Origin of the sequence: Novosphingobium sp. PhB55 (assembly GCF_004368805.1) — a bacterium.
Taxonomy (GTDB): Bacteria; Pseudomonadota; Alphaproteobacteria; order Sphingomonadales; family Sphingomonadaceae; genus Novosphingobium.
Map to the genome: position 1 here is coordinate 1 of NZ_SODQ01000005.1, position 55,877 is coordinate 55,877.

The window sequence follows — 55,877 nt, forward strand, 5'->3', positions numbered from 1 at the left end:
GTGATCGCCGAAATGGCGACCGGCTATCCCGGCTATAGCGGGGTCATCCCCAAAAGCTGCGCCACCTTTGCCGAATTGCTGAAGCAGGCGGGCTACACCAACGGCTGGTTCGGCAAGAACCATAACGTGCCCGACAACCAGACCAGCGCAGCCGGGCCGTTCGACAATTGGCCCACCCAACAGGGCTTCGACTATTTCTACGGTTTCATTGCGGGCGAGACCGATCAGTTCTTCCCCTCGTTGCTGCGCAACACCACCCCGGTAGAACCACCCAAGCGGCCGGAGGAAGGCTATCAGCTGACCCGCGATCTGGCCGAAGAGTGCATCGGCTGGATCCGCTCGCAAAAGGCGATCGCGCCCGATCGGCCATTCATGGCCTATTTCTCGGCTGGCGCCGGCCACGCACCGCACCAGCCGCCACTCGACTGGCGTGGGCGCAATGCCGGGCGCTTCGACATGGGCTGGGACGAGTACCGCAGGATCGTCCACGAAAATCAGCTTAAGCTTGGCGTCATTCCGCCCGAAAGCAAGCTGACAGAGCGGCCCGCGGAAATTCCGTCCTGGGACAGCCAGCCCGAGGAGCATCGCAAGCTGTTCGCGCGGCAAGCGGAAAATTATGCCGATTTCCTGGAGCATGCCGATTATGAGGTCGGCAATGTGGTCGACGCGATCGAGGCGCTGGGCGAACTCGACAACACCATCGTCATCTACATCATCGGCGACAATGGATCGAGCGGCGAAGGTTCGCTGATCGGTACGCCGAATGAACTGATGAGCCTTAATGGCCGTCAGCCGACGATGGAAGAGTCGATCGGCTTCCTCGACACATGGGGCCTGCCCGGCACCTCGCCGCACTACGCTGTGGGCTGGGCCTGGGCGGGCGACGCGCCGTTCCAATGGACCAAGCAGGTCGCATCCCACTTTGGTGGCACGCGCAACCCGATGATCATTTCCTGGCCGGAAAGGATCAAGGAAAGCGGCATCATTCGCAGTCAGTTCCATCACTGCATCGACCTGATGCCGACGCTGATGGAGATCGTCGGCATTTCGGAACCGACCGAGGTGAACGGCTATATCCAGCGTCCGATCGAGGGGGTCAGCTTCGCTTATACGTTCGATGCGGCCAATGCGAAGGCGCCGAGCACCCGGACGAAGCAATATTTCGAGATGCTGGGCAATCGCGCCATGTATGAGAATGGGTGGATTGCGTCCTGCCGCCATGGGCGCCTGCCCTGGGAAACCCATGGTTCCAGCGGCTTCGACGAGGACAAGTGGGAACTCTACAATATCGAGAAGGACTTTAGCCAGGCCGAGGATCTGGCCGAGCAGCACCCAGACAAGCTGCGTTACCTCCAGGACCTCTTCATGGGCGAGGCGGCGCGCTATCAGGTGTTGCCGCTGGACGATCGCTTCGCTGAGCGGATGGATGTCACGCTGCGGCCAAGCTACTTCTTCGGGCGCGACAAGGTCACTTTCTACCCTGGCATGACCCGCCTGCCGGAAGGCAGCGGCCCCAAGCTGGTAAGCGTGCCGTTCAAGATGACGGTGCCGGTGGAAATACCAGATGGCGGCGCGGAAGGCGTGCTGTTCGCGCTGGGCGGCGATGCGGCGGGCTTCTCCCTGTTCCTGTGGGAAGGCAAGGCGCGGTTCCACTATAATTTCTTCGGCCTGCGCCGCTACGACGTGATATCACCCGAGGCGCTGAGCCCCGGCAAACATGTCATCGAACTCGATTTCGCCCCGGAATCGAAGGCCCCCGGCTGTCCAGCGAACGTCGTCCTGTCGCTCGACGGCAGTGCGGTCGCGAAGGGCCGGATCGACGAGCAGGTGCCGATGCGCTGCGGCACCGAGTGCATGGATGTCGGCATGGACTGCATTTCGCCGGTCTGTTCCGACTATGACGACAAGGGACTATTCCCCTTCACCGGTACGATCGAATCCGTGACCTTCGAGTTCGGCGAACATGAGCCGCCGACGGGCATGGAGCGGCTCAAGCTGGCGACGGCAATGGACTAAAGTGCGTTACGCCGGGTGTCTGGGCGCTCGATGGCGATCTGTCCGGACACCAGGCGCTTGCCGTTTGCCACCTAGTGAGCGGCAATGCCAAGCCCGTAATTGCCCCTTACCACCGCTGCGCCTTGGATGAAGGAGGAGCGTAGGCCTCGCGGACATTTCGCCGGCATCGACTTCTTCCTCGATCAGATCGACCAGAGCCAGTGGCCCTGTCGCCTGCCACGCTCCGCCAGCCCTATGGCCACCGATCTGGAAAGCATCGAGGCCGTTCTGACGGACCGCGCGGAGGAGCTGGGTGTCACGATCATACATGGCATGGGCGTTTCTGGCGTGGATGCAACGGATCGCGACGTGACCGTCCGCGCCGGCAACGAAACGTTCCGCGGCGGGTGGCCCGTCGGCTGTGACGGCGACCGCAGCGCGGTGCGCAAGGCGGCTGGCTTCGGTTTCACCGGCCCCGACCCCGAGTTCACCGGCTACTTCGCCCAGGTCGAACTTGCCGATCCATCGATGCTGGAGCCCGGCCACCACGATACACCGACCGGCACCTGCATCTTCGACCTGCCCGACATGATCAGAATGGTCGAGTTCGACGGCGGGGCGCATCACCGGATGGCCCCGATCACACGCGATCATCTCCAGGCGGTTCTACTTCGCATCTCGGGCACCGACGTCGAGCTGACGGCGACCGGCCTTGTCAGGACCTGGACGAATCGGGCCCATCTGGCGACCGAGTATCGGCGGGCGCGCGTATTGCTCGCTGGTGACGCCGCGCACATCCACTCGCCGCTGGGCGGCCAAGGCCTCAGCGTCTCCGCACCAGCTCAATCAAACCCGAAAAGTGCAAGATCGCTTCCACCAGATTTGCGGGCTTCGGCGGCGTGGAAGTCGGCTCGGCCAATGACCGAGTATGCCAGAAGCCGTCATTTAGCGGACCGTGCCTGAACGACGGCTAAGTCCCAACCCAAGGCGTTGCGCCCTGGCGAAACCGACCCCATCATGGACGCTCAGTGACCAAATTTCGCTCCCCACAGCAGTCCGTCGGCTATCCGGCCATCCCCCGCAGAAAGCGTCGACAGCGGACAGGTGGGTTTTGACCAACCAGATATGGAGCGCGAACCATTACGTAGGTGTCTCGACAAAAGTTCCCGCGCCACTTATCGAGAGTTATGCGGTGGGTGAAACGAGCAGTTTTAGCAGCGAATGTCCTGATGTTCGGACTGCTGCTACTTCTTTTGGACGTGCAGGGCGCGAACCTAATTCGGCCGGGCGCTTGGGAATATAAGGATCTTATCGCGATCCTTCTTTCCGTGGTTTCATTGATCGTCACGTTTATCGGCTTCATTGTCGCGGTAGCGGCAATCTGGGGTTTCCAGACAATCCGTGGCATAGCGGAACAGATGGCCGTCGAAACGTCGAAGAGCGGAAGCGACAGCTACCTCAGCTCGGAGAAGTTCAAGGAAAGTGTGGACGCCGCCATCACAGCGGCGATGGAGGCGCGCGCGCGGGATGCAGTCCAAGACGCCTTAAGCGCGTCGATCGTCACAGCGGACGCGGCCCCGGAGCACCAGATGCGAGATGAAGAATGGCGAGACTGAGCGTTCCCCAGCTACCGGCCTACGCCACGGATGCGATTTCCCGCCATCAAGTGGAAGCACCAGTCAAACTGGGCGCCATTGCTTCGGATCTCGGCGTGAAGGTCGTCGTGAGCGACCTACCTCTCGCCGTGTCCGGTATGCTGGTTCTCGACCAAAAGGACCGACAGAGCTGGACAATCAAGGTTAACCGACATGAGCATCGGAACCGGCAACGCTTCACCATTGCGCATGAGATCGCGCATTTTGTCTTGCATCGCGACGTGATCGGAAATGAGTTAGTAGATGACACATTCTATCGGAGTGGGTTGTCGGAGCGACGTGAGTTTGAAGCCAACGCGCTGGCTGCAGAAATTCTTATGCCATGGCACCTCATTCGGCAATTGATGGAAGGTGGCGAGCGGGATGTGGACAGACTCGCGGAAGCTCTGCAGGTCTCTCCCGCAGCGATGAATATTCGCTTGGGCGTCCTAACCTGAATCCTCATTATTCTGGAGAGTGCGATTTGTCGACGGCCAGATATTTCCCCAGCCTCACTATACGTGCAAGTGAGGCCGAAGCTCTTCGTAAGTTGGCAGAGCCGATCAAAGACGCGATCTTTCCTATCGTGCGGATGCAGGCTTGGCCTCATCCTAAGAACGGCGCTGGCGGCCCCCTCGCACGATCAAGCGAACACATCAGTGAGGCCTTCGGCGAGCGTTCGCTAGGTGTCGATCTTGCGCCGCCGATTCCGCCGTCGGACAAGATCTACAAGACGCAGTCACGAGCGGATTGGGCGGCGCTCGGCCGGTCTGAAGTAGCCGCCCTTCACAATCCTGCCGACGGGTTCAAGGCCTGGTGCGACTTCGTCGGGCACGATCATCGGCGCATCCCGGTAGTGCAGTGGAGTGACGATCCAGTTGCCCTGCGGACTCAGGTCGAGCGCCTGTCTGGCCTGAACCGCGGCGTGATCTTCCGCTTCAGGCGATCGCGTGGATGGAATGCGGAAAATGTCGCTGCGCTTTCCGGCCTAAACTTCAGCCAGATGCCTATTCTGCTAGTATATGACTATGAGCAAATCGGACCTCGAGATGACCTCACATCGATAGGTATCGCCATTCAAGGTGCGCTTCTGTCATCGAGTGCGCAGTTCGCCCGCGGCATCTGCACACACGTCTTCAAGGCGTCTAGCTTCCCGAGCGAGTTTACCTCAACTGGCGAGGACTATGCGTGCCTTACAATACGAGAGCGACAACTCTACGACATGCTCCGAGCGAGCCCGCCTATAGTCGCAGCCGGGATTGACCTCAGATACGGCGATCATGCTGCCATTTTTGCGTCGGACCGGGAGCCCGCGTTCAGAGGCGTGCCAAGAGTTGACTATCCGATGCCCGGTGAGTGGATCTACCATCGCCGTCGAGAAGGCTTTTACGACGCAGCCATGCGCGTGCGGGGTGACGCCCGGTGGGATGAGGCGAACCTGTGCTGGGGTGCGCATCGAATAAGGGAGGCTGCAGCAGGCAATATGGCTGGGCTCAACGCGGCAGGCCGCTGGACCACGATCAGGATGAACATACATATGCATGTACAGGCCCAGTCGGCTGGCGCGGCACTGACCACGGACGAGCCCTGGATCGACTAGCCTGCGAGCAGCAGCCGTAGCTCTTCAGGTATCGGCCCAAAACTCTGACCGACGTGACGATAGACATCCGCGTCAGCGTGCTCACACCACGCTGGCAGACGGACATCCGTCTCTAGCCCCTTGTCGCGCTCAAACCCGTCCGAACGCCACCGACGGAGCATCTCTAGGTCCTGCGGTCGAATCCGTCTCCGCCTCGTCACTCGGATGAGCGCACGGGTGTTTTTCCCATATCGTTCAACAAAGAAGGAAAACACCGCCTGCTTCTTCAGCGCTTCGGGAAGGCTGGCTGCTTCCGCAACGGCGTCCTTCCGCCTCAGTCTATTAGAAAGTCCGAGGCGGGCCTGAAGATCTCTCACTGGCAGCAGCGAAAGCATGGCGTCCGCATCAAGGGACGGCGATCGCTTTGGCTCACGAACGACCCTGATCGGCTCCGCACTGGCGAAGGACATCATCTCGTAGATCCCGACATGCGGCGCAACGCGGGACAATACCGAACTGATGTGCCGCGTCGCTGCTACGACTGTGACGAAGCTCGCATGACGGCAATAGACTTCAAGTTGCCTGTCCATTCGCGCGAGACTGTCGCGTGCGGTTTTGATCTCGAAGCAATGCAGATCATTCTTGTCGCACAGGACAACGTCGGCGCGGACGGCCTGTTTGTCCAGGATCAGTTCCGCCGTCACGGCGGTCCGGTTATTTAACAGTTCGCGGGATCGAAGGAATTCGAGCAGCGCTGCCTTCGCGTGAGGCTCAGCTCGCTCCTCTACCTGGCTTGTCGTCACACGTTTTCCCTGCGAAACATAAGAGCAGTGCTGGCTCAAGGTGGCCGCGCTTAGGGCGTATCGCAACTCCCCACAAGGGCGAAGGAAATTCGTTACAGCCATCTCGTAATGGCGAAGTTGCATCACTCTTCCGTTTCGCCAGGCGCAGACCGATTGGGACATCCTCGCAGTCGCATCGATCCATCAACTTCACAATCAACATGACGGCGCTCCGAAGCCGACAGTCACGAACGTCCCAGCCTCGTTCTCCAAAGCGGACACGGGTGGGGGTCAGGAACGACAGCTATCCATCTATGGGTGCTCCAGACCGGACTGAGCACAATGTCCCAAAGTCGGTCGTTCAGTTGCCAAAGAACTCGTATATGGTTGTGATTTGCAATAATGCTGTGACAGTCCTATAGGTTATCAAGATGGATTATGGGATTCCACTTCCTTGCATGGTAAGATAGTGGAAATTCTATTGTGGCCATTATTTGTGCCATATAGCGAATCGAAATCAATGTAATATAAATATATTATATATTTACTTAAAGTATTGGGTTCCTGTAGCCGGCACCACTTCCCGACATCCTTCGAAACAACGAAAGCCGCGGCTTCAGACCGGGAGCGCGCCCATCGAGGCGATCTCGCCGAAGTAGGCGGCCAGGCGGTCCGCGGCATCGCCCGTGAGTTCGATGAAGGCGCGGCGGCGGTCGTTTTCGTCGCAGACGCGCTGGAACAGGTTGGCCTGGACGAGCGCCCCGATCCAGCGCAGCGCCGTAGTGGGCGGAACGCCCGAGGCGATGCAGAGCGAGGTGACGGAGACTTGCTTGCCCTCCACCCGCGCCGCCGCGAGATCGAGCAGCATGTCCCAGGCGGGGTCCGCGAAGAACTCGCCTTCGATGAAGCGCGAACGCAGCTGGCGCTGGCGGATCACGCGGCGGATCGACCGGGCCTCGGGCAGCGCCGCCGTGCTGGCAAGGGGGATCGCGCGTCCTGCCGCCATGTCGCGCGGTGATTGGCCCGACGGCGCCGCGCCGCGCGGGGCGGTAACGGCGCCCGCCGAACCAGACGATCTCGCGAAAGGCGATTCGGCCTCGCGCGGGGCCAGGCGGTCGATATGACCGGCGATCTGGCCCACTTGTTCGGTAAGGCGCAGCAGCATCAGCCGGTCGTCTTCGGACAGTTCCCTCAGGCGCGCGGCGGGAAAACCCGCCAGGACCTGCCCCAGCGCGATCACCCGCTCGGCGCGGTTGGGATCGACCAGCAGCAGGGGCGCCGACATGTCCATGCAGGCGAAGACGTCGTCGAGCGCGTCCACCGAGGTCGAGACGATCAGCCGCGTACCCCCGCCGGCCGCCTGCATGTCCAGCCGGGCGAGCGCCGCCATCGTAGCGGCATCGACCAGGGGACAATCGAGCAGGACCACGTCGGCCTGCGGCTTTCCTGCATTGCCGAGAAGCGCATCGAGAGGAGCGGCCACGGCAACATCGAGCCCGGCGCCCACGGCATCCTCGCGCATGGTCGCGCGCAGATGCGGTCGGTCTGCGAAGATCGCCAGCGAGACCGCCCGGCCGCCGGATGCATCCTGCTGCCCGCCATAGGTGAAATCGGCGAAGTCCCTATCCCGCATCTTCGTTCGCCCCCGCTCCGAAACCTGCCGACAACGGGTAGGTCGAAGCCCGGGGGAGTCAACGCGAACTAAGGTTAAATCCTTGTTACCAGCCGGATAGCTCGCGCCTGACGAGGGCTTCGAGCATGTCCATGCCCGCGGCCCCGTCGTTCAGGCAGCCGAGCACGGCCATCGTCTCCCCGCCCGCTTCCTCGAAGACTTCGCGCCCGCGAATCGCCAGTTCCTCCAGCGTTTCCACGCAGTCTGCCGAGAAGCCGGGCGCTGCTATCGCAAGGCGCCGTGTTCCGGCCTTCGCCTCGGCCGCCAGCACGTCTTCGGTCGAGGGTTCCAGCCACCGGGCGCGGCCGAAGCGGGACTGGAAGCTCGTCTCGATCCGCAAGTCCGGACGGCGCCGGGCCAGGCGCTCGGTCAGCAGGCGGGCGGTTTCGAGGCAGTGGGAATAGTAGGGATCGCCCAGGTCGGCCGTGCGCTGCGGCATGCCATGGAAAGAGAGCAACAGCACTTCGGGCTGGAAGTCCAACGCCTCCACCTGGCCCAGCAGGTCGGCCTCCAGGGCATCGATATAGGCGGGGTCGTCGAAATAGGGCGGCAGGGTGCGGATCGCGGGCTGCGCCCGCATCGTGCCCAGCGCCTCGCCCAGCTTGTCCATGACCGAGGCCGTGGTCGCACCGGAATATTGCGGATAGAGCGGCGCGATCAGGATGCGCTCGCAGCCGGCCTGCGTCATCGCCTCAAGCCGCGAGGGCAAGGACGGATTGCCGTAGCGCATGGCCCAGTCCACGCGCGCGCGCGCACCCAGCCGCTCCTGCAACCGCCCGGCCTGGGCCCGGGTGATCGCGGCCAGCGGGGAGCCGTCGGCAGTCCAGACCTGCTGATAGGCATGGGCGGACTTGGCCGGACGGGTGCGCAGGACGATGCCGTGGAGGATCGGCTTCCAGGCGATGGCCGGAATCTCCACGACGCGCGGATCGGACAGGAATTCGGCCAGGTAGCGCCGCACCGCCGGGGCAGTGGGTGCATCCGGCGTGCCGAGGTTCACGAGGAGCACGCCGATCCCGCCATCGGCCTGTTCGGCGCGGCGCGGTTCGGCGGATTGCCGGTCTCTGGTGGCCATTACATATCCTCGGCAAAGAGCGGAAGGCGGCGGAAGCGGAGCCCCGTCGCCGAAAAGAGAGCATTGGCCACCGCAGGGGCAACCACGGCAACCCCCAGTTCGCCCGGATCGGCGGGGTCTTCCGTGCTCTCGATGAAGTCGACCTCGATCGCCGGGCAATCGGCAAGGGTCGGCAAGGCAAGGTCGGACAGGCGCTCCCCATCGGGCCGGCCGCCCGCATAGTTCGGGCTGCATCCCAACGCGAGGCCCAGGCCGAAGATGAGCCCGCCCTCGACCTGTTGGCGGGCCACATCGTAGTTCACGATGCGGCCGATGTCCGCCACGGCGCTCAGCCGGTCCACGCGCACGCCGTTCTCGTCGCGCCGGGCGCTGGCGACCACGGCTATCCGGCCCTCGCCGATGACGTGGCAGGCAATGCCCTGCCCGCTGTTGTCCCCGCCGCCGCCCCACTGCGCCAGGCCCGCCGCGCGCTGGAGGCATTCGGCCAGGCGCGGGTCATGCCCCAGCATCGCCATGCGGAACGACAGCGGCTCGCGCCCGGCCCGGTGCGCCAGTTCGTCCACGAAGCTCTCGTTGAAGAACGCGGTGTAGCCATGGGCGTTGCCGCGCATCCGGCCGGTCGGCAGGTCAATCGCGGCCGGAATATGGTCGACGGCCAGGTTCGGTACCGCATAGGCCGGAACCGAACCTTCCACCGCCATCGGATCGGCAGCCCCGGCCACGGCGTCCAGCGCATCGAACGCGGACTCTCCCGAGAAGAAGCGCCGACCGAACGCGCGCGCCGTGGCCGGCGCGGCGATCCTTGCGCGCCAGCCGGTCGGCCGCCCTTCCGCATCGGGGCGGGCAGCCATGACCGCAACGGCCGGCGCCCGCGGCAAAGTGGTGAAATGCTCCTGCCGCCGCGAGAAAGTAAGCTGAACCGGCCGTCCGGCCTCGCGGGCCAGAACCGCGACTTGCGCGGCATGGGCGCATTCCAGGCGCCGGTCGAAACTGCCGCCGATCGGCATTGGATAGAGCACGACATCGACCGCCTGCAAACCCAGCGCACCGGCCGCAGCCACGCGGGCGGCCTCGGGCGCCTGAGTGCCGATCCAGAGTTCGAGGCGCCCATTCTCGTAGCGCGCGGTCGCGCTGGCCGTCTCGATCGTGGCATGGACTGCGGGAGCGACCTCGTAGCGGATCTGGACCGGCAGCGCGCCTGCGATGGCCTCCGCATCGCCCGCCATATGGAGGCGGCTGGGCGAGCCCATCGCCATCGCCTCGTCCAACGCGCTGTCGACATCGCCGCTGTCGCTGCCCCGGGCGACGCGAAAACGGGGGCTGGCACGGGTCAGCGCCGTTTCGGCCGTCCACCAGTCCTCGGCCAGCGCCGCCACCCAGTCCGGCCCTTTGACGAAACGGAGGAAGCCGCGCAGGTCCTTGCCCGCGCCATCGTCCAGGCCCGAGAGACTTGCCTTCCCGATCGGCGCCTGACGGATCGCGGCGCGGACCATGTCCGGCAGGCGGACGTCGCCGGCAAAAGTCCACGATCCGTCCACTTTCGAGGGAAGGTCGAGCCGCGGGTAGCGCAAGGGGGCGCCGGGCAGGAATTCGCCGGGCTTCTCGGCCATGGCCTCGGCCCGCAGCGGGGGCGGGTCGGGCGGCGAGAAAGTCGCCGCTTCCGCTGCCAATGGCCCGAAATTCAGGCGCTTGCCCTCGTGCAGGACGAGGCCGCCGGACACTTCGCACGCCTCGGGCGCGACGTTCCAGCGCGCGGCAGCGGCCTGGACCAGCAAGGCGCGGGCCGAAGCGGCAGCCGCGCGGGCGGGGCCTTCATAGGCGGCAACCGCGGTACCGTCTGCCGTGGCGTTGAAGCGGTGATCCTCGGCCCAGCGGCGCGCGGCGAAGCCGTCCGGCGCTTCGGCCAGCGCGGGCATGGCGGGCATCCACAAGGGCGCCCACTTCGCGGCCAGCACGGCATTGGCATAAAGCGCACTGACCGGCGCGGGTTCGACCGCCACCTGCCGCCAGTCCGCACCGAGTTCGTGCGCGACGATCTGCGGCAGCAGCGTCGTGACACCCTGCCCCATCTCCACTTGCGGCACCGCCACGCTGACCACGCCGTCCGCCGCGATCTTGATCCAGGCGCCAAAGGCATATTCGTCGCGGCCGGGTTCGAGCGGCAGCGGAAAGCGGCGGGGGCGCAGCAGGTAGCCCACCGCCAGCCCGCCGCCCGCGAGCGCGCCGATCAGGATCCCCCGGCGCGAGATCCGCGCGCCGGACACCGAACCCTCGGAAGCATGCCCCCCGGAAACAGAGAGGCGCGGCCCGGCCATCAGTGGCTGTCCAGCCAATCCGAAACGCGCGCGGCGAGCGCGGCGAACGCCTCCGCCTGCGGTCCGTTTCCGGCCGCAGGGGGCGTGCCTGCATCGCTGTCGCGGCGGATGACGATGTCGAGCGGGATGCGGCCCAGGAAGGCCTGGCCCATGTCCCGCGCGGCCGCCTCGGCCCCGCCCGCACCGAAGGGATCGCTCACTTCGCCGCAATGGGGGCAGGCATAGCCCGCCATGTTCTCCACCACCCCGACGATGGGCACGCCGCTCTTTTCGAACAGCTCGATCGCGCGGGTCGCGTCCATCAGGGCCAAGTCCTGTGGCGTAGAGACGATCACCGCGCCGGCGGGCTTGAACTTCTGCAGCATCGTCAGCTGGACGTCGCCGGTGCCGGGCGGCAGGTCGACGACGACGATCTCGGCATTGTCCCAGTGGCCTTCCAGCAATTGGGTCAGCGCCCCGGCCACCATCGGTCCGCGCCAGGCGATCGCCTGACCGGGCTCCAGCAGATTGGCCATCGACAGCACCGGCACGCCGAACGCGCTGGCCACCGGCACCAGCCGGCTTTCATGGGCCACGGGCCGCTGCCCCTCGGTGCCGAGCAACCGGGCCTGCGAAGGACCGTAGATATCCGCGTCCACCAGGCCGACCTTGCGGCCCATGCGGGACAGCGCGACCGCGAGGTTGGCGGCCAGGGTGGACTTGCCGACCCCGCCCTTGCCCGATCCCACTGCCAGGATGCGCCGCGAGGGTTTGTCCGCCATCACCGCCACGCGCACGTCGGCAACGCCGGGAGCGCCCTGCAGCGCCTCTGCGACACGGGCTTCCAGCCCGGCACGGTCCTGCACCGAAAGGCCGGTGGCATCGATCACGACGCTGGCCGTGCCCTCGGCCAGCCGCAGCGACTGGACGCGTTGGGCGACCCCGGCCGGCAGGAGCGCTTTCAGTCGATCGGCGTCCGGACTTGTCATCTCATCCTTTTCCAAAGCTTGGGGGAATTTGCGGTTCAGGTGGAGCACTGGGCGAAAAAGGGCAAGAGAGGCACTGTTTTTGTGCGAATAGCGCACCTATAGATAAGGGCATGAAAGCTATTGGTGATGCAATCTCGCCCGAAGGTCTTGCCATGAGCGGGCGTCAAAGCCCCTGGGGCGGTGACGGCGGGAACTCGGGCGACGGCCCGCGGGAGGGGTCCGAAGGCGGATCCGGCGACGGTCCGGCCGGCAGTTCCAGCGAAGGCCACGACGGCGGCTCCGATGAGGGCGCCCCTGAAGACGGCGAAGCGGCGAAAGGTCCGCGCGGCGAAACCCCGCCCCGCCCATCCGACCGTCCGGCCGACAAGAAGGGCCCGCGCAATCCCTGGCTTCCCAGCGGCGATACCCCGCCGCGTCGCTCCGCCGGTCTCGACGACATATTCCGCCCGCGTGAACCGCGCCGCACCAGCGGCGGTGGCGGCGGCGGGTTCGGTCCCGGCGGCGGCTTTCCCAACATTCCGCGCCGCGCCGACGGCAAGTCGTGGCTGCCGCTCGGCATCGGCGTAGCCGTGGTCGCGTTGCTGGCCATGAGCAGCGTCCACATGCTCGGCCCCAAGGACCAGGGCATCGTCACCCGGCTGGGCGGCTATTCGCGGACCATCGATTCCGGCCTCTCGCTGAGCCTGCCCTGGCCGATCGAGGCCGTGGACGTCAGTGACGTGCGCAGCTTCAAGGTCTATTCGATCCCCGACGGCGACGGCGAGAAGCTGATGCTGACCAGCGACAAGAACCTGGTCGACCTCAGCTATCTGGTCCGCTGGAACATCAAGAACCTGAAGGACTACAGCTATCGTCTCGCCGACCCGGAAGAGACGGTGCGCGAAGTGGCCGAAGCGGCGATGCGCGCCTCGATCGCGCAAGTCACGCTGAACCAGGCGCTCTCGGGCGCCGGCCGTGCCACCGTGGAGCAGGACGTGCGCGAACGCACCCAGCGCATCCTTGACTATTACCGCTCCGGCGTCTCGATCCAGGGCGTGGAAGTGAAGAAGGCCGATCCGCCGGCCAAGACCCGCGAGGCCTTCGACCAGGTCAACGTCGCCCAGCAGGAAGCCGACCGCGACCGGTCCAAGGCCCGCGCCTGGGCGCAGCAGACCCTGGCCCGCGCGCAAGGCGCCGCGGCTTCGTTCGACAAGGTCTACGAACAGTACAAGCTGGCGCCCGAAGTGACGCGCCGCCGCATGTATTACGAAACGATGGAGGGCGTGCTGCGCGACAACGACGTGGTCGTCAGCGATTCCAAGAACATGACGTCCTACCTTCCCCTGCCCGAAGTCCGGCGCCGCCCGCCCGCCAGCGACGAAACCGTCGTGACCGTGCCCGCCGGCCCTGCCGCCGCTTCCGCGACCCCCGCCACCAAGGGAGGCCAGTGATGAACAGCTTCTGGCAGGACTTCAAGCTTCCCCTCATGCTGGGCGGCGTGGCCGTGGTCGCGCTCATGATGAGCATGATCGTGGTGCCCGAAACCGAGCAGGCCGTGGTGGTTCGCACCGGCCGGCCGATCACCGTCTACAACCCGTTCAAGCCCAAGGCCGACTACGGGCAGACCGGGGCGGGCGTGCATTTCCGCATCCCCCTCGTCGACCGCGTGATCCGCATCGACAAGCGCCTGCTCTCGGTGGACATGCAGCAGCAGCAGGTGCTCTCCACCGACCAGCTCCGCCTGAACGTCGATGCTTATGCCCGCTACCGCATCATCGATCCGGTGAAGATGGTCGAAACCGCCGGCACGACCGAAAACGTCACGCAGCAGCTGGAGCCGATCCTTTCCTCGGTCCTGCGCCAGGAACTGGGCAAGCGCACGTTCGAATCGCTGCTCACGGCCGAGCGCGGCAAGGCCATGGAGAACATCCGCGACGGGCTCGATCGCGAGGCCCGCGAATATGGCGCTCAGGTCGTCGACGTGCGGATCAAGCGCGCTGACCTTCCCGAGGGCGCGCTGGAAAGCGCCTTCACCCGCATGCAGGCAGCCCGTACCGAGGAATCGCGTACGATCGCCGCGCAGGGCCAGAAGGATGCCCAGATCATCCAGGCCGAAGCCGAAGCGCAGGCTTCCAAGATCTATGCCGACAGCTTCGGCAAGGATCCGCAGTTCTACGACTTCTACCGCTCCATGCAGAGCTATTCGGTGACATTCGCCAAGGGCGACAACGGGAAGACCATCCTGCTTTCGCCCGACAACGCCTATCTGAACCACTTCAGGGAACCCTGACCGGCGCGAAGCGCTGAAAGGCCGCCTATTCAAACCCGGTTAAGCTCTCACAGGTTCAATCGGAACAAGTCGGCGGATGGTGACGCTGCACCGCCAAGACGGAGGAATTAAAGGACGTGAAGCCCGTGCGATACGCTTATGGACTGACCACAGCGCTCCTGCTGGGGGGCGCGACCGCCACTTTGGTGACAGGCTTCCCCGCCGGAGCCCAGGTTGCCCAGAACGAAGCCAGCCAGATGGCCCGCGTGGTGCCCCGCGCCGGCGCGCCGGACAGCTTTGCCGACCTGACCGAGCAGCTTCAGCCTGCCGTGGTCAACATCTCCACGCGCCAGCGCGTGCAGGTGGCGGGCGGCGGCGCCAACCCCTTCGCAGGCACGCCTTTCGAGGGGCTGTTCGGCGGCGGTGGCGGATCCACCCCGCAGACGCGTGAAGCGCAGTCGCTCGGCTCGGGCTTCATCGTGTCGGCGGACGGCTTCATCGTCACGAACAACCACGTGATCACGGCCGAGGGCAAGGGCGAGGTGGAATCCATCACCGTCATCATGCCTGACGGTACGGAATATCCCGCCAAGCTGATCGGCAAGGACGCCGCATCGGACCTGGCCGTGCTCAAGATCACCGCCCCCAAGGCCCTGCCCTACGTCAAGTTCGGAGACAGCTCCAAGGCGCGCGTGGGTGACTGGGTGATCGCCATCGGCAATCCCTTCGGCCTGGGCGGCACGGTCACGGCGGGTATCGTCTCGGCCGTCTATCGCAACACCGGCGCCGGCGGCGCCTACGACCGCTACCTGCAGACCGACGCCTCGATCAACCGCGGCAACTCGGGCGGCCCCATGTTCGACATGAAGGGCCAGGTGATCGGCATCAACAACGCGATCTTCTCGCCCACCGGCGGCAGTGTCGGCATCGGCTTCGCGATCCCGGCCGAGATCGCCTCGCCCATCGTCGAGAAGCTGATGAAGGGCCAGGCGATCGAGCGCGGCTATCTCGGCGTCACGATCCAGCAGCTCAACGAAGACCTCGCGGATTCGATGGGCCTGGAACACAACAAGGGCGAGTTCATCCAGAGCGTCGTTCCCGATGGTGCCGGCGCCAAGGCCGGCATCCAGGCGGGTGACGTCGTGGTGAAGGTGAGCGGCAAGGAAGTGACCCGCGACCAGACGCTGTCGTTCCTGGTCGCCAACACGGCGCCCGGCACGCGCATCCCGGTCGAGCTGATCCGCAACGGCCGCCGCATGACGGTGACCGCCACCGTCGCCAAGCGCCCGACCGACGACGAGCTTCAGCAGACCTTCGATCCGGGCACCGACCAGGACAGCGATCCGCTGGGCAATTCGCCCAAGCAGGCCGACAGCGCGGTGCAGAAGTCGCTGGGCCTCTCGGTCACCCCGCTGACGCCGCAGATCGCCCGCCAGATCGGCGCGGCGGAAGGCACCCGCGGCCTGGTGATCGTCGGCGTCGATCCCAGCTCGGATGCCGGCCAGAAGGGCTTTGCCCGCGGCTTCATCATCCTCTCGGCCAACAATGCCCCGGTGACCACCCAGGCGGACTTGGAGAACGCGATCAAGGCCGCCAAGGCCGACGGTCGCAGCGCGATCCTGCTGCGGGTCCAGCCGCGCGGCCAGCCCGCCGCCTACGTCCCGGTGCGCCTGCGCTGAGACCCGGCCCCGCCGAAAACAGAAAAGCCCGCCGGAGCGATCCGGCGGGCTTTTTCTTGGGCAGGACGCGTCAGCCTTCGGGCGCTTCGTTCAGGGGAAGGAAGGGCAGCGTAGATCCGGTGAGCACGCTGCAGCGGATGGCAGGCTCTATGAGGCCCGCGCTCCCTCTTCCTTCCAGCGACATGCCCTGAGCCGGTGGCAGACATCGCAGCCACAAAAAAGCCCGCCGAAACGCGCGGCGGGCTCTTTCGTTCTTACGGGAAGCGGGGTCAGTCGCCCGGCGTGCGGGTCGCCGTGGGCCGCGGGCCGGCGGGTACGGGCCGCGCGCCGGGCGCCGTCTGCCGCTGCCCCGGAGCATTGCCCAGGCCCTGCCCGGCACGAAGCCCCGGATCGTCGCTGCGCGAGCGGCCGGTGGCGCGGTCGAGGAAGTCCTCGTTCGCTGCCGGCGGGGTCTGGCCGGGCCCGTAGTCCGGCATCTGCGGCTGCCCGGGGCCGGCGCCGGGTCCTACCGAGCCATCCTCGTAGCGCGGCTGGCCATCCGGTCCCGGGGCGCCTGGAACCTGACCGCCTGCGCCGTCTTCCGGGCGCACGATGTTGCCGTTCTCATCGACGTAGTAATAGTCGTTGGGATTGCCCTGCATGGCTTCGTCGTCAGGTTCGAGCTGCCATTCGGGAAGCTTCACTTCCGTCTGGAACTGCTCGACCGGACGCTTGGCCACCGCCACCTTCATGTAGTCCGAGAAAGCGCGCGCCGGGGCATGGCCGCCCGAAAGGCCGGGCACCGGACGGGCATCGTCGCGGCCCATCCATACGCCGGTGGTGATCCCGCTGGAGAAGCCGAGGAACCAGCCGTCCTTGTTCGAGCTGGTGGTGCCGGTCTTGCCGGCCACGGGGCGGCCGATCTGCGCGGCGCGGCCGGTACCGGTGGCCACCGTGGTCTGCAGCAGGTCGGTAATGCCCGCCGCGACATTGGGCGGCACCAGGACTTGTCCGCGCGCGGACTTGTGTTCGTAGAGCACGTCGCCCGAGGCTGCCGTCACCTTGACGATGCCATAAGGCTCCACCGAAGTGCCGCCTGCCGAGATCGCCGCGAAGGCGCGGGTCATGTCGATGACGTGGACCTCGGACGTGCCCAGGACCATCGCCGGCTTGGTGTTGATCGGGGTGGTCACGCCGAAGCGGCGCGCCATGGAGGCTACGGTGCCGAAGCCCACTTCGTTGCCGAGCTGCGCAGCCACGGTGTTCTTCGAATAGGCGAAGGCGGTGCGGATATCGATCTGGCCGGCGAAGTTGCGGCCATCGTTCTGCGGGCTCCAGCCGTCGATCGTCACCGGTTCGTCCACCACGCGGTCGTCGGGGGTGTAGCCCGCTTCCAGCGCCGAAAGGTAGACGAACAGCTTCCACGCCGAACCGGGCTGGCGCAGCGCGGTGGTGGCGCGGTTATAGTTCGAATTCACGTAGTCCGTGCCGCCGACCATCGCCAGCACCGCGCCGTCGCGGTCCAGGCTGACCAGCGCGCCCTGAGCGCCCTTGGGGGCATTGGCGGTGATCGCGCTCGTCGCGGCCTGCTGCATCTTCGGGTCGAGCGTGGTCCAGACCTCGATCGGCTCGTTGGTGTCGGGCAGCAGCATGTCGAGCTGGGGCAGCGCCCAGTCCGTGAAGTAGCGGACCGCGTTCTGGCCCTTTTCCTTCACCACCTTCACATCGGCGATGTCGGCCTGGTCTGCCTCGCTCTGGCTGATGGCGCCGTTCTTGACCATGAGGCCCAGCACCACTTCGCCGCGATCCTTCGCCGCTTCCACATCCGCGGTCGGCGAATAGTTGGAGGGCGCCTTCACCAGGCCGGCGATGATCGCCGCCTCGCCGGTGGAAAGCTCGGTGGCCGGGTGGCCGAAGAATTTGCGGCTGGCCGCGTCGATGCCATAGGCCCCGCCGCCGAAATAGACCTTGTTGAGGTAGAGTTCGAGGATCTGGTCCTTGTTGAACTTGCGCTCCAGCGCCAGCGCCAGCACCGCTTCGCGCGCCTTGCGCGTGAAGGAGCGGCTGTTGTTCAGGAAGACGTTGCGCGCCAGCTGCTGGGTGATCGTCGAGGTGGCCTTGGCCCGGCCGCCGGTCGTGGTCGAAACATAGACGGCGCGCAGCAGGCCCAGCGCGTCGACGCCGATATGTTCGTGGAAGCGGCGGTCTTCCACGGAAACCATGGCGCCTTTCATCACTTCGGGAATCTGGTCGTAGCTCAGCCACTTGCCATAGCTCGGCCCGAGCGAGACGAGCTCGGTGCCGTCACGCGCGCGGACCACGATCATCTGCCCGTTCTGGCTGCTCTTGAGCGCGTTGTATTCCGGCAGCTCGCTCATCGTGAAGACGACGGCGGTGCCCAGGAATATCACGCCCAGGACGACAAGCGCGCAGCCCCATATCAACACGCCGCGAACGATTCGGCGCCAGAGGGGTTTTTTCTTGGCAGAAGAGGAAGGCCCGCTGGTGGAGCGGCGCCGGCCGGAATCATTGGCCATTTTCTAGGTACAAATCCCTTAAGCGGGCCAAGCGGCCCGAGCGCTTCCTACACCGTGGACGCGCCTATTGTAACCCGGCGTTAACGGGCAAATGACGATCTGGACATCCGCCCATGGAGCCGCCGCTTCACAGCGTGGCGTAGAGCGTCAGCATCCGCTGCCAGGCCTTGTCCGCGGCATCCGGGTCCCACGCCGGGGAATCGGGCACGCACCAGCCGTGATCGGCCGGATAGACTTCGACTTCCGCCGGGCGGCCCGCGGCCGCGGCCGCCTGCTTCAGCTCGGACTTCTGCGCCGGCTGCTTGGCGTCGTCGTTGCGGGCGATGGCGAAGAGGAACGAGGCCTGGGTCCGCGCCAGAAGGCGGTGCGGGCTGTCCGCCTTGTCGGTAACCAGCCCCGCCCCGTGGAAAGAGGCGGCCGCGCGCACGCGCGTCGGCACGGCCGCGGCCGCGCGCACGGTGAACGGGCCGCCCATGCAGTACCCGTTCGAACCGATGCCGCGCTTGCGGTCCACGGCTTTCTGCTCGTCGAGAAAGGCGACATAGGCGGCGGCATCGCGGGAGATCGCCTCGGGCGTCAGCGCGGCGCGCAGCGGCTCGACTTTGGCCTGCCCTTCCGGGGTGCGGAATGCGGCGAAGCTCTCGAACACCGGGGCGGGCTCTCCGCGGTAATAGGGGTTCACGACAAGGACCGCATAGCCTTCCGCGGCCAGAGTGCGGGCCATGATCTTCTTCGCTTCGCGCAGGCCGGCGATATCCGGCCACATGATCACGCCGGGGTGGCTACCCTTGGCGGGATGGACGAAGAAGGCATCGGCCACGCCGTCCGCCGTCGTGATCGAGACCATCCGCTCCTGCACGGAATTGGCGGGATGAGTCTTCATGATGCTGGTGCTGCAGCCTGCCAGCGCGGCGCTGGCGCCAAGCGCCGCGAACTCGCGCCGGTTCAATCCCCGGCGCGCGAGGTTGCCATCTTCAGCTTCGGCCGTGAAGTCATCGCACATCGAAAGGCGCTCCGGTCCTTGGAAAATCAGGTTGTTGCGGCAAGGCTACCCAACCGGGACCGGGAAGGCGAGCATTTGCTACGCCGGGCGGGACAGATTCAATCGCCCGGGAAATTGAGTTCCAGGTTCACCGCATTGGGATCGACCAGGAATATCTGCCGCAGCCCCAGCTTCGGATGGTCGCTCACGCGGTGAGCAAGGCCCAGTTCCTCGATCTTCGCCGCAGTCTCGGCAAAGCCGGTGCAGCGCAGGGCAAAGTGGTGGAGCGCATTGGTCGGCTGGCCGGGACGATAGGCCTCGTAGCGGTCTCCGGCCGTCGTGCGGTCGACCAGGTGAACGATCGCGCTGCCCTGCCCGTCGCGCATCCAGTAACCGGCGATGCCCATGGCGATCGTGGGGTTGTCGCTCCGCGTGAGCCCGAGGACCTGTTCGTAGAACGAGGCCGTCTTCTCGAGGTCGTCAGTGAGGATATTGACGTGATCGACGCCGCTGACAGGCATGGCCGCTCTCCCTGGTTTCAGTTCGCCGAAAGCGAATTTGGCGGCACCCGCCCACGAAAAGGCCCTCTCGGGCATTTTCGGACAAAGACTCGTAAAAGCACACACCATCGACCGATGCGCGCCCCGCCGCAAGGGTCAGCTGCGGAAGACCACCGTGCGGGAACCGTTCAGCAGCACGCGGTCCTCCAGATGCAGGCGCACGGCCTCGGCCAGGACGCGGCGCTCGATGTCGCGGCCCTTGCGCACCATGTCCTCAGGCGTGTCCGCGTGAGTCACGGCTTCGACATCCTGATGGATGATCGGGCCTTCGTCGAGGTCGCCGGTCACGTAGTGCGCGGTGGCGCCGATCATCTTCACGCCGCGCGCATGGGCCTGGTGATAGGGCTTGGCGCCCTTGAAGCCCGGCAGGAACGAGTGGTGGATGTTGATGCAGCGCCCCGACAGGAACGCGGCCATCTCGTCCGAGAGGATCTGCATGTAACGCGCCAGCACCACCAGTTCGGCCCGGGTTTCCTCCACGAGCGCGCGGATCTGCGCTTCCTGCTCGGCCTTGGTTTCGCGCGTGATCGGCAGGTGATGGAAGGGGAAGTCCCCGATCATCAGCGAATTGATCGCCTCGCGCGGGTGGTTGGAGACGATCCCTACCACTTCCATCGGCATTTCGCCGATGCGCTGGCGATAGAGCAGGTCAGCCAGGCAATGGTCGAACTTGCTGACCAGCAGCAGCACGCGGCGCGGCCGGTCGCGGCGCGTCATCGACCAGGCCATGCCATATTCGTGGGCAATCGCCCCGAAGCCCTCGCCGAACGCCTCGCGGTCGGCCGAGCCGGGATCGAAGGCCACGCGCATGAAGAACTTGTCTTCTTCGAGGTCGTTGAACTGCTGCGCCTCGATGATATTGCCGCCCGTCTGGGCAAGGTAGCCCGTGACGCGGGCGACGATCCCCGGACGGTCGGCGCAGGACAATGCCAAAATCAGCGGTTCGGCCATCGACCCGGTCCTCAGGCGGAACGGTTGGAAAGCGCGGCCTCGGACTCGGCCATGAGCGCGGCAATGATCTCCGTCACCGGCTCTTCCTTGCTGACCATGCCCACCGACTGGCCGGCCATCACCGAGCCGCTCTCGACGTCGCCGTCGATCACCGCGCGGCGCAGGGCGCCCGCCCAGAAGTGCTCGATCGCCAGCTGGGCTTCGCTCATGTCGACCTCGCCGGCGTCAAGGCGCTTGGCGACTTCGATCTGCTTGGCGGTGAACTCCTCGGTGCCCTTGTTCTTGAGCGCGCGCACCGGGATCACCGGCAGGCGCGGATCGACCTGGACGGAGGTCACGGCGTCGCGGGCAGAGGCGCGGAAGAAGGCCTTCTTGAACGCCGGATGGGCGATGGATTCGCTCGCGCAGGCGAAGCGCGTGCCAAGCTGGACGCCCGAAGCGCCCATCTCCAGATAGCCGGCCATGGCCTCGCCGCGGCCGATGCCGCCCGCCACGAAGACCAGGTGCTCCTCGGCCAGCGCCGGCAGGATTTCCTGCGCCAGCACCGAAGTGGAGACCGGGCCGATATGGCCGCCAGCTTCCATGCCCTCGATCACCAGGGCGTCCGCGCCCGAGCGCAGCAGCTTCTTGCCCAGCGCCAACGTCGGCGCGAAGCAGATGACCTTGGCGCCCGATTCCTTGATCGCTTCCAGGCTGCCCTTGGGCGGAATGCCGCCGGCCAGCACGACATGGCCGACCTTGTGCTTCGCGCAGACCGCGATCAGGTCGAACAGCTGGGGGTGCATGGTGATGAGGTTCACGCCGAAGGGCTTTTCGGTCAGCGCGCGGGTGGCCGCGATCTCCTTGTCGAGGAGTTCGGGGTTCATCGCGCCGCAGGCGATCACGCCGAAGCCGCCCGCATTGCTGATCGCCGACACGAGATTACGCTCCGACACCCAGGACATGGCGCCGCACAGGATGGCATATTCGGTGCCGAAGAATTCGCGTCCGCGCGTCATCAGTGCGGAGGTCTTTGAGGTGGCCATCGATGCTCCCATAGCCGGCAATTCCATAATGAGCGTGCGCCATAGATGGGCGGAAGGCCGCGCACAAGCGCCGCCGCCGATGCACGCTTCCCTCTAACTAATCGCCTGGACCGATCACACTTACATCTTCGTATAGTTTCACCGATCTCCATGCAGGCGTTAAGCCCTTCGCATAGCCGAGAAAATCGACCCGATTTCGATGAGACAAGGAGTGAGACCATGACCGAGACCCCACCCAATGGCGGCAAGTGCCCCTTTGCCCATGGCGAGACCTCGCTCACTCCTACCCCCCTCACCACCGCCTTCGGCGCGCCCGTGGTGGACAATTCCAACTCGCTGACCGCCGGCCCGCGCGGCCCGTTGCTGATGCAGGACGTGTGGCTGCTGGAAAAGCTGGCCAACCTCAACCGCGAAGTGATCCCCGAACGGCGCATGCACGCCAAGGGCTCAGGCGCTTTCGGCACGTTCACTGTCACCGGCGACGTTTCCAGGTACACGCGCGCGAAGTTCCTGGGTGAAGCGGGCAAGCAGACCGAGATCTTCGCGCGCTTCACCACCGTGGCGGGCGAGCGCGGCGCGGCCGATGCCGAGCGCGACATTCGCGGTTTCGCGGTGAAGTTCTACACCGAGGAAGGCAACTGGGACATGGTCGGCAACAACACGCCGGTGTTCTTCGTGCGCGATCCGCGCAAGTTCCCCGACCTCAACAAGGCCGTGAAGCGCGACCCCCGCACCAACATGCGCAGCGCCACCAACAACTGGGACTTCTGGACCCTGCTGCCCGAGGCGTTCCACCAGGTCACCTACGTCATGGGCGACCGCGGCATTCCCAGGAGCTACCGTCACATGGACGGTTTTTCGAGCCATACCTACTCGTTCTATAACGAGGGCGAGCGGTTCTGGGTGAAGTTCCACTTCAAGACCCAGCAGGGCCACGCCCACCTGACCGACGCCGAGGCGGCCGAAGTGGTGGCGGGAGACCGCGAATCGAACCAGCGCGACCTCTACGACGCCATCGAGCGCGGGGATTTCCCGAAGTGGAAGGTCATGGTCCAGATCATGGCCGAGGAAGAAGCGGCAACTTGCGGCTTCCATCCCTTCGACCTGACCAAAGTCTGGTCGCAGAAGACCTATCCGCTGATCGAAGTCGGCATGATGGAGCTGAACCGCAACCCGGACAACTTCTTCGCCGATGTGGAACAGAGTGCCTTCTCGCCCTCGAACCTCGTCCCCGGCATCGGCGTCTCGCCCGACAAGATGCTCCAGGCGCGGCTCTTTGCCTATTCGGATGCGCAGCGGTACCGCCTTGGCGTCAATCACCACCAGATTCCGGTGAACGCCGCGCGCTGCCCGGTCTTCACCAACCACCGCGACGGCCAGGGCCGGGTCGACGGCAACTATAGCGGCCTTCCGCATTACCACCCGAACTCGTTCGGCCAGTGGCAGGGCCAACCCGAGTTCCGCGAGCCGCCGATGAAGATCAACGGCGCTGACGGTTCTTGGGCCGACTTCTGGGACTTCCGCGAGGACGATCACGACTACTACAGCCAGCCGCGCGCCCTGTTCGAACTCATCGACGCCGACCAGAAGCAGCGCCTGTTCGACAACACCGCCCGCGCCATGGGCGACGCGCCGGACTTCATCAAGCAGCGGCACATCGACAACTGCACCCGCTGCCATCCGGCTTATGGCCTGGGCGTCGCCAAGGCACTGGGCATGAGCGTGAACCCCGCGCTTTCGCCGGTACCCGAAACCGCCGACTGACCTCCCGGCCGTCGCACGTTCCCCCCGCCCGGCCCTCCCTGGCCCTGCGACGGCCCCGATCCCGCCCCCTTTCCCCCGAGGGGGCGGGATCTTTCTTCTGCAGAACGAGACGCAATCCCGGCGGGACGCGGCCATGTCGCGCGCAGGCCCCGCTTCCGGTCTTCCCCTTGCTTCCTGCCGATGGCACACCCGGACCCATAGAAAAAAGAGTGGGATCATGGACGCCAAGCAGATCTACGCCGCCAAACTGACTTCTGCCGACGAAGCGGTCCTGGCCATCGCCAGCGACAGCGACCTTGCCATGGGCATGGCTGTCGCCGAGCCGCCCGCGATCCTCGCCGCGCTTGCCCGGCGCGCCGAAGCCGGAACGCTGCGCGACTTGCGGGTCTGGTATCTCCTCTCGCAGACCCATGCCGGAACGACGATCCTGCGCCGCGACTTGCTCGACCGGATCCGGCCGCGCTGCCTGTTCATGGGCGGGGTCGAGCGTGCCCTCGTCAAGGCCGATCCCACGGCGGAAGCGCTCATCGATTTCGTGCCCTGCGCCTTCAGCGGGTCCCCCCGGCTGCTGCGCGACGAATGCGCGCTGGACGCCTGCGTGCTCACTGTCTCGCCGATGGACGAAAGCGGCTATTTCAGCTTCGGCGCGGCCAATGACTATACCTCCGTTGCCGCGCACTGCGCCCGGACGGTGATCGTCGAAGTGAACCCGGCCATGCCCCGCGTGGCCTGCTCGACGCCGCTCCACGTCTCGCAGGTTGCCGCCATCGTCGAGAACGCCGTCCCGCTGCTATCGTTTGGCGAAGCGCCGGCCGCCCCCGAGGACGAGGCCATTGCCGCGCGCATCGCCGACATGATCGACGACGGCGCCTGCCTCCAGATGGGCATCGGCAACCTTCCCGCTGCGGTCTGCCGCCGCATCGAAAGCCGCCGCGACCTTGGCATCCATACCGAATTGCTCACCCCGGCGATGGCGGGGCTGGTCCATGCCGGCGCCGTCTCCAACCGGCTGAAGGCCACTCATCCCGGCCGCAGCGTCTATACTTTCGCCATGGGGGACGCGCCGTTCTACCGCTGGATGGACGGCAATCCCCAACTCTACTCGCTGCCGGTCGACGTGGTGAACGACGCCGCCGAGATCGCCCGGAACGACAAAGTGGTCTCCGTGAACGCGACGATCCAGGTCGACCTTCAAGGCGCCTGCAATTCGGAGTTCATGGGCGGGCGGCAGTTCTCGGCAGCGGGCGGCCAGCTCGATTTCGTGCGCGGCGCCTATGGATCGAAAGGCGGCGTCTCGATCATCGCCTGCCGTTCTACGGCGAAAGGCGGCACCGTCAGCCGCATCGTACCGCGGCTCGACGGCCCGGTGACGACGCCCCGCAACGACGTCCACTGGATCGTCACCGAGCACGGCGCTGCCAACTTGCGCGGCAAGAGCCTGCGCGAACGGGCCGCGCTGCTGATCGGCCTGGCGGACCCTCAATTCCGGGACGAACTCGCCAAGGCGCTTTGACGGGAGCCGTCAAAAGAGCCGCGGGCGACGCCTATACCGCAGGACGCGCCTGCGGCCGCGCCGCGATCTTGGCTGCGGAATTCGAACCCGCGCCATGTCGGAGCGCCGGAGCCTAGATTGCCGCCGCGCCCAGCCGCACGATCCAGTCCGCATGACGCCTCTTGAGTTCCCGCTGCCAACCGAGCCCGATTTCCTCGCTGTCGAGCACGTCCAGCACTTCGAAGGCCAAGGATTCCGCGCCGTGCTCATTCCACACCGCCTGCAGGCCGGGGTGCGGGGAACCGCCGTGGCGCAGGCTGAAGAAAATCCGGTTGCCGATCGTCACAAGGTCAGGCGCGCGGCCCACCCACACCAGGGCCGCCGCCTCGCAGCGCACCGCGTAGATGCCCCGCTCCGGTTTGCGCTGGCGATATGCCGCGACTGCCGCCTTGCGATCCATGATTTCCCTTTCTCGAGTCCCGATATTTTCACCCGGATAAATTGACTCAGCCGCAAAATCAAATTACCCGGGCAAAAATCATTCAGGATGGCTCGATGACACGGAACTGCACTGCCTTTCTTGGCATGACCCGCATAGCGCGCGGCAGCCCGGACCAACTCGTCGCCGCGCTGCGCGGGCGCGAGGACGGACTGCTCGTGTTCGACGATGCGGATGGCAGGGCCGTCGATCTCGACTGGCGCGGCGTCCCCGCGCTTGCGCAAGAAGAAGCGCCCCGGCGCCGTGGCCGGCCCAGGCTGGGCGTCACCGCCCGCGAAGTGACCCTGCTGCCGCGGCAGTGGGACTGGCTGTCCCGCCAGCCGGGCGGGGCCTCGCAGGCGTTGCGCCGTCTCGTCGATGAAGCGCGCAAGGCCGACGGCGGACGTACCGCGCGCCGCACAGCGCAGGAGCGGGCCTACCGCGTGATGGCCGCGCTTGGCGGCGACCTGCCCGGCTTCGAGGAAGCCTCACGCCTGCTCTTCGCGGACAAGCTGGAAGAACTGGCCGCAGCGCTCGCGCCGTGGCCTGCCGACCTCAGGAACCATGTGCTCGAACTCGTCCAGCCGCGCGCCGAAGACTGAAACGAAAAAGGCGGCGCTCGCCGCGCCGCCTTTTCCTGTTCGATGTCTCGCACCCAATCGGGCGCGCCGTCGCGCTGACCCGTCAGGCGGCGGCGTCGAGCCCGTAAGCGGTGTGCAGCACACGCACGGCCAGTTCGGTCTCGTCCGTGTCGATCAGGACCGAAACCTTGATCTCGCTGGTCGAGATGGCGATGATGTTGATGCCGCGGTCGGCCAGGGTCTTGAACATGGTCGAGGCCACACCGGCGTGGCTGCGCATGCCGACACCGACGACGCTGATCTTCGCGACATTGCTGTCGGCGATCATGCGGTAGTAGCCGATGGCTTCCTTGCGTTCTTCCAGAAGCGCCTGCGCGCGGACGAGGTCGGCCTGCGGCACCGTGAAGGTGACGTCGGTCTCGCCTTTGTCCTTGGCGACGTTCTGGATGATCATGTCGACGTTGATGTTCGATTCCGCGAGCGGCGCGAAGATCGCGGCCACGGCACCCGGACGGTCCGGCACGCGGGTAAGGGTAACCTTGGCTTCGTTCTTGTCGGCGGCGATGCCGGTGATCAGCTGGCGTTCCATGTCGCTTCCTTCTTGTTCGGCATTGGCCAGTTCCTCGTCGCTCACGATCATCGTGCCGGGCAAGGTATCGGCGGCCGGGGCATTCTCGTCGATGAACGAGGACAGCACCTGAACCCGCACGTTTTCCTTCATGGCCAGCGAGACGGAACGGGTCTGCAGGACCTTCGAACCGACCGAGGCCAGTTCGAGCATTTCCTCATAGGTCACCAGCGGCAGCTTGCGCGCCTTGGCGACGATGCGCGGGTCGGTGGTGTAGACGCCGTCGACATCGGTGTAGATGTCGCAGCGGTCGGCCTTGACCGCCGCCGCCACGGCCACGGCCGATGTGTCCGAACCGCCGCGCCCCAGCGTGGTGATGCGGTTGTCCGGCGAAACGCCCTGGAAACCGGGGATCACCGCGATCTCGCCCGCGGCCATCGAGGCCAGCAGCGCTTCCGAATCAAATTCCTCGATACGGGCCTTGGCATGGGCGTCGTCGGTCTTGATCGGCAGCTGCCAACCCAGCCATGAGCGTGCCTTGCAGCCCATCGCCTGCAGCGTCAGCGCCAGCAGGCCCGAAGTGACCTGCTCGCCCGAAGCCACGACAACGTCGTATTCGGCGGGATCGTAGAGCGCATTCGCCTCGCGGCAGAAGTTGACGAGGCGGTCGGTCTCGCCCGCCATTGCCGAAACGACGACCGCGACTTCGTGGCCCGCTTCCTGCTGGCGTTTGACGATACCCGCCACGCGCCGGATTCGCTCGGTGCCGGCCATCGAGGTGCCGCCGAATTTCATCACGATACGTGCCAAGGTGCCGTTGCCCCCTTCGGGTTGTGCGCAGGAGAGTTGCGCGTGTGGATAAGAGTCGGCCGGGCTGTTAGGGGGGAGTCATGGATAATGCAACTGCTTCGAACACGCCTTCTCGCGCAACAATCGATCCGAAGGAAGCCGCTCACTTCGGCGCGATGGCGGCGGAATGGTGGGATCCCAAGGGTTCCTCGGCCATGCTGCACAAGCTGAACCCGGTACGCCTGGCCTTCATCCGCGCCGAGATCGACCGCCACTTCTCCACCGACTCGCGCATGCTGCGGCCCCTTGCAGGCAAGCGCGCGCTGGACGCGGGCTGCGGCGCCGGCCTGCTTTGCGAACCGCTCGCCCGCCTGGGCGCGGCCGTGACGGGCGTGGATGCAGCGGCCGAGAACGTGGCTTCGGCACGCAGCCATGCCGAAGCCATGGGGCTACCCATCGCGTACCGGCACGGCGAACTCGGCCAGCTCGGCCTCTCGGGCTTCGATCTCGTCTGCTCGCTGGAAGTGATCGAGCACGTCACTGACAAGGCGCTGTTCATCGGCCAGCTTGCCGAGGCGATGGCGGACGACGGGCTGATGTTCCTTTCCTGCCCCAACCGCACCCCGGCCTCGCGCCTGCTGCTGGTCGAGGCGGCCGAGCGGCTGGGCAAAGTGCCGCGCGGCACGCACGACTGGAAGGAATTCGCCACCCCCGACGAATTGCGCGATCTGGCGGCAGGCGCCGGGCTGGTGCTGGGCGAGCCCAAGGGCATCGCCTGGTCGCCGACGGCAGGATTGCACCTTTCGGACGATCTCTCGCTGAACTTCATCGCGACCGCACGGAAGAAATAGGCCGCCGCTCCGGCGGACGCCATGTCGGCTAGAGCGTCCTCGCCAAAGCCGATATGGCGAGCTGGGCCTGCGCCTCGCGCTCCTGCCAGGACCCGCCGATCCGCGTGAAGGGCACCTCTGCGCGCACCAGCATCTCTTCCGCGAGGGCAGCAAAGCGCGCGCGCCTGTCGTCCGTGCCGAAGAAGCGGGTGCCGTCATCACGCCATGGCACATCGGGCGCGAAGAGCAGGTAGTGGTCCGCCTTGGGATAGGCCAGCAGCGCCGGCGGCACCTCGCCGAACAGCATCTGCGCCCAGGCGGCGGTCATGAGCTGGTCGGTATCGAGGAGCAGGACCGGCGGGCGCGCGGCCATGGCCTTGCGATTTTCCTCGGCCTGGCCTTCGGCAATGGCAAGAAGGTCCGCCATCGTCAGGTCGGTGCCGTGCTCCTCGCAGTACGTGCGGCCGTATTCCGGCACCCAGGGATAGCCCAGCCGCTCCGCCAGCACCGACTTCCCGGTGCTTTCCGCGCCGTGGAGGCACAAGGTGATCACGCCGCTTCGGCTTTCTCGGCCGCGATCCACTCGCGCAGGCCCAGTACCGACATCGCCAGCAGCACCACGTAGAGCGCCGTCGTCGGCCAAAGCCCCTTGTAGATATAGACCCCGATCGAGGCGACATCGATCATGATCCACAGCACCCAGTTCTCGATGCGGCGGAAGCCTAGCAGGATCTGCGCGGCGATACTGGCCCCGGCGATGGCGGAATCCGCATAGGGCAGCGACGCATCGGTGAACTTGTGCATGACCCAGCCCAGGTTCAGCGCCAGCGCCGCCGTGCCCATCAGCCAGAGCAGCCGCGCGAAATTGCCCAGGCGGCGGACCGGAACCCGGCTTTCGCCGCCCCCCGCGCGCACCCAGAGCACCCAGCCCCAGATCTGCGCGGCGAAGAAGAACAGTTGCAGCCCCGCTTCCCCGTAGAGCTTCGCGTCCCAGAACACGACGAAGTAGAGCATGACCATGGCCATGCCGAACGGATAGTTCCACACGCTGCGCTGCACGAGGAGCGCGATATTGGCGAGCCCGAGGGCCGCCGCTGCCCATTCGATCGGATCCATCGCGACGCTTCAGCCGGCCTGCATCATGGTCATCACCGCCGACCCGTCAGCCCAGCGCCGCCTCCCATTCGGGCGCCTTGAAGCCCACCAGCAGTCCGCCGGGATATTCCACGACCGGTCGCTTGATGCAGCTTGGGTTGGCCGCCATGATTGCAACCGCCTTGGCGCCATCGATGTCGGCCTTGTCGGCCTCGGGCAGCTTCCTGAATGTGGTCCCGGCGCGATTGAGGAGCTTTTCCCAGCCGGCCTGCGCCACCCACCGCTCGAGTCGGGCCGCTTCGGCGCCTTCCTTCTTGTAGTCGTGGAAAGTGTATTCGCTGCCTCGGGCGTCCAGCCAGTTCCTTGCCTTCTTGACGGTGTCGCAATTCGGAATGCCGTAGAATTCGAGGCTCACGTCTTCACGTCCTTTGGAAACGGTGCACCCGCGGCGAATCGCAGGTGAAGAGGGTATAGCTCTCGTAGTAGCCTTCCCGGCCGCGCTTTTGCACGACGATATGTTCGGCATGGCGCGCCCAGCCCCGTGCAGAGGGCTCGTCTTCCCATTCGGACATGGCGATCACTTCCCCGTCGTCGCTGAGGTAGCTTTTGAAGGAGAGAAAGCCCGGCTGGTTTCGGGCGAGCTCCTCCATATGGTCGGCATCGTGGACATAGGCCTCGGCATCGATGTCGACGCGTTTTCGGTTGCGGAAGACGACGAGAAACATGGCGCACCCCTTATCGATTTTCCCCGCTCCTAGCCGTCCGCCCGCACCATTCAAGCGCAGGAACAACCACTTCTGCTGAATTTCGCCCCCGCGGAGGGATCGGCACGATCCGAAAGAAGCGATCTGGCCCCGTGTGCGGGACGTCATCTGCCCCGTACGCGAGATGTCATCTGTCGCGTGCGCGAGGCTGGACAAACCGATCCTTGCGCGACAAAGCGCCTCCATGAGCGTGAACACATTCGGACGCCTTTTCCGTTTCACCACCTGGGGCGAAAGCCACGGACCGGCCATCGGCGCCGTCGTCGACGGGTGCCCGCCGGGCCTGGCGATAGACGAAAGCACGCTCCAGCCCTTCCTTGACGCGCGCCGCCCCGGCCAGTCGAAGTTCACGACCCAGCGCCAGGAACCGGACCACGTCCGCATCCTTTCAGGCGTGTTCGAGGGCCAGGATGGCGTGCGGCGCACGACGGGCACGCCGATCAGCCTGATGATCGAGAACGTCGATCAGCGCTCCAAGGACTATTCGGATGTCGCCAAGGCCTACCGCCCCGGTCATGCCGACTATGCCTATGACGCCAAGTACGGCTTCCGCGACTATCGCGGCGGCGGGCGCAGTTCCGCGCGCGAAACCGCCAGCCGCGTGGCGGCCGGCGGCGTGGCGCGGCTGGTGATCCCCGAAGTGCAGATCCTGGCCTATGTCTCCGAGATCGGCGGCGATGCGATCGACATGGCGCAGTTCGATGCCGCGGAAATCGGCAACAACCCGTTCTTCTGCCCCGATCCGCAAGCCGCGAAGCGCTGGGAAAAGATCGTCGACGATGCACGCCTGGCCGGCTCCTCGGTCGGTGCGGTGGTCGAATGCATCGCCACCGGCGTTCCTGCTGGTTGGGGCGCGCCGCTCTACGGCAAGCTGGACGCCGACCTTGCCGCTGCCATGATGGGCATCAACGCGGTAAAGGGCGTGGAGATCGGCGACGGTTTCGCCGCCGCGCGCCTGACCGGCGAGCAGAATGCCGATCCCATGCATCCCGGCGTTGGTGGACCCGAATTCAGCGCCAACCACGCGGGCGGCATCGCTGGCGGCATCTCGACCGGCCAGCCGGTGGTGCTGCGCGTAGCGTTCAAGCCGACCAGTTCGATCCTCACCCCGCAGCCGACGATCAACCGCGAAGGCGAGGCCACCGAACTGCTCACCAAGGGTCGCCACGATCCCTGCGTGGGCATTCGCGGCGTGCCGGTGGTCGAGGCGATGATGGCGCTGGTCCTGGCGGACCACAAGCTGCTGCACCGGGGGCAATGCGGCTGATCGGGCCGACCTGCCGGCGCTGGGAAGGCGTTCCTGAACCCCGGGACGCCGCCTGCGAACGCTACTTGCGTTTCTTGAGAACGACGTAGATCGCGCCTTGTCCGCCGTGGCGGCGATGCGCGCCGCGGATGGCGACGATGTCGAGCGCGTGGTCGCTGGCTGCGAGCCAGTCCGTGATCTTGGCGCGGATCGCACCCCGCGCGGTGCCGCGGTCCATCGCATCGACCGGCCGGGGCTTGCCCGTGACGATCAGCACGACCCGCGCGCCCATGGCCTTCGCCTGCGTGAGCCCGTGCATCAGCCGCACATAAGCCTGGTCGAGATTGGAACCGTGAAGGTCCAGGCTGAAGTCAGGAACCAGCGTTCCCTTGGAAATGCGCTTCTCCCACGAGCCATCGAGGTGCAGCGGCGCGTCCGCCTTCGGCTTGGTCGCAACCGGCTTCGGCGGCAGGGGCGCCGGTATCCGGCCTTTCACTTTCTTGGGCGGCGAGGCGGGCGGAAGCACCACCGTCCGCGCCGGTGCCGCCATGAGAGCCGTGGGAATGGCGACAGGCCTGCGCTTTTCAAGCGGCGTCACGGTCCGGGCGACTTGCGCCCAGATTTCCGCTTCATCCGCTGTCAGTCGCCGCCCCGGTCGCCGCATCGCCGTTCTACCGCACGCCGAGGCGCGACAGGGTGCCCTTCGGCACCAGGATCAGCGCCTCGCCCCGGCCGCTCATGCCGCCGGCGGTAAGCCGCGCCTGCTCGCCCGAGCCCCAGAACGTGTCGAAGCGGTTGGCGCCCTTGATCGCCCCGCCGGTGTCCTGCGCCACCCACAGGCCGGTCGCCTCGCGCCGGTCCAGCCGCAGCCACACCGGAGCGCCCAGCGGCACGAAGCGCGGGTCGGCCGCCACCGAGGCATGGGCACGCACCGGCACGTTCAGCGCGCCGAGCGGGCCATCGCCCTTGAGCTCCTTGAAGAACACCCACGACTTGTTCTCGCGCATCAGCGCCGCGCCATCGGCGGGCCGGTCGTGGATATATTGGATGATGCCCTGCATCGATCCCGAATATTGCCCCGGCGCCGAACCAACGAGGCCGCGATCGCGCATGACGCCGCCGATCCCGGTATAGGGCAGGCCATTCTGCCCGGCATAACCGATCCGCATCACGCTGCCGTCCGGCGCGCGCAGGCGGCCCGATCCCTGGACCTGGAGAAAGAAGAACTCGATCGGATCCGCGACCCAGGCGATCTCCAGCCCCTTGCCCGCGAGCACGCCCTGTTCGATGGCGGCGCGGTCGTAATAGGGCACGAAGACGCCGCTGACATCGTAGCGACCCAGCGGCATCCGCCCGCTGGAGGTCGGCGCGGCATCGCCCGCCTTCGCGCGCACCAGATCGCCCGGCATCGAATAGACCGGGACGGCATAGCCTGGAACCGGCAAGCGGGAGCCGGCGATCTCCGGCTCGAAATAGCCGGTGGCAAAGCCCTTGCCGTCACCCACGCGCGCGGTTTCGAAATAGGCGGCGAAGAACTGCGCGGCCGGTTTGCCGCTCCACGCCGCAGCGGCGGCGCAGGCCTGGCGCCAGTCGGCCGGACGAGTCAGCCCGCTCGCATCGGTGCGCACGGTGACGCGCGGGCAGCTTTCGCGGAACGAGGCCAGTGCCGCGGCGGCATCGGTCGCGTTCATCGGCAGCGAAGAAACCGAAGGCCCTTGCTTGACCCCGGCAGCGACGGCGCTGACGGGCTGCGGCACAGCCGGTTGGGCCGGGGCGGTCGGTCGGGGTTGCTGTGCAGGCGGCCGGGCGGGCGGACGCGAAGGCCCCTTGGGTCCGGGCACGACCTGCACGCAGGCGGCCAGCAGCGCCGGCAAGACGAAGGCAGATATACGGCGCCATGGAAAACGCGACTCCCGATGGCGCGACACGCTCCCTCCCCGCAAAATCGATCTCCGAAACCTGATAACAACAAGGCCGGACCTTTCGGCCCGGCCTGTCGATCCTTGTGGGATCATCGGCGCGAAATCAACCGCGCGGGGCGATCAACCGGCGTCGGTTTCGTCGAGCAGCCAGTCGGGACCGGACGAATTGAGCTGACGGCTGAAGGTCCAGACGTCCACCGCCTCGATCGCATCGTCGAGCGAACCGGCGATCACATGGCCTTCGGCGTCGCGCGTGACGGCAGCGATATCGGAACGGAAGCGCAAGGTGATGCGGGCAAGGCCGCTTTCCACCCCGGCAGAGACGATCGCGACATCCTCGATACGGATGAGGCGGTTGTCCATGGTCTCGCCGGCAGCAAGGCGCGCGTCGATCGCGGCGGCGAAGCTGTCATACACATCGCCTTCGCAGAGGGCGCGAAGCTCGGCCTTGTCGCCCTTCCAGAACGATTCCAGGATCAGGCGATAGGCACTGCGCGCGCCTTCGAGGAAGGCATAAGCGTCGAAACGACGATCCGCGCCGGAAATCTCCGCCAGGCCGCGCTCCACGGAGGGCGGCGCAAGCGGCATTTCGCGCAGGCGCTGGGGCTGGCCGACCCGGCCGCGTTCGTCTCCCTTGGCATCGCCCTTCGCATCGGGCTTGCCGTCCGCCTTGGGGGCAGGGACGCGCGGCGCACCGGGCTGGCCCTGGCGGCCTTCGAAGCGCCCCTGGATCGGCTCTTCCTCATGCTCGGCGCGGCGGCCGAGTACCGAATAGAGCCGCAGGCCAAGGAAGGCTGCGATCATGGCCAGGATCACGATTTCCGGTGTCACGTTCCTTTGTCCATCCTTGTGTTGGACGCTTCTGGGATACGGGTGGAGCGTTTCACGCCATCCGCCCGAAGGCGCCATCATAGACCCAGATAGGTACGGTTTTCAAATGAACAACGCGTGAGCAACGGTATCTGGGATTTTTCCGCCGTTACGAGTGCTACAACCGGACCAACGCCCCCGGCCCGCAAGCGTTCCCTGTCCTCCCTGCGCCGCCCCCGCGCGCGCCCTATGCCCGGTTATGCCGCTATGCCTGCGAATCGGCCGGCGGCGTGCCTTTGCACCCCCGCTGAAGGGCGGTTTGCAACAATTTACCCCTTCTCGGGTGTTCCACCGGCCCGCAAAATGCTTTAGGCGCGCGGCCAGACTTCAATCCGTGCGCCCGTAACGGGCCAATTTATCGGGAATCACCAAATGGCCGACGAAGGCAACGTCATCTCCGATCTCAACCTCGGCAACGGCGAGGATTCCGCGCCGGCCGCCGGCGTCATCTCGCAGTACGTCAAGGACCTCTCGGTCGAGAATCCGAACGCACCGCAGAGCTTCTCCTGGCAGGACGAGCCGCAGATCGAAGTGCAGTTCAACATCGGCGCCCGCCAGATCGACGGCGAAGTGCACGAAGTCGAACTGAAGATCACTTGCGCCTCGAAGGGCCCGCAGGGCACCGCTTTCGTGGTCGATCTCGCTTATGCCGCCCTCGTCGGCATGCGTAACCTGGAAGAGAGCCAGGCCCACGCGTTCCTCTACGCCGAAGCCCCGCGCATCCTGTTCCCCTTCGCCCGCCGCGTCGTTGCCGACGCCGTGCGCGATGCCGGCTTCGCGCCGCTGATGCTGGAGCCGATCGACTTCAACGGTCTCTACATCCAGCAGATTCAGGCGCAGCAGCAGGCCGACGCCGCCCAGGGCGAGCCGGTCGGCCACGCCTGAGGCCACAGCTTGAAAGGCGCATGACGCGCGTTTCTGCACTATCGGCCCGCGCCTCCGACCTGGAGACGTGGGCCGTTGGTTTTTCCGGGACCGGCATTTCTGGAACCGGGACCAAGGCGATCATCGGGAAGTTCCGGGCATGAACCTTACCAAGGCGCTCGCCAGTGTCGGCGGCCTCACTCTGGCCAGCCGCGTGCTCGGTCTGGTCCGCGACAGCCTGTTCGCCCGCTTCGTGGGCGCGGGCTTCGCCTCGGACGCCTTCCTGATCGCCTTCCGCCTGCCCAATATGTTCCGCGCCCTCTTCGCGGAAGGGGCCTTCGCTTCGGCCTTCATCCCAATGTTCAACCAGAAGGTCGCCAACCGAGACGGTCCGGGCCTGCCCGCCGGGATCGCCTTCGCCGAACAGGCGCTCGCCGTGCTCCTGCCCATCCTGCTGGCGATGACGCTGGTGCTGGAAGTGTTCGCCTGGCCGGTGACATTCCTGCTTTCGGGCAATTTCAACGGCGTTTCGCAGGAGCAGTTCGCTTTCGCGGTGCAACTCAGCCGCCTGACGATTCCCTATCTGGCGCTCATCAGCCTGGTCTCGCTTCTGGGCGGCATCCTCAATTCGCTGAACAAGTTCTGGGTCAATGCGGCCGCACCGATCCTGCTGAACCTGACGCTGATCGTGGCGCTGCTGGGCTTCCATTCCGCCGATGCGCTGGTGACCGCGCGCAACCAGGCCATCGGCGTCTCGGTGTCCGGCGCGCTCCAGTTGCTCTGGCTGATGTGGGCCTGCCGCGCGAACGGCGTGTCGATGCGCCTGCGCATGCCGGTGTGGAATGCCGACGTGAAGCAGCTGATGAAACTGATCCTGCCCGCGGCGGCCGGCGCCGGTGCCGTCCAGATCAACCTCGTGATTTCCACCGCGCTCGCCGCCTCGCTGCTGGCGCACGGCTCGGTCACTTACATCTACATGGCCGACCGCCTGAACCAGCTTCCCCTCGGTCTGATCGGCATCGGCCTGGGCACCGTGCTGCTGCCGACGATCTCGCGCCAGCTTGGCGGCGGTGACGAGGCCGCGGCGATGGACACCCAGAACCGCGGCATGGAACTGGCCCTGCTGCTCACCCTGCCCGCGGCCGTCGCCCTGATCGTCTGCGGCCAGCCGATCGCCGCCGCGCTGTTCGGCTACGGCAAGTTCGACGCCGTGGACGTGGCGCGCACGGCGGAGGCACTCGCCGCCTTCTCGATCGGCCTGCCCAGCTATATCCTCGTGAAAGTGCTCACCCCCGGCTTCTACGCCCGGCAGGACACGAAAACGCCGGTGCGCTACGCGATGATGTCGATGGCGGTGAACCTCGTCCTTAACCTCGCGCTGATCGTGCCGCTCCAGCACATGGGTCCGCCGCTGGCGACCGCGATCGCCTCCACCGCCAATGTCGCCATGCTCTACTGGACGCTGGTGAAGCGCGGGCATTTCCAGTCCGATGCCCGCCTGAAGCGCCGCGCCCCGCGCCTTGCACTTGCGGCCGGAGCGATGGGCGTGGTGCTCTGGTTCGGGCAGGACCTGCTGACACCTTATCTCCACGGCACCTGGCTGGTGCGCGGTCTCGCGCTGGCCGCGCTCGTTTCGGCGGGCGGCGTGGTCTATGCGCTGGCGACCCTGGCGACCGGCGCCTTCACGCGCGACGATCTCGCCCTGCTACGCCGCCGCAAGGCTGGCTGAGCCGGCGATGGGCGCCCTGGGCCGCAGCATCCGCGAATCCAGCGCCGCCGCCCGCGGGCAAGCAGCGGCGCGCCGGGACCGAGCCCCCCTCTTCCATCCCGGCAAAGCTGTGCTATGAGCCCTGCCCATGCACGGCCTTTCGCACACGAAGTCTGCCGAATCCCGTCGCCTCTCGTGGCGATGGCGGGGCGCTGCGCGCAAGACGCGCTGAACCGGGGCGCGCCTGCCGCGCCGACACCGCCTGCATCGGCGCCCTCCCGGGCGCACCTTTAGATCCCCGACCACTCACAACTCGCGAAGGACGCGTCCATGCGTATCGTCTCCGGCATCCAGCCCACCGGCAACCTGCATCTCGGCAACTATCTCGGTGCGATCCGCAATTGGGTCTCGATGCAGGACGAAGTCGCCGCGCAGGGCGGTGACAGCCTCTACTTCCTGGCCGATCTCCACGCGATTTCCATGCCGCACGACCCGGCCACTCTCTCCGCCAACACGCGCGAGATGGTCGCGGCCCTGGTCGCCTGCGGCGTCGATCCCGACCGCTCGATCCTGTTCAACCAGACCCAGGTTCCCCAGCATGCCGAACTGCAATGGCTGCTCAACGGCACCGCGCGCATGGGCTGGCTGAACCGCATGACCCAGTGGAAGGACAAGGCGGGCAAGAACCGCGAAGGCGCCTCGGTGGCGCTGTTCACTTATCCGGTGCTCCAGGCCGCCGACGTGCTGCTCTACCAGGCCACTCACGTCCCCGTGGGCGAGGACCAGAAGCAGCACCTCGAACTCGCCCGCGACATCGCGCAGAAGTTCAACAACGACTTCGCGCCCAAGGACGAAAACGGGGAAGACGTCCCCGTCTTCACCCTGCCCGCGCCGATCATTCCGCCCGAGGCCGCCCGCATCATGTCGCTGCGCGATGGTTCGTCGAAGATGAGCAAGTCAGACCCCTCGGACATGGCGCGCATCAACCTGACCGACGATGCCGACACGATCATGCAGAAGGTCAAGAAGGCCAAGACCGACCCCGAGCCGCTGCCTTCCGAAAAGGAAGGCCTCGAAGGCCGCGCCGAGGCGCGCAACCTCGTGGGCATCTATGCGGTGATGGCCGGCACCACGATGGAGGCGGTCCTGTCCGACTTCGGCGGCGAGGGCTTCGGCAAATTCAAGCCGGCGCTGGGCGAGCTGCTGGTGGAAAAGCTGGCACCGATCAACGCCCGCTTCGTCGAACTGCGCAGCGACCGCGGCGCGCTCGACGCCATCTTGCGCAAGGGTTCGGAAAAGGCCCGCGCGCTCGCCGTGCCGACGCTGGACAAGGCCTACGAGGCGCTCGGCCTGGTGCGCTGAGGACAGCATGGCGTCGTCCCGGATCCGGTCCGGGACGACGCTTCGCTCAGGAATCCAGTCCCAGGAGCTTCGCCCGGCGCCGCATCCACGTCGCCGCGAGTGCGCCGACCTCGCCCAGCGCGTCCAGCCCCTCGCGGTCCTTCTTGTGCTCGCCGGCGATCAGCAGGCCGAAGACCCGGCGGACGCTCCATGCGGGCCAAGGCCGCTCGGCCAGCACCATGCGGTCCCCGGCGGCGACTTCGCCTTCCTCCAGAACCCGGTAGTACCAGCCCGACCGGCGCGACTTCACCACGCCGGCGTTGACGGCCGAGCCGTCGAAGCGGTGATCGAGCTTCCAGCAGGGCTGCCGCCCCTGCGACACCTCGACCAGGGCCGTCCCCAGCCGCCAGCGATCGCCCACGCAGATCATGTCCTCGGTCAGGCCCTCGGTGGCGATGTTCTCGCCGAAAGCGCCATAGGCCGAGAGAAGCGGATGGGCGCCGATCGAGTCGCGCCAGAAGGCATAGTGATCGTGCGGATAGTGGTGGATCGCCTTGTCCGGCCCGCCGTGGACCGCAAGATCCGCCTGCTCGTCGCCCTCCAGTCCCAGCCGACGGACGCGAACCGCTCCCTCCACCGCCAGCTTGCCGATGGCGCTGGGTTCGTCCGCGCCGCGAAAAGGGCTGACTTTCCCGCATTGCACGGAGAGAATCGCGATGGAATTCGTCTCGGGGGAACTGTTCAACATCGCCGGCGCTTCCTACATGATTACCCTGATCTCAGGCCGTGACTCACGGCTGAATGGACAAAGGCCACATCAAACGGCTTATCGCCGGTTAGCCTCCATTCAACCGCTATTCAGGGCATTGATATTAAGGCAGAGTCGCAAGGAATCACAGGCCGCGCTTGGGAAGGGCGTTTCGGACCTGGCAGGTTCGTGGAGTGAAACCGATGACAGAACATCCCGGAACCCATCTCGGAAAGCTGAGGCTAGCAGCCGCGGCTTTCATGCTGATGGCCCTCGCCGCCTGCGCAACGCCCTTCAAGGCCGACGTTTCGCGTTTCCAGTCGCAGCTTCCGGCACCGTCCGGCCAGACCGTCGCCGTCGTGGCAGACGATCCCAAGCTTGCGGGCGGCCTCGAATTCGCAACGTACGCCCGTCTGGTCAGCGATCGCCTGCAGAAGGTGGGCTATGCCACCGTGGACGATCCTTCGAAGGCAACCCTGATCGCCCGCTTCGACTACGGCGTCGACACCGGCCGTGAGCGCGTCCGTTCGACGCCCGCAATGGGCGGCGGCTACTGGGGCCCGTGGTATGGCGGCGGCTGGGGCGGCCGTGGCTACTACGGTCGCGGCTGGGGCGGCGGCTGGGGCTGGGGCGGCCCGTGGCGCTATGGCTGGTACGATCCGTTCTTCGATGGCGGCGTGGATTCCTACACCGTCTACACCAGCGGCATCACACTGAAGATCGACCGTGCGGCCGACAACCAGCGCCTGTTCGAAGGCAAGGCCGAGGCCGTTTCGGCTTCGAACCACCTGCAGTACCTCATTCCGAACCTCGTCGAATCGATGTTCACGAATTTCCCCGGGAACTCGGGCGAGACCGTGCGCATTACCGTCGCGCCGGAAAAGAAGTGATCTTTAAAATGAGCTGATTGGCTCCCCCTGCGAAGAGGGAGGCACCGAGGGGCGGGTCCGCTGAAATATGCGGGCCCGTCCTTTCTTTTTGCCGGTCCGGCCCGTATCGCAGCCGCTCCGGTTGACCGCCGCCAACCGCACGGGAATGCTCGCCGCCTAATGAACACCTTCATGGCCATCATGTCGCAGCTCTTCTGGGGCGTGACCGTGGGCGCCCTTTCCGCAGCCTTTTCAACGCTTGCCAAAGGGCTCGCGGCGATCGCCGGGATCGGCGGAGTGGGCTGGTATTCGCTGAAGCGCCGCCGCGACAAGCGCGCGCGACTCGATCGCAAGGATTGACGGAAAACAGGGAGCATTGCCCCCCGCCCCTTCAAAACGGCCAAAGTCAGGTGCCGGCGCGCCCATCGCGTCCTCCAGGGACCGACCGGTACGCCGCAGCAAACGCGCAAGAAAGCTGAAATATCGAGGGTCCGGGGGATAACCCCCGGGACGTCCCTCAGCTTCCCAGGGCGACGACCCCGCCGGTCGAACCGAACCCGCCTTCACCGCGCTCGGTGGATTCCAGCTCATCCACCGTCAGCCAGGCGGCGCGCGTCACCGGCGCCAGCACGAGCTGCGCCACACGGTCGCCGCGGCGGATCTCGAAAGCCTGCGCGCCGTGGTTGATCAGGATGACCTTGAGTTCGCCGCGATAGTCCGAATCGATCGTGCCCGGCGAATTCGGTACCGAGATCCCGTGCTTGAGCGCCAGGCCCGAACGCGGACGGACCTGGATCTCGAAGCCCGGCGGAATCGCCATGGCCAGTCCGGTGGCAACGGCGTGGCGGCCGCCCGGTGCCAGCGTCACGTCTTCCGCAGAGACCACGTCCATGCCCGCCGCGCCGTTCGTGGCGTAAGCGGGCAAGTCCAGCCCTTCGCCGTGAGGCAGGATCTTGACGGGAACGGGGACGTCAGCGGGGGAGTGCATCTGCGAACCTTTCGACGAGGGCGCGCGCGACGTCCTCCTTGGGCATTTCCGGAAGACTGATCACATCGTCCGCGCGCACGATGTGGACCGCATTCACATCGCCGCCCATGACATCGCCCGACACGTCGTTGGCGATGATCCAGTCGGCACCCTTGCGTTTGCGTTTTTCGGTGGCGTAGCGAATGACGTCCTGCGTCTCCGCCGCGAAGCCGATCACCAGCGGTGGCCGTTCGGGGCTGGTCGCGAGCGTGGCCAGGATGTCGGGATTTTCGGTGAGCAAGAGGGCCGGCGGCGCAGAGCCGCGCTTCTTGAGTTTCTGGTCGGCCGTATGGGCGACGCGCCAGTCGGCCACGGCCGCGACCATGACGGCGATGTCGGCCGGCATGGAGCGCTTCACCGCCTCGGCCATCTGCAAGGCGCTTTCCACATCCACGCGGTCGACACCGGGCGGCGTGGGCAAGTGGACCGGGCCCGCCACCAGGGTGACCCGCGCGCCCGCCTCGGCAGCGGCGGCGGCGATCGCGAAGCCCTGCTTGCCCGAGGAACGGTTGGCGATGTAGCGCACGGGGTCGATCGGCTCCCAGGTCGGCCCGGCAGTGACCAGGACGTGGCGCCCGGAAAGCGGCCCCTCGAAAGGCGCCTGCGCCAGATGCAGCGCTTCGGGATCGGTGGCGGGCGCGGCGCGCGCCTCGCCCTTGCGGGCCGCCAGGGCGGCTTCTTCCGGCGTGAAACCGAGATCCTCATGGCTGGCGGCAAGGCCTGCGTCCCGGCCGTCGCCTCCGCCGCCGCCAAAGGTGATGGCCTGCTTGCCCTTCTGCCGCCCGCGCGCGATCAGGCCGCCGGAAAGGCCGCCCAGGCCGATATCGTCGGGTTCCGAATGCTCGGGCTCAGGCGTCGCGAACTGCGGCTGCCAGCTGAAAGGATCGCCCCCCGGTAGCGGCGCGACTTCCACCGGGCCGAGGCCGAGCGCCCAGGCGATGCGCTGCCAGATCGCCAGCGGATCGGGCAGCCGGCCGGGGCCGTATTCGCCGCAGGCCATGGTGCCTTCGTCAGGCTCCATCACGTCCACCCCGGCATCGCGCAGCACCTGGACGTTGCGCGTGGTGGCGGCGTGCTGCCACATGCGCACGTTCATCGCCGGGACCGCCATGACCGGCTTGTCCGTCGCCAGCAGCATGGTCGTGGCGAGATCGTCGGCAATGCCCGACGCCATCTTGGCCAGAAGATCCGCCGTCGCCGGGCAGACCACGACGAGGTCCGCCTCCCGGCTGAGCTGGATATGCCCCATCTCGGCTTCGTTTTTGAGGTCCCAGAGCGTGGTGTAGACCGGTTTTTCGGACAAGGCCGCAAGCGCCATGGGCGTGACGAAGTGCGCTCCGCCCTCGGTCAGGACGCAAGTGACTTCGCCGCCTTCCTTGCGGATCTGCCGGACGAGTTCGCAGGACTTGTAAGCGGCGATACCGCCGCCCACGACCAGGAGAATGCGTGGTCCACTCATGCTCGGGGCTTGTGCAACACCGCGCCGGAGGGCGCAATCAGTTTGGGAATGCCGGCCTCAAAAACGGCGCATCATCCCATCAGCGCCCAATATGTCAGCCCCCAGGCCGCCGCACCGCCCAGCACCGCTGCAAGGCCGCGGCCCAGCCAGGGGTTGCCCTCGGGCTTGTGCTTGCTGCGGCGCTCCCAGATGAGGTCGACATCGGGCAGCGGCGCCTGTTCGGGCGCGCCGCCCTTGGGCGGGAATTTCTCCTCGATCCGCCGCACCAGCGCCGGCAGGCGCAGCAGCGTGCCGAGATCCTCGCGCAGGCGGTCGGCAATGACCGCCTCGGGGCCGAGTTCGTCGCGCAGCCAGCTCTTCACGAAGGGCGCCGAAACGTCCCACATGTTGATGTCGGGATCGAGCGCGGTGGCCAGGCCTTCGACCATGACCATGGTCTTCTGGAGCAGCAGCAAGTGCGGCTGCACCGCCATGTCGAAATCGCGCGTGATCGCAAAAAGCCCGTCGAGCATCTGGCCGACCGACAGTTCGGAGACCGGCTTGCCGCGCATGGGCTCGCCCACCGCGCGCAGCGCCGTCGCGAACTCTTCGACGGTGTGGTAGCTCGGGACGTATTGCGCCTCGAAATGGATTTCGGCCACGCGGCGATAGTTGCCGGTGGTGAGGCCGTAGAGGATCTCCGCCAGCCAGAGCCGGGCCTGCCGGTTGATGCGGCCCATGATGCCGAAGTCGATGGCGACGATAGTGCCGTCTTCCTCCACGAACAGGTTGCCCTGGTGCATGTCGGCATGGAAAAAGCCGCTGGAGATCGCCTGGGTGAGGAACGTGATCACCAGCTTGTGCGCCAGCCGGGGCAGATCGTGCCCGGCCGCGCGCAGACCGGCGAGGTCGCTCATCTTGGTGGCACCGATCCACTCGATCGTCAGGACCTGCCCATTGGTGCGGTCCCAGTCGATGTGCGGCACGCGGTAGCCGTGGATGCCCTTCATCGCATCGGAGAGTTCCGATGCCGAGGCGGCTTCCCGCCGCAGGTCCAGCTCGCGCAGGGTCCAGCGCTTGAGGTTGGCGACGACCGCGCGCGGACGCAGGCGCGAGGCTTCCCCGCCCAGCGCCTCGAGATGGGCGGCGGCCCATTCATACGTCTCGACGTCGCGGGCGAACTGCTCGCGAATGCCGGGGCGCAGCACTTTCACCGCCACGGTGCGGCCGTCAGGCGTGATCGCCCGGTGCACCTGGGCGATCGAAGCGGCGCCGACCGGGTCTTCCTCGATCGAGGCGAAGACCTGCTCCAGCGGGCGGCCGAAGCTGCTCTCGATCACCTGGCGGATCTCGGAGAAAGCCACCGGCGGCAGGCTGTCCTGCAGGGTCAGCAGATTGCGCGCAGGCCCCTCGCCCACGAGATCGGGCCGCGTCGCCAGCGCCTGACCGAGCTTGATCGCGGCCGGGCCGATTTCCTGGAAGGCGCCGGCATAGTCCGGCTCGGCGGGCTGGCGGGTGCCGAAGCGGGCGATCCGGGAGAGGCGCTTGACCTGGGCCGGGGCATTGCGATCGTTCTCGATCCCGCGCAGCGCGCCATGGCGTGCGAGGACGCGCCCCCACTTGAGGAGGCGCAGGACGTGCGTCGTGGAACCCGTCACTTGTCCGGTTACACTTTCCAGCCCGAGTGGATCGCGACGAGGCCGCCCATGATCGGCTCGACCTTGGTATGCTTGAACCCAGCCGCGCGGATCATCCGTTCGAATTCCGGCATCGGCGGGAAGCGGCGGATCGATTCGATCAGGTAGCGGTACGATTCGGCGTCACCGGCGATCGCCTGCCCGATCTTCGGCACCAGGTGGTGCGAATAGGCATCGTAGACTTCCTTGAAGCCGGGCCATTCGGTGGTCGAGAATTCGAGGCAGAAGAAACGTCCGCCGAACTTGAGCACGCGGTGCGCCTCGGCCAGCGCCTTGTCGATATGCGTGACGTTGCGAATGCCGAAAGCGATCGTGTAGGCATCGAAGAACCGGTCCCCGAAAGACAGCACCTCGGCGTTCTGGCGCGACCAGACCAGGCCATCTATGCCCTGCTCCATCGCGCGCTCGATGCCGACGTCCAGCATGTCCTGGTTGATGTCCGACACGGTGATCGAGGCGCCCTGCGCCGCCATGCGGAAGGCGATGTCGCCCGTGCCGCCGGCCATGTCGAGAATCTGTTCGCCCTCGCGCGGCTTCACGCGGCGCACGAACTTGTCCTTCCAGAGCCGGTGCATGCCCACGGACATGGCATCGTTCATCACGTCGTACTTGCGTGCGACGCTGGAGAAGACGGCGCCGACGCGCCCTTCCTTCTCGTCGGGGCTGACCTCTTCGTAGCCGAAGGAAACCGTTTCGCTCATGGCGCAGTCCTCTAGCCGTCCGGCCGCGCCTGCGCCACCCGGTGATTTGGTTATTTTGCCGAGGGGGCCGGGTTGCGCGGGGTGTCTGCCGGCTGCGCCTCGTGGCGCCCCTAATCGGTGCCCATTGCCCTCTTGCGCACCGGGTCGGTCTTGATGGCCGCGTTACGCGCGGCGACAGCCGACAGAACGATGCCGCCCAGGATCAGGGCCATGCCCGCCACATGATAGCGATGCAGCGCCTCGCCAAGGAGCAGGGCCGAGAGCAATGCGCCGAACAGCGGCATCAGCGTGATCGCCTGCCCCGCCCGCGCCGCGCCCAGCTCATGCGTGGCGCGGTTGTAGATGAAGTACGCGATCACCGATGGGAACACGCCGATATAGGCATAGGCGGCCAGGACTTTCGGGCTCCAGGCCACGACCTGCCCCTGCATGGTTTCCATCGCCGCCAGCGGCGCCATTGCGCAGGCGCCGATCGTGAACGTCAGCAGCAGGAAGCTCGGGGCCGATATCGCCGGGCGCTTGCGCAGGAACACGGTGTAGAGCGACCAGGCCGCTACCGCGCAAAAGATCAGCCCGTCCCCGGGTCCGAAACGCAGCTGCACCAGTGCCGCCGGATCGCCCCGGAACACGATGGCCGCGACCCCGACCGTGGAGACGACCACTCCCAGCACATGCATCCGCCCCGGACGCCCCCTGAAGATCGCGAAGTCCAGCAGCATGACCGCCGCCGGGATCGCCGCCTGCAGCAGCAGGGCATTGGCGGCCGTGGTGAAATGCAGCCCCTTGTAGATAAAGCCGTTGAAGCACACGACCCCGAAGAAGCCGAGCGCCAGCACCCAGCGCCAGGCGGCCAGCGCCTCGGCCCGCTCTTTCCAGAGCTGGCGCGCCGCGAAGGGGAGCAGGATCAGCACCGCGATCATCCAGCGCCCGAAGGCCAGGGTAAAAGGCGGGACATCCGCCCGCACCCCCCGTCCCACGATCGAGTTGCCTGCCCAGAACAGCATGACCAGCCCCAGCATAAGGAACGCGCGCGTGTGAGACCTGTTGTTTTCCATGCGCTTGGCTTGCTTCGGAAGCGGACGGAAGAAAAGGGAAAATGCAGGCACCGTGCTTACCTGCAGGTCTTCCCCTTTTCTTCCTCCCCCCATCCCCTATCTCCCTTCCACGATGCCAGAACTTCCCGAAGTAGAAACCACCGTTCGCGGCCTCGCCCGCTACCTGGAGGGCGAGCGGATCGCCCGCATCACGCTCAACCGCGCCGATTTGCGCCGTCCTTTTCCGCCCGATCTGGTGCAAGTGCTCACCGGCGCCACGGTCACCGGTCTCGGCCGCCGCGCGAAGTACGGCCTCATCCATACCGACCGCGAACAGACGATGGTCTTCCACCTCGGCATGTCCGGCCGCTGGCGCATCGAACCCGAAGCGGCCGAGAAGCATGACCACCTCGTCATGGAAACCGGGTCCGGCCATGTCCTGGCGCTCAACGATGCGCGGCGGTTCGGCTCGGTCGACCTCGTGGCCACCCCGGCGCTCGATTCCTGGGGTCCTTTCGCGGCGCTCGGCCCCGAGCCGCTGGGCGAAGACCTGACCGCCGCGCACCTCAAGACGGCCTTTGCCGGCCGCATTGCGCCGATCAAGCAGATGCTGCTCGACCAGTCGATCGTAGCGGGCCTAGGCAATATCTACGTATGCGAGGCGCTGTTCCGGGCCGGTATCCGGCCCGACAAGCAGGCCGGGCTCGTCACCCTGCCTGCCTTGCGCAAGCTGGTGCCGGCGATCCGGGAGGTCCTGGCAGAATCGATCGCGGCGGGAGGCTCGACGATCCGCGACTACGCGCAGCCCAACGGCGAACTGGGATATTTCGCCGCCGCATGGCAGGTATACGGGCGCGAAGGGCAGGACTGTACCTGCGGCGCCCCGGTCCAGCGATTCGCCCAGGGCGGGCGCAGCACGTTCTGGTGCGCCCGCTGCCAGAGATAGACGGGGCCCGCATGGCTCAAACAGCGCCTTTCCGCGCCCGGAAACCCGGAAACGGGCCGTTTTCAGCGCCTCTCACGGGTTGACGGAACGGCGCTTCACCGTTAAGGGGCGCGCTTTCCGGCGAGTCCGCTCGCCTAGAGATTCGATCAGGCAATTGGGCCGCCATCACCGCTGTGGGGGGGCCAGACAGAGGAAATTCGATGGCCAATACGCCGCAAGCCCGCAAGCGCATCCGCCGTAACGAGCGCCGCGCGGAGATCAATACGAACCGCATCAGCCGCATCCGCACCTTCCTGAAGAAGGTCGAGACGGCGATCGCCGGTGGTGACAAGGGCGCCGCGACGGCTGCTCTCAAGGAAGCCCAGCCTGAACTGGCTCGCGGCGTGGCTCGCGGCGTGCTTCACAAGAACACGGCTTCGCGCAAGATGTCGCGTCTCACCAAGCGCGTCGCCTCGCTCGGCTGATCATACCCGGCAGGCGCGCCCCTGAGGCGCGCCCACCGTGCGGCACCGGCCCGCGCAGCTATCTGAACTCCCGTCCCGCCGGACGAGATTTCAGGCAGCCGCGCGGGCCGCGCCCGTTTGGGCGCCCAGCACGGCCCGCGCTTAAAGCAAGCGTCATAGGCCTCCCGGACGCCCTCCGGCCAGTTCATGGCCGGCCTGCCGACCCACTCTGCTGCTCTCACTCTGCTGCCCCCGATCTGCCGGCCCGATCTGCTGGCCCAGAATCGCCCGCGTGAGTCGTGCGGATGTCACAGAAGGGATTCGCGGGAGCGATTCGCCCCCTGCCCGGCAAGACTTGCCGCTTCGGTGAGTACGTAACAGGAACGCCTGGAGCGACGCCATGGGCGCCCCATTTCGGGACCCTGACAGGGTGCTGCACGCCTTGCGGGCGAAAGGCGCGGAAACGTTGCGATTCGCATGCAAGAGAATCGCAACGCGTCACTAACTATCTGTTTTTATGAGATAATTTAGATCATGACGGAAATTGGGCACTGAAGGCGAGTCAACCGCCATATTTTTTTTTATTTGGGGAGTGCTGTCTTGCACGGCGGCCAAACCCGTTCCTAAAAGAAGTCCACAGGCCGGAGCGGAAACCGGCTGGGGAACATCGACAGCGACGAGACTCCTGCTGCAGGCACTCCTGCAGTCGAGGGTCGTTTTGTCCGCGTTTTCCGGCTCCGTACGGGGGCTCACATCGGGATTCACCTCCCGTGGGCACCGGTTCCACGCATGGCATTCAATTTTCGCGGCCCGCTGGGCCACATTCGGGGTAGCTGCCAACAGAGGGGAGTTGGTCCAGTGTCAGGTTCAACAGCGGGTCGGTCTCCGGCAAGTCAGGGCGCAAACGGCGTGATTAAGAAATCGAAGGCGGTACGAGTGGCGATGGAAGAGGATCAGGAAGCCGTGAATCTGGCGGCAGACTGGGCTGACATCAGCCAGGGCCTGCGCAAGGATCTCGGCCATCAGGCGCATAGCCAGTGGATCAAGCCGATCCAGCCGGGCAACTACTGCAAGGAAACCGGTACGCTCGACCTGTACCTGCCCACCGAGTTCTCGGCCAATTGGGTGGCGGATCGCTTTGCCGATCGCCTGTCGCTGGCTTGGAAGATCGCCCGTCCCGACGTCCGCCACGTCCGCATCCTGGTGCACCCCGGTCGCCGGCAGCTGCCCGAGCTGCGCCTCGGCAGCGGCGGCCGCCCGAACAGCGCGCCGGCCAACGATTCGGCCCAGGGTTCCGCGGATTCGATCGCGGCCGTCCTCCAGGGCGAGGCATTTGCCGCGCTCGGCCAGGGCCCGGTCGGCATCGACGCCTCGCAGACCTTCACCTCGTTCGTAACCGGCCAGAGCAACGTGCTGGCCTGCAATGCCGCCCAGCGCATGTCCGCCACCGAGACGCCGCAGTTCTCGCCGCTCTACCTCAAGGGCGCGACGGGACAGGGCAAGACCCACCTGCTGCACGCGATCGGCCACGCCTATCTGGCGAACCACCCGCACGCGCGAATCTTCTACTGCTCGGCCGAGCGCTTCATGGTCGAATTCGTCCAGGCCCTGCGCCAGAACCAGATGATCGAGTTCAAGTCGCGCCTGCGCGGTTTCGACCTGCTGCTGGTGGACGACATCCAGTTCATCATCGGCAAGGCTTCGGCGCAGGAAGAACTGCTCTACACGATCGATGCCCTGCTCCAGGAAGGCAAGCGGCTGGTCTTCGCCGCCGACCGCGCACCCCAGGCGCTCGACGGTGTCGAACCGCGCCTGTTGTCGCGCCTGTCGATGGGCCTTGTCGCCGACATCCAGCCGGCCGACATCGAACTGCGCCGCTCGATTCTCGAAAACCGCCTTGGCCGCTTCGCCTCGGTCGACGTGCCGGCCGATGTGATCGAGTTCCTGGCCCGCACCATCAATCGCAACGTGCGCGAACTGGTCGGCGGCCTGAACAAGCTGATCGCCTATGCCCAGCTCACCGGGCAGGCCGTCTCGCTCCAGCTTGCCGAGGAACAGCTCACCGATATCCTCTCGGCCAACCGCCGCCGCATCACGATCGACGAGATCCAGCGCACGGTCTGCCAGTTCTACCGGATCGACCGGACCGAGATGAGTTCCAAGCGCCGCGCCCGCGCCGTCGTGCGTCCGCGCCAGGTGGCCATGTACCTCGCCAAGGTGCTGACGCCGCGCTCCTATCCGGAGATCGGCCGCAAGTTCGGCGGGCGGGATCACTCCACCGTGATTCACGCCGTGCGCCTGATCGAAGAGCTGCGCACGCGCGATGCCGACATGGACGGCGACGTCCGCTCGCTGCTGCGCCAGCTCGAATCCTGATCCGGTCCGAAGCATGAGAGGTGGCCGGGGGCTTATCCCCCGGCGCCTCACCAGCTTGTCCGCAAGCTTTTCCGCGGGCTTGTTCACAGGCCGCCGCTGCAAGACGCACAGGCGCTGCCTCACCCGGACGTCCCCGGCGATGACGAGCGACAAGTAAAACCACGAAGACAGTAAAACCACGAGGACAAGGGCCTGCCGGTCTTGGCTTACCGCACCGCCGACTTGTCGTCCTCGGCCCGCAACCTGCTCTATCCGGCTGGGATGCAAAAATTTAACCACTGAATAAGCGTAGTGATGTAGTCTCCATGCGACCCGGGCGGCCTTCGCCCGACGGAAGAGGCTCCCCATGCGCTTCTATCAGGCCACGACTTTCCTGTTCCCCCGGCGCTACGAATGGCGCATCCTCCTCGTCTGCTTCGGGGCGGTGCACGTTCCGCTGCTGGCCTGCGTCGCCTATCAGGCCGCTACCGGGCAGTGGCAGCCGGGGATCCTGCTGATTTTGCTGGCCGCCACCCTGCTGGGTACCCTGTTCGGCCTCGCGGCGATCCATGCGCTGCTCAGCCCGATCACCACCGCCACGGAGATGCTCCGGTCGATCCAGGCCGGGGAGCGCGTGGGCATGGTTCCCGTGGGCAACCAGGACCTCGTCGGCCGCCTGCTCCACGGGGTGGCCGTGGCCGCCAACGAATCGGCGGCACGGATCGAGCGCCTGATCGAGGCTTCCGAACGCGACGAACTGACCGGCCTGCGCAATCGCCGCGGCTTCCTCGATTCGGCGCGGCGGATCCTCGCGGCCGATTGCAATTCGGTCTTCGCGATGGTCGATATCGACCGCTTCAAGGCGATCAACGACCGCTTCGGCCATGCCACCGGCGACGCACTGCTGCGCGAAGTGGCGCTGCGGCTGGAACACGGCGTGCGGCGGTCGGACGTGGTGGCACGCTGGGGCGGCGAGGAATTCGCGATTCTCTTCCCGGATACCCTGCTGGAAGAAGCGCGCGTGGTGATGGAGCGCCTGCGCGCCAGCATCGCGCTCGACCCCACCTTGCGCGGGGATGAGTGGCCGGTGACTTTCTCCTGCGGGCTCGCCCCGATCCGCAATTTCGCCCATCTCGACCAGGCGACGCGCAATGCCGACGGCGCGCTCTATGCCGCCAAGAACGGCGGGCGCAACCGGGTGCAGATCTCCAAGGACGAATAGCCGCTGCGCGAAAGCCGGGTCACGGCCGGCCCGGCTAGGTTTTTCACACAGGCTGGCCCGCCTTGCCCCACCCGGCCCCGATGCTGTAGGCCCCGGCCATGAACCCCGCCCTTCCCGCAGCCTATTCGCAAGCCGCCCTGCGCGGTGTGCGTTGCCGCTGCCCGCGCTGCGGCGAAGGCCGCCTGTTCCGCAAATGGCTGAAGCCGCTGGAACGCTGCCCGGTCTGCATGCTGGATCTGACGCCGCAGCGGGCGGACGATTTTCCGGCCTATATCGCCATGATCGTCACCGGCCACCTGATGGCACCGCTGATCATCACCCTGTCCAAGGACTTCCACCTTGGCCCCGCGGCCATGTTCGCGATCCTGATTCCCCTGGCGGTGGCGATGATGATCGGCATGCTCCAGCCCGCCAAAGGCGCGGTGATCGTTACCCAGTGGTGGTTCGGCATGCATGGTTTCCGCAAGGAACGGCCGGAACCCCTGCCGATCCCGGCCGAGCCCGATGGAGTGCCGGGCGGCGCGACCGGCGGCGAAGCAGGCCGCGAATGAGCCTTTCCCCCGAACGCCTCCAGCGCTTTGCGCGCCACATCGTGCTGCCCGAAGTGGGCGGCGCCGGCCAGGTCGGCCTGGCCGAGGCGCATGTGGTGCTTGTCGGCTGCGGCGGGATAGGCAGTCCTGCCCTTCAATATCTCGCCGCAGCCGGCATAGGACGGCTGACACTGATCGATGACGACACGGTGGACGTCAGCAATCTGCAACGTCAGACGATTTATACGCCATCTGATATCGGCAAGCCCAAGGCGGAAGCGGCGGCCGAATGGGTGCGGCGCTTTGATCTTGGCCTTGAGGTCCTGCCGACCGTAACGCGTCTCGGGGGTGACAACGCGGCAGAGATTCTCTCCGGCGCGAGCGTGGTACTGGACGGGTGTGACAACTTCGCGACTCGGCTGCTGGTGTCAGATTCCTGTGTGAAACTCGGCATTCCCCTCACCAGCGGGGCGGTTGGCCGATTCCAGGGCCAGGTCGCCAATTTCGCCGGGCACCTGCCGGAGCAGCCCTGCTACCGCTGTTTCGTGGGCGATGCCTTCGATGCGCAGGACTGCGACACTTGTGCGGCGGACGGTGTGCTGGGGGCCATGGTCGGCATGGTCGGCACGTTTGCGGCCATGCATGCCATGCGCGTCCTGCTGGAAGGCAAGGCCGCGCTGGGTGTTCCGCAATACGGCACGCTTCACCTGATCGACGGCATGGCGCCCTCGCTACGGCCGCTCAGGATCGCCAAGGATCCCGGCTGCCGCGCCTGCGGGACCGCAGCGCCCGTTCAGGCCGATCTGCCGTCGTAAGTGTAGACCGATAGCTGCGCGAGCAGTGCGGGGTCGAACAGGCGCATGTTCACGCCCATCCGGTCCTGCGCGGGATCGACCGGGCTCCAGTGCGTGGTGCAGCCGCAGTGCGGGCAGTGCCAGAAGGTGAGCACTTTATCGCCGGTCTGGTAGCCCGCCAGCGGACCCTCGATCCGCACTTTCGCGGGGCTGTGATAGGACCATAGCGCCCCCAGCCGATGGCAGACCGAACAGTTGCAATCGCAAACCTCGTGCGGCTGATCCGCCAGTTCCAGCGTGACCGCGCCGCAATGACAGCTTCCCTTGTGCATCGTCATAGGCCGAGCACTTCATCTACCCAGGCGCTGACCAGTGCGGTGGCCGGCCCATGGCGCGCCGCATCGAACCAAGCGGTCCCCTGCGAAGGTTCGAGGTTCAGCTCCAGCGTCTCCGCCCCGAATTCGCGCGCATTGCGCACGAAACCGGCTGCGGGATAGACCGCGCCGGACGTGCCGATCGAGACGAACAGGTCCGCCTGCTCCAGAGCCTCGAAGATCTCGTCCATGCGGTAGGGCATTTCTCCGAACCAGACGATGTCGGGCCGCAGTTCCGCGGCGCCGCATTCGGGACAGGCGGGGCGATCGAGCAGCGGGCCGGTCCAAGGTGAGCGCACGTCGCAGGCCGTGCACCAGGCGTTGAGATGCTCGCCATGCATGTGGAGCACGCGTTTTGCGCCGGCCCGCTCGTGCAGGTCGTCCACATTCTGCGTGACGATCAGCAATTCGCCCTCCCATTCGCGATCGAGGCGCGCCAGCGCGAGATGGGCGGCATTGGGTTCCTTGGTCTGGATCGCCTCTCGCCGCATGTCGTAGAAGCGCAGCACCAGATCGGGATCGCGCGCGAAAGCCTCGGGCGTCGCCACGTCCTCGACGCGGTGCTGCTCCCACAGCCCTCCGCCGTCTCGAAAGGTATCGATGCCGCTTTCGGCGCTCACGCCCGCGCCGGTGAGGATGACGATGTTGCGGATGTCCTTCATCCCCGCCATGAGACCAGCCTTCAACGGAGACGGCAAGTGGCACGAATCGGAATTATCGGCAGCGCAGGGCGCATGGGACAGGCGATCGCACAGGCCATCGAGGCTGCCGGCGAGAACCTTTCCGGCGGTATCGGCCGCGACGGAGACCTCGGCGCACTGTCGGCCCATTCGGACGTGCTGATCGACTTCTCCACCCCCGTCGCACTCGAAGCCAACCTCGATGCGGCGGTGGATGCGGGCATTCCCATCGTCGTGGGCACCACCGGGCTGGAGGAACGCCATCACTGGCTGATCGATTCGGCCGCGCAGCACATTCCCGTGCTTCAGACCGGCAACACCTCGCTCGGCGTCACGCTGCTTGCCCATCTCGTGCGCGAAGCCGCCAGCAAGCTGGGTGAGGACTGGGATATCGAGATCGTCGAAACTCACCACCGCATGAAAGTGGACGCCCCCTCCGGCACCGCCCTGCTGCTGGGCGAAGCCGCCGCCAAGGGCCGCGAGGTCGGCCTGGCCGAAACCGCCGTGCGCGCAAGAGACGGCATCACCGGCAAGCGCGAAGCCGGGACCATCGGTTTCGCGGCGCTGCGCGGCGGCACCGTGGCAGGCGATCACACCGTGCACTTCCTGGGCGACAGCGAGCGGCTTTCGTTCTCGCATATGGCCGAAAACCGCACGATCTTCGCCAAGGGCGCGGTGAAGGCCGCGCAGTGGCTGAAGGACAAGCCCGCCGGCCGCTACACCATGCCCGAGGTTCTGGACCTTTGAACAAGGCCGAGATCTTCGAGTTCTTCCGCCGTCTCGCCGAGTTGAACCCCTCGCCCGAGACGGAGCTGGAATTCGGCAACAATTATCAGCTGCTGGTCGCCGTGGTGCTTTCGGCGCAGTCCACCGACGTGGGCGTCAACAAGGCCACCCGCGCGCTGTTCCGCGAGGTGAAGACGCCCGCGCAGATGGTCGAGCTGGGCGAGGAAGGCCTCAAACAGCACATCAAGACGATCGGCCTGTTCAATTCCAAGGCCAAAAACGTCATCGCCCTCTCCGAGATTCTGGTCGCGCGCTATGACGGCGAAGTGCCGGACGACCGCGACGCGCTGGTCGAACTGCCCGGTGTCGGCCGCAAGACCGCCAATGTCGTGATGAACTGCGCATTCGGGGCGGAGACCTTCGCGGTGGACACGCATATCTTCCGCGTCGGCAACCGCACCGGCATTGCCAAGGGCAAGACGCCGCTGGCGGTGGAAAAGCAGCTGGAGAAGCGCGTGCCGCAGCCGTTCCGCGTGGGATCGCACCACTGGATGATCCTGCACGGCCGCTACATCTGCAAGGCGCGCACGCCGGAGTGCTGGCGCTGCCCGGTCGTTGACTTGTGCGACTACAAGGACAAGGTTCTGCAAAAGGGAGCCGCTCGCAAGGCTGCCTGATCGGGAGGACGTACATGCTCCGCCGTCGCATTGGCTTTGCCCCTGCCCTCGCTTTCGCCGCCGCGCCCCTGGCCCTCGCCGCCTGCTCGCAGCAACCGGCCAAACCGCCGCCGCCGGTCAGTCCCGCGGCCGAGGCGATCGGCCCTGCGCAGGACTGCCTGTCGCTCGCGCAGTTCTCCAACACCCGCATCCGCGACGACTGGACCATCGATTTCATCGGCGGCGCCGGCAACCGCGTCTGGCGGGTGACGCTGCCGAACCGCTGTTCGGGGCTGAAATCGGCCGACAGCTTTACGTATGCGACCTCGCTCTCGCAGCTCTGCCGGAATGACATCGTCTATCCGCTCAACCGCGTGGGGGGCGGATTCCAGCGCGGAGCCGGGTGCGGACTGGCACCCTTCACCCCGGTGAAGCTGGCGCAGTAGAGCGGCGACGTGCGGGGGACGCAAACCGCGTCCCTCCGCGCGCCGTCAGCCTTCGTACTGCTCGGGGTCGATATTCAGGCCCCGGCGCCCTTCGGACGACGAATGCGTCGGCGCCCTGGGCATTTCCTCTTCAGGATCGACCAGGGGCTGCAGCATGCCTTCGCTGCGAGTGATAACCGCCGTCGCCACGGCATTGCCCACCACGTTGGTGGCCGAGCGGCCCATGTCGAGGAAAGTGTCGATCCCCAGCAGCAGCGCGATGCCTTCCACCGGCAGGCCGAACTGCGTGAGCGTGGCCGCGATCACCACCAGGCTGGCGCGTGGGACGCCGGCAATGCCCTTGGAGCTGACCATCAGCGTCAGCAGCATCAGGATCTGCGTCCCGATCGGCACATGGATGCCGTAAGCCTGCGCGATGAAGATCGAGGCGAAGCTCATGTAGATCATCGAGCCGTCGAGGTTGAAGCTGTAGCCCAGCGGCAGGATGAAGCCCGAGATGCGGCGCGGCACGCCGAAGCGGTCGAGCTGCTCGAACAGCTTGGGCAGGCTGGCTTCGGAAGAGGCGGTGGAGAACGAAAGCAGCAGCGGTTCGCGGATATAGCGGAACAGCGTGACGATCCGCCCGCGCAGGAAGATCCCGCCGACCAGGAACAGCAGCAGCCACAGCAGCAGCATCGCGAAGTAGAATTCGCTGACCAGCACGCCGTAGGTGACGATGATGCCAAGACCGCGCGTGGCGATCACGCTGGCCAGCGCGCCGAACACCGCGAAAGGCGCGAAGCGCATCACGTAGTCCGTCACTTGCAGCATCAGCTCGGACAGCGCTTCGCTCACCTTGACGATGATGGCCCCGCGCTCGCCGATGGCCGTGAGGCCCACGCCGACGAAGAGCGAGAAG

55 protein-coding genes (1 of these 55 running past the window's edge) are annotated in these 55,877 nt (G+C 66.2%); 27 read left to right on the top strand and 28 right to left on the bottom strand.

The genetic code is table 11. From position 1 onward, the window contains the following. The 5 genes from EDF57_RS12645 to EDF57_RS12665 form a co-directional block, all read left to right on the top strand. Positions 1–2,016 (top strand): sulfatase-like hydrolase/transferase (locus EDF57_RS12645; protein WP_134094578.1); only part of this gene is annotated, 2,016 nt, incomplete at its 5' end. Positions 2,017–2,142: 126 nt separating this feature from the next. Further along, on the top strand, positions 2,143–2,958 hold the full coding sequence (locus EDF57_RS12650; protein WP_243841047.1) for an FAD-dependent monooxygenase: 816 nt from the start codon (positions 2,143–2,145) through the stop codon (positions 2,956–2,958). Between the two features lie 266 nt (positions 2,959–3,224). After that, complete coding sequence (locus tag EDF57_RS12655; RefSeq protein WP_134094579.1) at positions 3,225–3,611, top strand: hypothetical protein; 387 nt, start codon at positions 3,225–3,227, stop codon at positions 3,609–3,611. Next, complete coding sequence (locus EDF57_RS12660) at positions 3,599–4,087, top strand: ImmA/IrrE family metallo-endopeptidase (RefSeq protein WP_134094580.1); 489 nt, start codon at positions 3,599–3,601, stop codon at positions 4,085–4,087. The genes EDF57_RS12655 and EDF57_RS12660 overlap by 13 nt, the downstream gene beginning before the upstream one ends. Further along, the gene (locus EDF57_RS12665) at positions 3,973–5,229 is read left to right on the top strand and encodes a hypothetical protein (protein WP_134094581.1); all 1,257 of its coding nucleotides are present in this window, start codon (positions 3,973–3,975) and stop codon (positions 5,227–5,229) included. The genes EDF57_RS12660 and EDF57_RS12665 overlap by 115 nt, the downstream gene beginning before the upstream one ends. Here the strand turns inward: EDF57_RS12665 and EDF57_RS12670 are convergent. From EDF57_RS12670 to EDF57_RS12690, 5 genes are all read right to left on the bottom strand, one after another. Further along, positions 5,226–6,011 carry a sce7726 family protein gene (locus EDF57_RS12670; protein ID WP_134094582.1) on the bottom strand — a complete coding sequence of 262 codons (786 nt, stop codon included), beginning with the start codon at positions 6,009–6,011 and terminating at the stop codon, positions 5,226–5,228. The genes EDF57_RS12665 and EDF57_RS12670 overlap by 4 nt on opposite strands. A gap of 595 nt (positions 6,012–6,606) precedes the next feature. Beyond that, on the bottom strand, positions 6,607–7,623 hold the full coding sequence (locus tag EDF57_RS12675) for a MarR family transcriptional regulator (protein WP_134094583.1): 1,017 nt from the start codon (positions 7,621–7,623) through the stop codon (positions 6,607–6,609). Between the two features lie 85 nt (positions 7,624–7,708). Beyond that, complete coding sequence (hemH, locus tag EDF57_RS12680) at positions 7,709–8,737, bottom strand: ferrochelatase (protein WP_134094584.1); 1,029 nt, start codon at positions 8,735–8,737, stop codon at positions 7,709–7,711. Next, a complete protein-coding gene (locus EDF57_RS12685; protein ID WP_134094585.1) occupies positions 8,737–11,052 on the bottom strand; it encodes a molybdopterin cofactor-binding domain-containing protein in 2,316 nt (771 codons plus the stop codon). Before EDF57_RS12685 ends, hemH begins: the two co-directional genes overlap by 1 nt. Beyond that, positions 11,052–12,020, bottom strand: a complete 969-nt coding sequence (locus tag EDF57_RS12690) for an Mrp/NBP35 family ATP-binding protein (protein ID WP_134094586.1) — start codon at positions 12,018–12,020, stop codon at positions 11,052–11,054. Before EDF57_RS12690 ends, EDF57_RS12685 begins: the two co-directional genes overlap by 1 nt. 152 nt (positions 12,021–12,172) lie before the next feature. Between EDF57_RS12690 and EDF57_RS12695 the strand changes: the two genes are divergently transcribed. From EDF57_RS12695 to EDF57_RS12705, 3 genes are all read left to right on the top strand, one after another. After that, entirely contained in the window at positions 12,173–13,450 is a 1,278-nt protein-coding gene (locus EDF57_RS12695; RefSeq protein ID WP_134094587.1) for a protease modulator HflK, read from the top strand. Next, positions 13,450–14,289, top strand: a complete 840-nt coding sequence (locus EDF57_RS12700; RefSeq protein ID WP_132264948.1) for a protease modulator HflC — start codon at positions 13,450–13,452, stop codon at positions 14,287–14,289. The genes EDF57_RS12695 and EDF57_RS12700 overlap by 1 nt, the downstream gene beginning before the upstream one ends. 125 nt (positions 14,290–14,414) lie before the next feature. Further along, positions 14,415–15,947 (top strand): Do family serine endopeptidase, encoded by a 1,533-nt coding sequence (locus EDF57_RS12705; RefSeq protein ID WP_208324878.1) that lies wholly within the window; start codon positions 14,415–14,417, stop codon positions 15,945–15,947. A gap of 269 nt (positions 15,948–16,216) precedes the next feature. Here EDF57_RS12705 and EDF57_RS12710 read toward each other — a convergent pair whose 3' ends face one another. The 5 genes from EDF57_RS12710 to EDF57_RS12730 all read right to left on the bottom strand — a co-directional run bounded on the left by EDF57_RS12710 (position 16,217) and on the right by EDF57_RS12730 (position 21,981). Beyond that, the gene (locus tag EDF57_RS12710) at positions 16,217–18,463 is read right to left on the bottom strand and encodes a PBP1A family penicillin-binding protein (protein WP_134094588.1); all 2,247 of its coding nucleotides are present in this window, start codon (positions 18,461–18,463) and stop codon (positions 16,217–16,219) included. Between the two features lie 127 nt (positions 18,464–18,590). Then, positions 18,591–19,466, bottom strand: coding sequence for a dienelactone hydrolase family protein (locus tag EDF57_RS12715; protein WP_134094589.1), 876 nt, complete (start codon positions 19,464–19,466; stop codon positions 18,591–18,593). 98 nt (positions 19,467–19,564) lie between these two features. Further along, positions 19,565–19,966: a VOC family protein gene (locus EDF57_RS12720; protein WP_132264942.1), complete on the bottom strand. Its 402-nt coding sequence runs from the start codon at positions 19,964–19,966 to the stop codon at positions 19,565–19,567. Positions 19,967–20,101: 135 nt separating this feature from the next. After that, the gene (gene purU, locus EDF57_RS12725) at positions 20,102–20,956 is read right to left on the bottom strand and encodes a formyltetrahydrofolate deformylase (RefSeq protein WP_132264940.1); all 855 of its coding nucleotides are present in this window, start codon (positions 20,954–20,956) and stop codon (positions 20,102–20,104) included. A gap of 11 nt (positions 20,957–20,967) precedes the next feature. Further along, positions 20,968–21,981: a nitronate monooxygenase gene (locus tag EDF57_RS12730; RefSeq protein WP_134094590.1), complete on the bottom strand. Its 1,014-nt coding sequence runs from the start codon at positions 21,979–21,981 to the stop codon at positions 20,968–20,970. Positions 21,982–22,200: 219 nt separating this feature from the next. Here EDF57_RS12730 and EDF57_RS12735 point away from each other — a divergent pair, with 219 nt between their 5' ends. Both EDF57_RS12735 and EDF57_RS12740 read left to right on the top strand, forming a co-directional pair. Beyond that, positions 22,201–23,745 carry a catalase gene (locus EDF57_RS12735; RefSeq protein ID WP_134094591.1) on the top strand — a complete coding sequence of 515 codons (1,545 nt, stop codon included), beginning with the start codon at positions 22,201–22,203 and terminating at the stop codon, positions 23,743–23,745. Between the two features lie 217 nt (positions 23,746–23,962). Further along, positions 23,963–25,258 carry an acetyl-CoA hydrolase/transferase C-terminal domain-containing protein gene (locus EDF57_RS12740; RefSeq protein WP_134094592.1) on the top strand — a complete coding sequence of 432 codons (1,296 nt, stop codon included), beginning with the start codon at positions 23,963–23,965 and terminating at the stop codon, positions 25,256–25,258. Positions 25,259–25,370: 112 nt separating this feature from the next. On the opposite strand, the gene EDF57_RS12745 is transcribed toward EDF57_RS12740, so the two are convergent. Then, positions 25,371–25,697: a GIY-YIG nuclease family protein gene (locus EDF57_RS12745; RefSeq protein WP_134094593.1), complete on the bottom strand. Its 327-nt coding sequence runs from the start codon at positions 25,695–25,697 to the stop codon at positions 25,371–25,373. Positions 25,698–25,792: 95 nt separating this feature from the next. Here EDF57_RS12745 and EDF57_RS12750 point away from each other — a divergent pair, with 95 nt between their 5' ends. Continuing rightward, positions 25,793–26,317: a DUF2239 family protein gene (locus EDF57_RS12750; RefSeq protein ID WP_134094594.1), complete on the top strand. Its 525-nt coding sequence runs from the start codon at positions 25,793–25,795 to the stop codon at positions 26,315–26,317. Positions 26,318–26,399: 82 nt separating this feature from the next. Here EDF57_RS12750 and EDF57_RS12755 read toward each other — a convergent pair whose 3' ends face one another. After that, a complete protein-coding gene (locus EDF57_RS12755) occupies positions 26,400–27,659 on the bottom strand; it encodes an aspartate kinase (RefSeq protein WP_207912896.1) in 1,260 nt (419 codons plus the stop codon). 95 nt (positions 27,660–27,754) lie between these two features. Here EDF57_RS12755 and ubiG point away from each other — a divergent pair, with 95 nt between their 5' ends. After that, entirely contained in the window at positions 27,755–28,504 is a 750-nt protein-coding gene (gene ubiG / locus EDF57_RS12760) for a bifunctional 2-polyprenyl-6-hydroxyphenol methylase/3-demethylubiquinol 3-O-methyltransferase UbiG (RefSeq protein WP_134094595.1), read from the top strand. A 28-nt stretch (positions 28,505–28,532) separates the two neighbouring features. Here the strand turns inward: ubiG and EDF57_RS12765 are convergent, their stop codons facing one another. The 4 genes from EDF57_RS12765 to EDF57_RS12780 are packed head-to-tail and all read right to left on the bottom strand — an operon-like array spanning position 28,533 to position 30,303. After that, on the bottom strand, positions 28,533–29,036 hold the full coding sequence (locus tag EDF57_RS12765) for an ATP-binding protein (protein ID WP_134094596.1): 504 nt from the start codon (positions 29,034–29,036) through the stop codon (positions 28,533–28,535). Beyond that, positions 29,033–29,599 (bottom strand): nicotinamide riboside transporter PnuC, encoded by a 567-nt coding sequence (gene pnuC, locus EDF57_RS12770; RefSeq protein ID WP_132264923.1) that lies wholly within the window; start codon positions 29,597–29,599, stop codon positions 29,033–29,035. The genes EDF57_RS12765 and pnuC overlap by 4 nt, the downstream gene beginning before the upstream one ends. A gap of 46 nt (positions 29,600–29,645) precedes the next feature. After that, positions 29,646–29,993: an arsenate reductase gene (locus EDF57_RS12775; protein ID WP_134094597.1), complete on the bottom strand. Its 348-nt coding sequence runs from the start codon at positions 29,991–29,993 to the stop codon at positions 29,646–29,648. A gap of 4 nt (positions 29,994–29,997) precedes the next feature. Further along, positions 29,998–30,303, bottom strand: a complete 306-nt coding sequence (locus EDF57_RS12780; RefSeq protein ID WP_132264919.1) for an antibiotic biosynthesis monooxygenase — start codon at positions 30,301–30,303, stop codon at positions 29,998–30,000. Between the two features lie 223 nt (positions 30,304–30,526). Between EDF57_RS12780 and aroC the strand changes: the two genes are divergently transcribed. After that, the gene (aroC, locus tag EDF57_RS12785) at positions 30,527–31,609 is read left to right on the top strand and encodes a chorismate synthase (RefSeq protein ID WP_134094598.1); all 1,083 of its coding nucleotides are present in this window, start codon (positions 30,527–30,529) and stop codon (positions 31,607–31,609) included. Positions 31,610–31,670: 61 nt separating this feature from the next. Here aroC and EDF57_RS12790 read toward each other — a convergent pair whose 3' ends face one another. The 3 genes from EDF57_RS12790 to EDF57_RS12800 form a co-directional block, all read right to left on the bottom strand. Then, on the bottom strand, positions 31,671–32,252 hold the full coding sequence (locus EDF57_RS12790) for a Smr/MutS family protein (RefSeq protein WP_134094599.1): 582 nt from the start codon (positions 32,250–32,252) through the stop codon (positions 31,671–31,673). Positions 32,253–32,259: 7 nt separating this feature from the next. Then, entirely contained in the window at positions 32,260–33,477 is a 1,218-nt protein-coding gene (locus EDF57_RS12795; RefSeq protein WP_347876955.1) for a murein transglycosylase A, read from the bottom strand. A 153-nt stretch (positions 33,478–33,630) separates the two neighbouring features. Then, complete coding sequence (locus EDF57_RS12800) at positions 33,631–34,341, bottom strand: Tim44/TimA family putative adaptor protein (protein WP_134094601.1); 711 nt, start codon at positions 34,339–34,341, stop codon at positions 33,631–33,633. 411 nt (positions 34,342–34,752) lie between these two features. Here EDF57_RS12800 and secB point away from each other — a divergent pair, with 411 nt between their 5' ends. The 3 genes from secB (at position 34,753) to trpS (ending at position 38,314) form a co-directional block, all read left to right on the top strand. Then, positions 34,753–35,265 (top strand): protein-export chaperone SecB, encoded by a 513-nt coding sequence (secB, locus tag EDF57_RS12805; protein WP_132264910.1) that lies wholly within the window; start codon positions 34,753–34,755, stop codon positions 35,263–35,265. 139 nt (positions 35,266–35,404) lie between these two features. After that, positions 35,405–36,973: a murein biosynthesis integral membrane protein MurJ gene (murJ, locus tag EDF57_RS12810; protein WP_134094602.1), complete on the top strand. Its 1,569-nt coding sequence runs from the start codon at positions 35,405–35,407 to the stop codon at positions 36,971–36,973. A gap of 309 nt (positions 36,974–37,282) precedes the next feature. Further along, the gene (trpS, locus tag EDF57_RS12815; protein WP_132264907.1) at positions 37,283–38,314 is read left to right on the top strand and encodes a tryptophan--tRNA ligase; all 1,032 of its coding nucleotides are present in this window, start codon (positions 37,283–37,285) and stop codon (positions 38,312–38,314) included. A gap of 46 nt (positions 38,315–38,360) precedes the next feature. On the opposite strand, the gene EDF57_RS12820 is transcribed toward trpS, so the two are convergent. Beyond that, complete coding sequence (locus EDF57_RS12820) at positions 38,361–39,041, bottom strand: MOSC domain-containing protein (RefSeq protein WP_134094603.1); 681 nt, start codon at positions 39,039–39,041, stop codon at positions 38,361–38,363. Positions 39,042–39,244: 203 nt separating this feature from the next. On the opposite strand from EDF57_RS12820, the gene EDF57_RS12825 reads away from it, so the two are divergent. After that, positions 39,245–39,931, top strand: a complete 687-nt coding sequence (locus EDF57_RS12825) for a DUF4136 domain-containing protein (RefSeq protein ID WP_134094604.1) — start codon at positions 39,245–39,247, stop codon at positions 39,929–39,931. A 159-nt stretch (positions 39,932–40,090) separates the two neighbouring features. After that, positions 40,091–40,270: a hypothetical protein gene (locus EDF57_RS12830; protein ID WP_132264902.1), complete on the top strand. Its 180-nt coding sequence runs from the start codon at positions 40,091–40,093 to the stop codon at positions 40,268–40,270. A gap of 157 nt (positions 40,271–40,427) precedes the next feature. Here the strand turns inward: EDF57_RS12830 and dut are convergent, their stop codons facing one another. The 5 genes from dut to EDF57_RS12855 form a co-directional block, all read right to left on the bottom strand. Then, positions 40,428–40,898, bottom strand: a complete 471-nt coding sequence (gene dut, locus EDF57_RS12835; protein ID WP_132264900.1) for a dUTP diphosphatase — start codon at positions 40,896–40,898, stop codon at positions 40,428–40,430. Continuing rightward, entirely contained in the window at positions 40,882–42,396 is a 1,515-nt protein-coding gene (locus tag EDF57_RS12840; protein WP_134094605.1) for a bifunctional phosphopantothenoylcysteine decarboxylase/phosphopantothenate synthase, read from the bottom strand. Before EDF57_RS12840 ends, dut begins: the two co-directional genes overlap by 17 nt. A 71-nt stretch (positions 42,397–42,467) precedes the next feature. Beyond that, a complete protein-coding gene (gene ubiB / locus EDF57_RS12845) occupies positions 42,468–44,033 on the bottom strand; it encodes a 2-polyprenylphenol 6-hydroxylase (RefSeq protein WP_134094606.1) in 1,566 nt (521 codons plus the stop codon). An 8-nt stretch (positions 44,034–44,041) separates the two neighbouring features. Next, positions 44,042–44,773 (bottom strand): class I SAM-dependent methyltransferase, encoded by a 732-nt coding sequence (locus tag EDF57_RS12850; RefSeq protein ID WP_134094607.1) that lies wholly within the window; start codon positions 44,771–44,773, stop codon positions 44,042–44,044. Positions 44,774–44,883: 110 nt separating this feature from the next. Further along, entirely contained in the window at positions 44,884–45,828 is a 945-nt protein-coding gene (locus EDF57_RS12855) for a DMT family transporter (protein ID WP_134094608.1), read from the bottom strand. 112 nt (positions 45,829–45,940) lie between these two features. On the opposite strand from EDF57_RS12855, the gene mutM reads away from it, so the two are divergent. The 6 genes from mutM to EDF57_RS12885 all read left to right on the top strand — a co-directional run bounded on the left by mutM (position 45,941) and on the right by EDF57_RS12885 (position 52,118). After that, the gene (mutM, locus tag EDF57_RS12860) at positions 45,941–46,753 is read left to right on the top strand and encodes a bifunctional DNA-formamidopyrimidine glycosylase/DNA-(apurinic or apyrimidinic site) lyase (RefSeq protein ID WP_134094609.1); all 813 of its coding nucleotides are present in this window, start codon (positions 45,941–45,943) and stop codon (positions 46,751–46,753) included. Positions 46,754–46,953: 200 nt separating this feature from the next. Next, the gene (gene rpsT, locus EDF57_RS12865) at positions 46,954–47,217 is read left to right on the top strand and encodes a 30S ribosomal protein S20 (protein WP_132264889.1); all 264 of its coding nucleotides are present in this window, start codon (positions 46,954–46,956) and stop codon (positions 47,215–47,217) included. Between the two features lie 921 nt (positions 47,218–48,138). Then, positions 48,139–49,572 carry a chromosomal replication initiator protein DnaA gene (gene dnaA / locus EDF57_RS12870; RefSeq protein ID WP_132265344.1) on the top strand — a complete coding sequence of 478 codons (1,434 nt, stop codon included), beginning with the start codon at positions 48,139–48,141 and terminating at the stop codon, positions 49,570–49,572. 346 nt (positions 49,573–49,918) lie between these two features. Next, positions 49,919–50,773: a GGDEF domain-containing protein gene (locus EDF57_RS12875; protein ID WP_134094610.1), complete on the top strand. Its 855-nt coding sequence runs from the start codon at positions 49,919–49,921 to the stop codon at positions 50,771–50,773. Between the two features lie 98 nt (positions 50,774–50,871). Beyond that, the gene (locus tag EDF57_RS12880) at positions 50,872–51,324 is read left to right on the top strand and encodes a DUF983 domain-containing protein (protein ID WP_134094611.1); all 453 of its coding nucleotides are present in this window, start codon (positions 50,872–50,874) and stop codon (positions 51,322–51,324) included. Beyond that, on the top strand, positions 51,321–52,118 hold the full coding sequence (locus EDF57_RS12885) for a HesA/MoeB/ThiF family protein (protein WP_134094612.1): 798 nt from the start codon (positions 51,321–51,323) through the stop codon (positions 52,116–52,118). The genes EDF57_RS12880 and EDF57_RS12885 overlap by 4 nt, the downstream gene beginning before the upstream one ends. Here EDF57_RS12885 and EDF57_RS12890 read toward each other — a convergent pair. Next, positions 52,097–52,435, bottom strand: coding sequence for a GFA family protein (locus EDF57_RS12890; protein ID WP_208324868.1), 339 nt, complete (start codon positions 52,433–52,435; stop codon positions 52,097–52,099). The two genes, EDF57_RS12885 and EDF57_RS12890, sit on opposite strands and share 22 nt — an antisense overlap. Then, a complete protein-coding gene (locus EDF57_RS12895) occupies positions 52,432–53,133 on the bottom strand; it encodes an NAD-dependent deacylase (RefSeq protein WP_134094877.1) in 702 nt (233 codons plus the stop codon). Before EDF57_RS12895 ends, EDF57_RS12890 begins: the two co-directional genes overlap by 4 nt. Positions 53,134–53,169: 36 nt before the next feature. Here EDF57_RS12895 and dapB point away from each other — a divergent pair, with 36 nt between their 5' ends. From dapB to EDF57_RS12910, 3 genes are read left to right on the top strand one after another with little or no spacing between them, the layout of a single operon-like run. Continuing rightward, positions 53,170–53,898, top strand: a complete 729-nt coding sequence (dapB, locus tag EDF57_RS12900; RefSeq protein ID WP_132264881.1) for a 4-hydroxy-tetrahydrodipicolinate reductase — start codon at positions 53,170–53,172, stop codon at positions 53,896–53,898. Next, positions 53,895–54,554, top strand: coding sequence for an endonuclease III (gene nth, locus EDF57_RS12905; protein WP_134094613.1), 660 nt, complete (start codon positions 53,895–53,897; stop codon positions 54,552–54,554). The genes dapB and nth overlap by 4 nt, the downstream gene beginning before the upstream one ends. 14 nt (positions 54,555–54,568) lie before the next feature. Then, on the top strand, positions 54,569–54,979 hold the full coding sequence (locus EDF57_RS12910) for a hypothetical protein (RefSeq protein WP_134094614.1): 411 nt from the start codon (positions 54,569–54,571) through the stop codon (positions 54,977–54,979). Positions 54,980–55,024: 45 nt separating this feature from the next. Here EDF57_RS12910 and EDF57_RS12915 read toward each other — a convergent pair whose 3' ends face one another. After that, on the bottom strand, positions 55,025–55,877 hold the 3' portion of the coding sequence (locus EDF57_RS12915; RefSeq protein ID WP_134094615.1) for a dicarboxylate/amino acid:cation symporter. 467 nt of this gene lie beyond the right edge of the window; the window shows 853 of its 1,320 coding nt (coding positions 468–1,320); the start codon falls outside the window, past its right edge — the gene reads right to left on this strand; it ends in the stop codon at positions 55,025–55,027.

Coding starts and splice junctions, on each gene's coding strand:
- EDF57_RS12830 (WP_132264902.1), top strand. CDS start 40,091: ATGAACACCTTCATGGCCATCATGTCGCAGCTCTTCTGGGGCGTGACC.
- EDF57_RS12895 (WP_134094877.1), bottom strand. CDS start 53,133: ATGAAGGACATCCGCAACATCGTCATCCTCACCGGCGCGGGCGTGAGC.
- dut (WP_132264900.1), bottom strand. CDS start 40,898: ATGCACTCCCCCGCTGACGTCCCCGTTCCCGTCAAGATCCTGCCTCAC.
- EDF57_RS12655 (WP_134094579.1), top strand. CDS start 3,225: ATGTTCGGACTGCTGCTACTTCTTTTGGACGTGCAGGGCGCGAACCTA.
- EDF57_RS12750 (WP_134094594.1), top strand. CDS start 25,793: ATGACACGGAACTGCACTGCCTTTCTTGGCATGACCCGCATAGCGCGC.
- trpS (WP_132264907.1), top strand. CDS start 37,283: ATGCGTATCGTCTCCGGCATCCAGCCCACCGGCAACCTGCATCTCGGC.
- EDF57_RS12745 (WP_134094593.1), bottom strand. CDS start 25,697: ATGGATCGCAAGGCGGCAGTCGCGGCATATCGCCAGCGCAAACCGGAG.
- EDF57_RS12855 (WP_134094608.1), bottom strand. CDS start 45,828: ATGGAAAACAACAGGTCTCACACGCGCGCGTTCCTTATGCTGGGGCTG.
- EDF57_RS12700 (WP_132264948.1), top strand. CDS start 13,450: ATGAACAGCTTCTGGCAGGACTTCAAGCTTCCCCTCATGCTGGGCGGC.
- EDF57_RS12650 (WP_243841047.1), top strand. CDS start 2,143: ATGAAGGAGGAGCGTAGGCCTCGCGGACATTTCGCCGGCATCGACTTC.
- EDF57_RS12740 (WP_134094592.1), top strand. CDS start 23,963: ATGGACGCCAAGCAGATCTACGCCGCCAAACTGACTTCTGCCGACGAA.
- EDF57_RS12910 (WP_134094614.1), top strand. CDS start 54,569: ATGCTCCGCCGTCGCATTGGCTTTGCCCCTGCCCTCGCTTTCGCCGCC.
- murJ (WP_134094602.1), top strand. CDS start 35,405: ATGAACCTTACCAAGGCGCTCGCCAGTGTCGGCGGCCTCACTCTGGCC.
- EDF57_RS12840 (WP_134094605.1), bottom strand. CDS start 42,396: ATGAGTGGACCACGCATTCTCCTGGTCGTGGGCGGCGGTATCGCCGCT.
- EDF57_RS12695 (WP_134094587.1), top strand. CDS start 12,173: ATGAGCGGGCGTCAAAGCCCCTGGGGCGGTGACGGCGGGAACTCGGGC.
- EDF57_RS12685 (WP_134094585.1), bottom strand. CDS start 11,052: ATGGCCGGGCCGCGCCTCTCTGTTTCCGGGGGGCATGCTTCCGAGGGT.
- EDF57_RS12850 (WP_134094607.1), bottom strand. CDS start 44,773: ATGAGCGAAACGGTTTCCTTCGGCTACGAAGAGGTCAGCCCCGACGAG.
- secB (WP_132264910.1), top strand. CDS start 34,753: ATGGCCGACGAAGGCAACGTCATCTCCGATCTCAACCTCGGCAACGGC.
- EDF57_RS12790 (WP_134094599.1), bottom strand. CDS start 32,252: ATGCGGCGACCGGGGCGGCGACTGACAGCGGATGAAGCGGAAATCTGG.
- EDF57_RS12675 (WP_134094583.1), bottom strand. CDS start 7,623: ATGCGGGATAGGGACTTCGCCGATTTCACCTATGGCGGGCAGCAGGAT.
- EDF57_RS12890 (WP_208324868.1), bottom strand. CDS start 52,435: ATGACGATGCACAAGGGAAGCTGTCATTGCGGCGCGGTCACGCTGGAA.
- EDF57_RS12820 (WP_134094603.1), bottom strand. CDS start 39,041: ATGTTGAACAGTTCCCCCGAGACGAATTCCATCGCGATTCTCTCCGTG.
- ubiG (WP_134094595.1), top strand. CDS start 27,755: ATGGATAATGCAACTGCTTCGAACACGCCTTCTCGCGCAACAATCGAT.
- EDF57_RS12690 (WP_134094586.1), bottom strand. CDS start 12,020: ATGACAAGTCCGGACGCCGATCGACTGAAAGCGCTCCTGCCGGCCGGG.
- EDF57_RS12875 (WP_134094610.1), top strand. CDS start 49,919: ATGCGCTTCTATCAGGCCACGACTTTCCTGTTCCCCCGGCGCTACGAA.
- EDF57_RS12710 (WP_134094588.1), bottom strand. CDS start 18,463: ATGGCCAATGATTCCGGCCGGCGCCGCTCCACCAGCGGGCCTTCCTCT.
- rpsT (WP_132264889.1), top strand. CDS start 46,954: ATGGCCAATACGCCGCAAGCCCGCAAGCGCATCCGCCGTAACGAGCGC.
- EDF57_RS12660 (WP_134094580.1), top strand. CDS start 3,599: ATGGCGAGACTGAGCGTTCCCCAGCTACCGGCCTACGCCACGGATGCG.
- EDF57_RS12885 (WP_134094612.1), top strand. CDS start 51,321: ATGAGCCTTTCCCCCGAACGCCTCCAGCGCTTTGCGCGCCACATCGTG.
- EDF57_RS12825 (WP_134094604.1), top strand. CDS start 39,245: ATGACAGAACATCCCGGAACCCATCTCGGAAAGCTGAGGCTAGCAGCC.
- pnuC (WP_132264923.1), bottom strand. CDS start 29,599: ATGGATCCGATCGAATGGGCAGCGGCGGCCCTCGGGCTCGCCAATATC.
- purU (WP_132264940.1), bottom strand. CDS start 20,956: ATGGCCGAACCGCTGATTTTGGCATTGTCCTGCGCCGACCGTCCGGGG.
- aroC (WP_134094598.1), top strand. CDS start 30,527: ATGAGCGTGAACACATTCGGACGCCTTTTCCGTTTCACCACCTGGGGC.
- EDF57_RS12730 (WP_134094590.1), bottom strand. CDS start 21,981: ATGGCCACCTCAAAGACCTCCGCACTGATGACGCGCGGACGCGAATTC.
- EDF57_RS12715 (WP_134094589.1), bottom strand. CDS start 19,466: ATGTGCGATGACTTCACGGCCGAAGCTGAAGATGGCAACCTCGCGCGC.
- EDF57_RS12735 (WP_134094591.1), top strand. CDS start 22,201: ATGACCGAGACCCCACCCAATGGCGGCAAGTGCCCCTTTGCCCATGGC.
- EDF57_RS12880 (WP_134094611.1), top strand. CDS start 50,872: ATGAACCCCGCCCTTCCCGCAGCCTATTCGCAAGCCGCCCTGCGCGGT.
- EDF57_RS12720 (WP_132264942.1), bottom strand. CDS start 19,966: ATGCCTGTCAGCGGCGTCGATCACGTCAATATCCTCACTGACGACCTC.
- dnaA (WP_132265344.1), top strand. CDS start 48,139: ATGGAAGAGGATCAGGAAGCCGTGAATCTGGCGGCAGACTGGGCTGAC.
- hemH (WP_134094584.1), bottom strand. CDS start 8,737: ATGGCCACCAGAGACCGGCAATCCGCCGAACCGCGCCGCGCCGAACAG.
- EDF57_RS12665 (WP_134094581.1), top strand. CDS start 3,973: ATGGCACCTCATTCGGCAATTGATGGAAGGTGGCGAGCGGGATGTGGA.
- EDF57_RS12755 (WP_207912896.1), bottom strand. CDS start 27,659: ATGAAATTCGGCGGCACCTCGATGGCCGGCACCGAGCGAATCCGGCGC.
- mutM (WP_134094609.1), top strand. CDS start 45,941: ATGCCAGAACTTCCCGAAGTAGAAACCACCGTTCGCGGCCTCGCCCGC.
- EDF57_RS12780 (WP_132264919.1), bottom strand. CDS start 30,303: ATGTTTCTCGTCGTCTTCCGCAACCGAAAACGCGTCGACATCGATGCC.